The 54,450-nt window shown below is 67.2% G+C and carries 64 protein-coding genes and 1 pseudogene (2 of these 65 running past the window's edge); 31 read left to right on the forward strand and 34 right to left on the reverse strand.

Going from position 1 to position 54,450, the window contains the following annotated elements; genetic code table 11:
* The 14 genes from F5X71_RS09470 to F5X71_RS09525 all read right to left on the reverse strand — a co-directional run.
* Positions 1–554: the start of a hypothetical protein gene (locus tag F5X71_RS09470; RefSeq protein WP_167461602.1), read on the reverse strand. Its footprint begins 658 nt before the window's first position; 554 of the gene's 1,212 nt are visible here — the first part of the coding sequence; it begins with the start codon at positions 552–554; its stop codon lies off the left edge, out of view.
* Positions 551–1,030: a hypothetical protein gene (locus tag F5X71_RS09475; RefSeq protein WP_238815802.1), complete on the reverse strand. Its 480-nt coding sequence runs from the start codon at positions 1,028–1,030 to the stop codon at positions 551–553. Before F5X71_RS09475 ends, F5X71_RS09470 begins: the two co-directional genes overlap by 4 nt.
* A gap of 39 nt (positions 1,031–1,069) precedes the next feature.
* On the reverse strand, positions 1,070–1,612 hold the full coding sequence (locus F5X71_RS09480; protein WP_238815803.1) for a DUF3558 domain-containing protein: 543 nt from the start codon (positions 1,610–1,612) through the stop codon (positions 1,070–1,072).
* 243 nt (positions 1,613–1,855) lie between these two features.
* Positions 1,856–1,987, reverse strand: coding sequence for a hypothetical protein (locus tag F5X71_RS37430; RefSeq protein WP_275106777.1), 132 nt, complete (start codon positions 1,985–1,987; stop codon positions 1,856–1,858).
* Entirely contained in the window at positions 1,984–2,463 is a 480-nt protein-coding gene (locus tag F5X71_RS09485; RefSeq protein WP_238815804.1) for a hypothetical protein, read from the reverse strand. The genes F5X71_RS37430 and F5X71_RS09485 overlap by 4 nt, the downstream gene beginning before the upstream one ends.
* Before the next feature lie 40 nt (positions 2,464–2,503).
* On the reverse strand, positions 2,504–3,046 hold the full coding sequence (locus tag F5X71_RS09490; RefSeq protein ID WP_238815805.1) for a DUF3558 domain-containing protein: 543 nt from the start codon (positions 3,044–3,046) through the stop codon (positions 2,504–2,506).
* Between the two features lie 243 nt (positions 3,047–3,289).
* Entirely contained in the window at positions 3,290–3,421 is a 132-nt protein-coding gene (locus tag F5X71_RS37435; RefSeq protein ID WP_275106778.1) for a hypothetical protein, read from the reverse strand.
* Positions 3,418–3,891: a hypothetical protein gene (locus F5X71_RS09495; protein WP_238815806.1), complete on the reverse strand. Its 474-nt coding sequence runs from the start codon at positions 3,889–3,891 to the stop codon at positions 3,418–3,420. The genes F5X71_RS37435 and F5X71_RS09495 overlap by 4 nt, the downstream gene beginning before the upstream one ends.
* Before the next feature lie 36 nt (positions 3,892–3,927).
* On the reverse strand, positions 3,928–4,482 hold the full coding sequence (locus tag F5X71_RS09500; RefSeq protein WP_238815807.1) for a DUF3558 domain-containing protein: 555 nt from the start codon (positions 4,480–4,482) through the stop codon (positions 3,928–3,930).
* A gap of 237 nt (positions 4,483–4,719) precedes the next feature.
* On the reverse strand, positions 4,720–5,025 hold the full coding sequence (locus F5X71_RS09505) for a hypothetical protein (protein ID WP_167461606.1): 306 nt from the start codon (positions 5,023–5,025) through the stop codon (positions 4,720–4,722).
* Positions 5,026–5,093: 68 nt separating this feature from the next.
* Positions 5,094–5,666, reverse strand: a complete 573-nt coding sequence (locus F5X71_RS09510) for a DUF3558 domain-containing protein (protein ID WP_167461607.1) — start codon at positions 5,664–5,666, stop codon at positions 5,094–5,096.
* A gap of 344 nt (positions 5,667–6,010) precedes the next feature.
* Positions 6,011–6,484 carry a hypothetical protein gene (locus F5X71_RS09515; protein WP_238815808.1) on the reverse strand — a complete coding sequence of 158 codons (474 nt, stop codon included), beginning with the start codon at positions 6,482–6,484 and terminating at the stop codon, positions 6,011–6,013.
* A gap of 42 nt (positions 6,485–6,526) precedes the next feature.
* Positions 6,527–7,069, reverse strand: coding sequence for a DUF3558 domain-containing protein (locus F5X71_RS09520; RefSeq protein WP_238815809.1), 543 nt, complete (start codon positions 7,067–7,069; stop codon positions 6,527–6,529).
* A 262-nt stretch (positions 7,070–7,331) separates the two neighbouring features.
* Positions 7,332–8,213, reverse strand: coding sequence for a helix-turn-helix domain-containing protein (locus F5X71_RS09525; protein ID WP_167461609.1), 882 nt, complete (start codon positions 8,211–8,213; stop codon positions 7,332–7,334).
* 401 nt (positions 8,214–8,614) lie between these two features.
* On the opposite strand from F5X71_RS09525, the gene F5X71_RS09530 reads away from it, so the two are divergent.
* Positions 8,615–9,010 carry a DUF4254 domain-containing protein gene (locus F5X71_RS09530; protein WP_238815810.1) on the forward strand — a complete coding sequence of 132 codons (396 nt, stop codon included), beginning with the start codon at positions 8,615–8,617 and terminating at the stop codon, positions 9,008–9,010.
* A gap of 185 nt (positions 9,011–9,195) precedes the next feature.
* Positions 9,196–10,329: a DUF3558 family protein gene (locus F5X71_RS09535; protein ID WP_167461611.1), complete on the forward strand. Its 1,134-nt coding sequence runs from the start codon at positions 9,196–9,198 to the stop codon at positions 10,327–10,329.
* Positions 10,330–10,359: 30 nt separating this feature from the next.
* Here F5X71_RS09535 and F5X71_RS09540 read toward each other — a convergent pair whose 3' ends face one another.
* From F5X71_RS09540 to F5X71_RS09560, 6 genes and pseudogenes are all read right to left on the reverse strand, one after another.
* Positions 10,360–10,587 (reverse strand): hypothetical protein, encoded by a 228-nt coding sequence (locus tag F5X71_RS09540; protein WP_167461612.1) that lies wholly within the window; start codon positions 10,585–10,587, stop codon positions 10,360–10,362.
* Between the two features lie 136 nt (positions 10,588–10,723).
* Positions 10,724–11,041 (reverse strand): annotated as a pseudogene (locus tag F5X71_RS37710) (DUF6301 family protein); the annotation flags it as partial.
* 141 nt (positions 11,042–11,182) lie between these two features.
* The gene (locus tag F5X71_RS09545; RefSeq protein WP_167461613.1) at positions 11,183–11,563 is read right to left on the reverse strand and encodes a hypothetical protein; all 381 of its coding nucleotides are present in this window, start codon (positions 11,561–11,563) and stop codon (positions 11,183–11,185) included.
* 382 nt (positions 11,564–11,945) lie between these two features.
* Complete coding sequence (locus F5X71_RS09550) at positions 11,946–12,842, reverse strand: hypothetical protein (protein ID WP_167461614.1); 897 nt, start codon at positions 12,840–12,842, stop codon at positions 11,946–11,948.
* Positions 12,842–13,183, reverse strand: coding sequence for a type VII secretion target (locus tag F5X71_RS09555; protein WP_167461615.1), 342 nt, complete (start codon positions 13,181–13,183; stop codon positions 12,842–12,844). Before F5X71_RS09555 ends, F5X71_RS09550 begins: the two co-directional genes overlap by 1 nt.
* Positions 13,184–13,185: 2 nt before the next feature.
* Positions 13,186–13,650: a YbaB/EbfC family nucleoid-associated protein gene (locus F5X71_RS09560; RefSeq protein ID WP_167461616.1), complete on the reverse strand. Its 465-nt coding sequence runs from the start codon at positions 13,648–13,650 to the stop codon at positions 13,186–13,188.
* Between the two features lie 350 nt (positions 13,651–14,000).
* Here F5X71_RS09560 and hrcA point away from each other — a divergent pair, with 350 nt between their 5' ends.
* The 3 genes from hrcA (at position 14,001) to F5X71_RS09575 (ending at position 17,065) form a co-directional block, all read left to right on the forward strand.
* Complete coding sequence (gene hrcA / locus F5X71_RS09565) at positions 14,001–15,032, forward strand: heat-inducible transcriptional repressor HrcA (protein WP_014982744.1); 1,032 nt, start codon at positions 14,001–14,003, stop codon at positions 15,030–15,032.
* A 137-nt stretch (positions 15,033–15,169) separates the two neighbouring features.
* A complete protein-coding gene (gene dnaJ, locus F5X71_RS09570; protein ID WP_167461617.1) occupies positions 15,170–16,324 on the forward strand; it encodes a molecular chaperone DnaJ in 1,155 nt (384 codons plus the stop codon).
* Positions 16,325–17,065 (forward strand): 16S rRNA (uracil(1498)-N(3))-methyltransferase, encoded by a 741-nt coding sequence (locus tag F5X71_RS09575; RefSeq protein ID WP_167461618.1) that lies wholly within the window; start codon positions 16,325–16,327, stop codon positions 17,063–17,065.
* A gap of 6 nt (positions 17,066–17,071) precedes the next feature.
* Here the strand turns inward: F5X71_RS09575 and F5X71_RS09580 are convergent, their stop codons facing one another.
* Both F5X71_RS09580 and F5X71_RS09585 read right to left on the reverse strand, forming a co-directional pair.
* Entirely contained in the window at positions 17,072–17,923 is an 852-nt protein-coding gene (locus F5X71_RS09580; RefSeq protein WP_167461619.1) for an alpha/beta fold hydrolase, read from the reverse strand.
* Between the two features lie 69 nt (positions 17,924–17,992).
* The gene (locus tag F5X71_RS09585; RefSeq protein ID WP_167461620.1) at positions 17,993–19,225 is read right to left on the reverse strand and encodes an MFS transporter; all 1,233 of its coding nucleotides are present in this window, start codon (positions 19,223–19,225) and stop codon (positions 17,993–17,995) included.
* 147 nt (positions 19,226–19,372) lie between these two features.
* On the opposite strand from F5X71_RS09585, the gene F5X71_RS09590 reads away from it, so the two are divergent.
* The 6 genes from F5X71_RS09590 to era all read left to right on the forward strand — a co-directional run bounded on the left by F5X71_RS09590 (position 19,373) and on the right by era (position 24,799).
* Positions 19,373–20,308 carry a LysR family transcriptional regulator gene (locus tag F5X71_RS09590; RefSeq protein WP_167461621.1) on the forward strand — a complete coding sequence of 312 codons (936 nt, stop codon included), beginning with the start codon at positions 19,373–19,375 and terminating at the stop codon, positions 20,306–20,308.
* 158 nt (positions 20,309–20,466) lie between these two features.
* Positions 20,467–21,528 (forward strand): PhoH family protein, encoded by a 1,062-nt coding sequence (locus F5X71_RS09595; RefSeq protein WP_167466344.1) that lies wholly within the window; start codon positions 20,467–20,469, stop codon positions 21,526–21,528.
* A gap of 74 nt (positions 21,529–21,602) precedes the next feature.
* The gene (gene ybeY / locus F5X71_RS09600) at positions 21,603–22,157 is read left to right on the forward strand and encodes an rRNA maturation RNase YbeY (RefSeq protein ID WP_014982750.1); all 555 of its coding nucleotides are present in this window, start codon (positions 21,603–21,605) and stop codon (positions 22,155–22,157) included.
* Positions 22,154–23,512: a hemolysin family protein gene (locus F5X71_RS09605; RefSeq protein WP_167461622.1), complete on the forward strand. Its 1,359-nt coding sequence runs from the start codon at positions 22,154–22,156 to the stop codon at positions 23,510–23,512. The genes ybeY and F5X71_RS09605 overlap by 4 nt, the downstream gene beginning before the upstream one ends.
* Positions 23,509–23,889: a cytidine deaminase gene (locus tag F5X71_RS09610; protein ID WP_167461623.1), complete on the forward strand. Its 381-nt coding sequence runs from the start codon at positions 23,509–23,511 to the stop codon at positions 23,887–23,889. The genes F5X71_RS09605 and F5X71_RS09610 overlap by 4 nt, the downstream gene beginning before the upstream one ends.
* Positions 23,882–24,799, forward strand: a complete 918-nt coding sequence (gene era / locus F5X71_RS09615; protein ID WP_167461624.1) for a GTPase Era — start codon at positions 23,882–23,884, stop codon at positions 24,797–24,799. Before F5X71_RS09610 ends, era begins: the two co-directional genes overlap by 8 nt.
* Before the next feature lie 9 nt (positions 24,800–24,808).
* On the opposite strand, the gene F5X71_RS09620 is transcribed toward era, so the two are convergent.
* Entirely contained in the window at positions 24,809–25,600 is a 792-nt protein-coding gene (locus F5X71_RS09620) for a lysozyme (protein WP_238815812.1), read from the reverse strand.
* Positions 25,601–25,866: 266 nt separating this feature from the next.
* Here F5X71_RS09620 and F5X71_RS09625 point away from each other — a divergent pair, with 266 nt between their 5' ends.
* A complete protein-coding gene (locus tag F5X71_RS09625; RefSeq protein WP_167461625.1) occupies positions 25,867–26,352 on the forward strand; it encodes a phospholipase A2 in 486 nt (161 codons plus the stop codon).
* Between the two features lie 24 nt (positions 26,353–26,376).
* Here F5X71_RS09625 and F5X71_RS09630 read toward each other — a convergent pair whose 3' ends face one another.
* A complete protein-coding gene (locus F5X71_RS09630; RefSeq protein WP_167461626.1) occupies positions 26,377–27,822 on the reverse strand; it encodes an amidase in 1,446 nt (481 codons plus the stop codon).
* 219 nt (positions 27,823–28,041) lie between these two features.
* Between F5X71_RS09630 and F5X71_RS09635 the strand changes: the two genes are divergently transcribed.
* Genes F5X71_RS09635 through F5X71_RS09645 form a run of 3 tightly spaced genes read left to right on the forward strand, consistent with a single transcriptional unit; the run spans position 28,042 to position 30,011 of the window.
* Entirely contained in the window at positions 28,042–28,908 is an 867-nt protein-coding gene (locus F5X71_RS09635; protein ID WP_167461627.1) for an alpha/beta fold hydrolase, read from the forward strand.
* Complete coding sequence (locus tag F5X71_RS09640; RefSeq protein WP_167461628.1) at positions 28,895–29,494, forward strand: TetR/AcrR family transcriptional regulator; 600 nt, start codon at positions 28,895–28,897, stop codon at positions 29,492–29,494. Before F5X71_RS09635 ends, F5X71_RS09640 begins: the two co-directional genes overlap by 14 nt.
* 58 nt (positions 29,495–29,552) lie before the next feature.
* Entirely contained in the window at positions 29,553–30,011 is a 459-nt protein-coding gene (locus F5X71_RS09645; protein ID WP_167461629.1) for a hypothetical protein, read from the forward strand.
* A gap of 1 nt (position 30,012) precedes the next feature.
* Here the strand turns inward: F5X71_RS09645 and F5X71_RS09650 are convergent, their stop codons facing one another.
* Positions 30,013–30,393 carry a DUF1870 family protein gene (locus F5X71_RS09650; RefSeq protein WP_167461630.1) on the reverse strand — a complete coding sequence of 127 codons (381 nt, stop codon included), beginning with the start codon at positions 30,391–30,393 and terminating at the stop codon, positions 30,013–30,015.
* Between the two features lie 168 nt (positions 30,394–30,561).
* On the opposite strand from F5X71_RS09650, the gene recO reads away from it, so the two are divergent.
* The 7 genes from recO (at position 30,562) to F5X71_RS09685 (ending at position 36,502) form a co-directional block, all read left to right on the forward strand.
* Positions 30,562–31,314 (forward strand): DNA repair protein RecO, encoded by a 753-nt coding sequence (gene recO, locus F5X71_RS09655; RefSeq protein ID WP_167461631.1) that lies wholly within the window; start codon positions 30,562–30,564, stop codon positions 31,312–31,314.
* 174 nt (positions 31,315–31,488) lie between these two features.
* Positions 31,489–32,199 carry an isoprenyl transferase gene (locus F5X71_RS09660; protein ID WP_238815983.1) on the forward strand — a complete coding sequence of 237 codons (711 nt, stop codon included), beginning with the start codon at positions 31,489–31,491 and terminating at the stop codon, positions 32,197–32,199.
* A 14-nt stretch (positions 32,200–32,213) separates the two neighbouring features.
* The gene (locus F5X71_RS09665; protein WP_167461632.1) at positions 32,214–32,624 is read left to right on the forward strand and encodes a YbjN domain-containing protein; all 411 of its coding nucleotides are present in this window, start codon (positions 32,214–32,216) and stop codon (positions 32,622–32,624) included.
* 115 nt (positions 32,625–32,739) lie between these two features.
* Positions 32,740–33,663: an ABC transporter ATP-binding protein gene (locus tag F5X71_RS09670; protein WP_167461633.1), complete on the forward strand. Its 924-nt coding sequence runs from the start codon at positions 32,740–32,742 to the stop codon at positions 33,661–33,663.
* A gap of 1 nt (position 33,664) precedes the next feature.
* A complete protein-coding gene (locus F5X71_RS09675; RefSeq protein ID WP_167461634.1) occupies positions 33,665–34,450 on the forward strand; it encodes an ABC transporter permease in 786 nt (261 codons plus the stop codon).
* Between the two features lie 192 nt (positions 34,451–34,642).
* On the forward strand, positions 34,643–35,824 hold the full coding sequence (locus tag F5X71_RS09680) for a sensor histidine kinase (RefSeq protein WP_167461635.1): 1,182 nt from the start codon (positions 34,643–34,645) through the stop codon (positions 35,822–35,824).
* A gap of 72 nt (positions 35,825–35,896) precedes the next feature.
* Positions 35,897–36,502 (forward strand): response regulator transcription factor, encoded by a 606-nt coding sequence (locus F5X71_RS09685; protein ID WP_167461636.1) that lies wholly within the window; start codon positions 35,897–35,899, stop codon positions 36,500–36,502.
* 32 nt (positions 36,503–36,534) lie between these two features.
* Here the strand turns inward: F5X71_RS09685 and F5X71_RS09690 are convergent, their stop codons facing one another.
* Positions 36,535–36,966, reverse strand: a complete 432-nt coding sequence (locus tag F5X71_RS09690) for a hypothetical protein (RefSeq protein ID WP_167461637.1) — start codon at positions 36,964–36,966, stop codon at positions 36,535–36,537.
* Between the two features lie 254 nt (positions 36,967–37,220).
* Between F5X71_RS09690 and F5X71_RS09695 the strand changes: the two genes are divergently transcribed.
* Complete coding sequence (locus tag F5X71_RS09695) at positions 37,221–37,496, forward strand: YggT family protein (protein WP_167461638.1); 276 nt, start codon at positions 37,221–37,223, stop codon at positions 37,494–37,496.
* Positions 37,497–37,523: 27 nt separating this feature from the next.
* On the opposite strand, the gene F5X71_RS09700 is transcribed toward F5X71_RS09695, so the two are convergent.
* Complete coding sequence (locus tag F5X71_RS09700; protein WP_167461639.1) at positions 37,524–38,120, reverse strand: TetR/AcrR family transcriptional regulator; 597 nt, start codon at positions 38,118–38,120, stop codon at positions 37,524–37,526.
* 102 nt (positions 38,121–38,222) lie between these two features.
* Between F5X71_RS09700 and F5X71_RS09705 the strand changes: the two genes are divergently transcribed.
* A complete protein-coding gene (locus tag F5X71_RS09705) occupies positions 38,223–39,185 on the forward strand; it encodes an ABC transporter permease (RefSeq protein ID WP_167461640.1) in 963 nt (320 codons plus the stop codon).
* Between the two features lie 67 nt (positions 39,186–39,252).
* On the opposite strand, the gene F5X71_RS09710 is transcribed toward F5X71_RS09705, so the two are convergent.
* The 3 genes from F5X71_RS09710 to F5X71_RS09720 form a co-directional block, all read right to left on the reverse strand.
* Positions 39,253–40,212: a hypothetical protein gene (locus tag F5X71_RS09710; protein ID WP_167461641.1), complete on the reverse strand. Its 960-nt coding sequence runs from the start codon at positions 40,210–40,212 to the stop codon at positions 39,253–39,255.
* Between the two features lie 181 nt (positions 40,213–40,393).
* Entirely contained in the window at positions 40,394–40,828 is a 435-nt protein-coding gene (locus tag F5X71_RS09715; RefSeq protein WP_167461642.1) for a Fur family transcriptional regulator, read from the reverse strand.
* Between the two features lie 3 nt (positions 40,829–40,831).
* On the reverse strand, positions 40,832–41,182 hold the full coding sequence (locus F5X71_RS09720; RefSeq protein ID WP_029892653.1) for an ArsR/SmtB family transcription factor: 351 nt from the start codon (positions 41,180–41,182) through the stop codon (positions 40,832–40,834).
* Positions 41,183–41,377: 195 nt separating this feature from the next.
* On the opposite strand from F5X71_RS09720, the gene F5X71_RS09725 reads away from it, so the two are divergent.
* Positions 41,378–42,769, forward strand: a complete 1,392-nt coding sequence (locus tag F5X71_RS09725) for a glycine--tRNA ligase (protein ID WP_167461643.1) — start codon at positions 41,378–41,380, stop codon at positions 42,767–42,769.
* A 57-nt stretch (positions 42,770–42,826) separates the two neighbouring features.
* Here F5X71_RS09725 and F5X71_RS09730 read toward each other — a convergent pair whose 3' ends face one another.
* On the reverse strand, positions 42,827–43,276 hold the full coding sequence (locus F5X71_RS09730) for a DUF1707 SHOCT-like domain-containing protein (RefSeq protein WP_167461644.1): 450 nt from the start codon (positions 43,274–43,276) through the stop codon (positions 42,827–42,829).
* 60 nt (positions 43,277–43,336) lie between these two features.
* Positions 43,337–43,945 (reverse strand): TenA family protein, encoded by a 609-nt coding sequence (locus F5X71_RS09735; RefSeq protein WP_167461645.1) that lies wholly within the window; start codon positions 43,943–43,945, stop codon positions 43,337–43,339.
* A 181-nt stretch (positions 43,946–44,126) separates the two neighbouring features.
* Between F5X71_RS09735 and F5X71_RS09740 the strand changes: the two genes are divergently transcribed.
* Together F5X71_RS09740 and F5X71_RS09745 are read left to right on the forward strand one after the other, a co-directional pair.
* Positions 44,127–45,671: a phthiocerol/phthiodiolone dimycocerosyl transferase family protein gene (locus F5X71_RS09740; protein WP_238815813.1), complete on the forward strand. Its 1,545-nt coding sequence runs from the start codon at positions 44,127–44,129 to the stop codon at positions 45,669–45,671.
* 113 nt (positions 45,672–45,784) lie between these two features.
* Positions 45,785–47,227 carry a molybdopterin-dependent oxidoreductase gene (locus tag F5X71_RS09745; protein ID WP_167461646.1) on the forward strand — a complete coding sequence of 481 codons (1,443 nt, stop codon included), beginning with the start codon at positions 45,785–45,787 and terminating at the stop codon, positions 47,225–47,227.
* Between the two features lie 74 nt (positions 47,228–47,301).
* Here F5X71_RS09745 and F5X71_RS09750 read toward each other — a convergent pair whose 3' ends face one another.
* Entirely contained in the window at positions 47,302–48,120 is an 819-nt protein-coding gene (locus F5X71_RS09750) for a MerR family transcriptional regulator (protein WP_167461647.1), read from the reverse strand.
* 46 nt (positions 48,121–48,166) lie between these two features.
* A complete protein-coding gene (locus F5X71_RS09755) occupies positions 48,167–50,128 on the reverse strand; it encodes a TPM domain-containing protein (protein WP_167461648.1) in 1,962 nt (653 codons plus the stop codon).
* Positions 50,129–50,189: 61 nt separating this feature from the next.
* Here F5X71_RS09755 and F5X71_RS09760 point away from each other — a divergent pair, with 61 nt between their 5' ends.
* The 4 genes from F5X71_RS09760 to dnaG form a co-directional block, all read left to right on the forward strand.
* On the forward strand, positions 50,190–50,873 hold the full coding sequence (locus tag F5X71_RS09760) for an MBL fold metallo-hydrolase (RefSeq protein ID WP_194250763.1): 684 nt from the start codon (positions 50,190–50,192) through the stop codon (positions 50,871–50,873).
* Positions 50,874–50,964: 91 nt separating this feature from the next.
* Entirely contained in the window at positions 50,965–51,657 is a 693-nt protein-coding gene (locus tag F5X71_RS09765; RefSeq protein ID WP_167466348.1) for a YdcF family protein, read from the forward strand.
* 4 nt (positions 51,658–51,661) lie between these two features.
* Positions 51,662–52,921 (forward strand): deoxyguanosinetriphosphate triphosphohydrolase, encoded by a 1,260-nt coding sequence (locus F5X71_RS09770; protein WP_167461650.1) that lies wholly within the window; start codon positions 51,662–51,664, stop codon positions 52,919–52,921.
* A 55-nt stretch (positions 52,922–52,976) separates the two neighbouring features.
* Positions 52,977–54,450, forward strand: partial view of a DNA primase gene (gene dnaG, locus F5X71_RS09775; RefSeq protein WP_167461651.1) — the 5' portion only. Its footprint extends 461 nt past the window's final position; 1,474 of the gene's 1,935 nt are visible here — the first part of the coding sequence; the start codon lies at positions 52,977–52,979; its stop codon lies beyond the right edge, outside the window.

Here is a 54,450-nt window from a genome sequence, read left to right on the forward strand (position 1 = left end):
GGAGGGGCGGGGATGTCGACCGCCTTCGTGGGGCTGGTGGGGGTGGGCAGCACGGGGATCTTGCCGTCGATTTGGCTGAATGGCTTCACGTAGTGCTCATTCATCGCGACACGTGCTTTTTGCGTCTGCTCCGACTGATCGGACTGCAGATCCCAACGGTTCGGCGGCCACAACCATGATGTCCACGTGACGACCACCGGATCGGGAATCGCCTTCTTGGTGTTGACGATTGCGGTCGCGGCGTCACGCACGCGGGTGTGCAGCTCGGCGAGGGACGGAGTCAGCGCCAGGGCATCGGCTGTGTAGTCGTGGATCGACTTCTTCGACGCCTCAGCGGCCGGGCCGGACCACGCCTGGGCGATCGAGTTCTGGATCGAACGAGCGAAGGTGTCGACGCCCTGCTCCCAGAGCTGGTGCATCTGCCAGTATCTTTCGGCCTGGTTGATCGCTTCGGTCGTGTCCAGCGGATCGAAAGCGTCCTTGATCTCCGGGTGATCCCAGCTGTCGGTGTGCTCGCCGCCGCCTGGGATCCGTGGGGGTTCGTATCCGCTCATCGGGCAGTTCCGTCCGGGAGGAGGTAGGGGCCGGCAGGGAGTTGGGCCGGAAGCCGTTCCGGGAGGGTCGTGTTCAGTTGAATGAATGAGGTGGCGAACTCGCTGTCAGCCTGCATCATTCGCTCTCGGACCGCGCGGTATGCCTCCTGAATGTCCTCGACGATCTTGTAATGCTGGTCCATGATCGCGTAGACATCGTTACTGTCTTTCGACTGCTTGGCCTTTTCCTTGAACCGGTCGACAACGGTTTTTCCAGAGACCATCTTCTCGGTGTTCTCGCCCAGGCCCCAGGTCGGTTGTCGTGCGATTTGCTCGGCAAGTCCTTGGATCTGTCGGATCGCGCCCTTGAAGAACTCACAATCTCGGTCGATGTAAACGAACTCTTCCGGCTTCATCGTGACCGTCGCGTGCCCATCCCGGGCTGCGTTGATCAGGTTTGCCATGGGTCGAGCTGCTGGCGTCGTGTCGTCGCCCATTGGGTCTGTCCCTCCCGGTGAGTACGGTCGTCCACGCGCCTACGCGGTCGTGGGTATGGTCGGCGCGATCTTCTCAGCAAGAGACCTGGTCAGGTCACATGTATTCAGATGGCCGGTGGCGCGGTTCGACGCTGGGTTGGTGAGATTGATTTCAAGGCTGCCGCCCTTCATCTCCACATTGACCGTGCATGCGGCTTCGGGGTGATCGTCGACTTGCCTCGTCGAGATTGCGCGCCGACTCCCGATCGTGAATTCCTGTGTATCAGGGAATTTCTTCTCCGCCACCATCCCAAGGGTGATGTTTGTCGTCTGAATGCTCGCCGCGTACCCATCGGGTTTTACCCACATACAGCCCCGCCACTTGATTCCGCCATTGGCGTTCGAATCGTTTGGAATCTTCTGCTTCAGCTGGTCCGAGTCCAGTACCGCTTGCGGGATATCAGTACACGGGTTGAACCCTGCCGGAACATCGGCCGCGAGGCTTGGTTTCGACGTGGACGGATCACTCGTCTTCCCCGGCCCATCCTCCGACGGTCCGCATCCTCCCGCGACAAGTACCGCGCCCAGTGCGAGGATCCCCACCGTCCAAGACTTCGACCTGCGTGTCATCGGGTCCTTCGCCTGCCGGTGCCGATTCGGGTCATGCGGGGTCGGACCGGCTTCTCCGCCCCCTGTCAGCTCACCCTGACGCTACCGACTGCGTCTACCTGGGTGCAAGCGTTGCAGTCCAGGTCGGCAGCCTTTTGGCACCCGCCGGTAGGGTGGGCGGCGGGAGCCCGGTGGTTGGTACCGTGACGTTCCCGTCCGGTTGGATGTCGCTGTCGATCAGTACTTCTCGGCCTGATTGATCGCATCGGTGGTGTTGAGCGGGTCGAAAGCGTCCTTGATCTCCGGGTGATCCCAACTGTCAGTATGCTCGCCGCCTCCGGGAATCTGCGTCGGCTCATAGCCGTTCATCGGCCGGTCCCGTCGGGGAGAAGGTACGGTCCTGGTGGAAGCTGGGCAGGGGGTCGCTGCGGCAATGTTTCGCTCAAATGAGTGAACTCCTGTGCGAATTCGTTGTCCGCCTGCATCATTCGCTCTCGGGCTGTTTTGTGAACTTCTTGGATATCCTCAACGATCTTGTAGTGCTGCTCCATGATCGTGTAGACGTCGTTCCCGTCGGATGCTTGCTTGGCTTTCTGTTTGAAGCGCTCAACGACAGTTTGTCCGGACACCATGTTTTTCGTCGTTTCACCAAGGCCCCAGCTGTCTTGCCGTGAGACCTGCTCCGCGATGCTTTGGATCCGGCGGATCGTACGCTTGAAGTACTCGCAGTCACGATCTACGTAGACAAAGTCCTCCGGCGTCATCTCGACGGTCGCCTGGCCCTCCCGTACTGCGTTGAGCAAGTTCGTCATTGGACGCGCGGTCGGTGTCGTGTCCTCGCTCATATGGTTCTATCCCTCCCGATGAACGCAGTCGTCCGTGTGGTCACGCAGCGTTGGGTATCGCCGGTGCGATCTTCTCCGCAAGTCCACGCGCCAGGTCGCACGTGTTGAGGTGTCCTGTGGCTTTACCGGACGGCGGGTTGGTGAGGTTGAGTTCGAGACTCCCGCCCTTCATTGCCACATTGACTGTACACGCGGCATCCGGGTGGTCATCGATCTGACGGGTCGATATTGCGTGTCGGCTCCCGATATCGAATTCGCGAGTGTCTGGGAACTTCTTGTCGCGGACCATATCCACCGTGATATTCGTTGTTTGGATACTTGCCGCGTACCCGTCTGTCTTTGCCCAAAGGCATCCGCGCCACTTTATACCGCCGTTGGCATTCGAATCATTGGGTGTCTTGTCCAGAAGTTTTTCGGAATCGAGCACTGATTGAGGGACGTCATTGCAGGCATCGAACCCTGCCGGAACATCGGCCGCGAGGCTTGGTTTCGACGTGGACGGATCACTCGTCTTCCCCGGCCCATCCTCCGACGGTCCGCATCCTCCCGCGACAAGTACCGCGCCCAGTGCGAGGATCCCCACCGTCCAAGACTTCGACCTGCGTGTCATCGGGTCCTTCGCCTGCCGGTGCCGATTCGGATCATGCGGGGTCGGACCGGCTTCTCCGCCCCCTGTCAGCTCACCCTGACGCTACCGACTGCGTCTACCTGGGTGCAAGCGTTGCAGTCCAGGTCGGCAGCCTTTTGGCACCCGCCGGTAGGGTGGGCGGCGGGAGCCCGGTGGTTGGTACCGTGACGTTCCCGTCCGGTTGGATGTCGCTGTCGATCAGTACTTCTCGGCCTGATTGATCGCATCGGTGGTGTTGAGCGGGTCGAAAGCGTCTTTGATGTCGGGGTGTTCCCAACTGTCGGTGTGCTCACCGCCGTCGGGAATGCGGGGTGCCTCATACCCGCTCATCGTGCGGTTCCATCCGGGAGAAGATATGGGCCGGCAGGCAGCTGAGCTGGAGGTCGCTGAGGGAGCGACTCGTTGAGTCGGTTGATATCGCTGGCGAATGTGCTGTCAGCCTGCATCATTCGTTCTCTGACCAATCGGTGGACTTCCTGGATGTCTTCAGCGATCTTGTAGTGCATCTCCATGATGGCGTAGACGCTGTTGCCGTCCTTGGCGCCGTTGGCTTTCTCCTTGAATCGCCCGACCAGCGTGCTGGCCGACACCATGAGATCGTTGGCCTCGCCGAGGCCCCAATGGTCTTGTTGCGCTACCAAGTCCATGGTTCGCTGGATCTTCTGGATGGCATCCTTGAAGTACTCACAGTCGCGGTCGATGTAGACAAAATCCTCGGCCTTCAATTCGATCGCCAGGCGCCCCTCCCGCGCCTCGGTGAGGATGTTGGCCATCGGCCGTGGTATCTCGTTGTCGCTCATTTCTCAACCCTCCCGACGAATCTGATCAGTGTGCGGTCATACACTGGCAGGCATGGTCGGCACCACCTTCTCAGTCAGCGTGCGGGCGAGTTGACAGGTGTCGAGCGCCCCCGTCTTCTTTCGAGATGGCGGGTTGCTGAGGAAGACCTCTAGGCTGCCGGCTTTCATCTCCACATTAACGGTGCACACCGCTTCGGGGTGATCAGTATTTTGCCGAGTAGATATCGCCCGACGACCGTTAATCGTGAACTCAAGTGCGCCCTGAAATTTCTTGTCACGCACCATGTCAACGGTCAAGTTCGTAGTTCGGATGCTCGGTGAGTAGCCATCTGTCTGTATCCAGGCGCAGCCACGCCATTTAATGCCGCCGGCGGCATTCGAATCCTCTTTCTCTTTGCTGCGCAGCTGCTCTGAATCAAGCACACTCTGGGGGATGTCGTTGCATGGGTCATAGTCACTCGGTGCATCGGCGGCGAGGCTGGGTTTGGAGCTGGAAGTGTCCCCATTCTGGGTCGTGCTCGGGGATCCATCGCCCTTCGAAGGCCCGCATCCTCCCGCGACAAGTACCGCGCCCAGTGCGAGGATCCCCACCGTCCAAGACTTCGACCTGCGCGTCATCGGGTCCTTCGCCTGCCGGTGCCGATTCGGATCATGCGGGGTCGGACCGGCTTCTCCGCCCCCTGTCAGCTCACCCTGACGCTACTGACTGCGTCTACCTGGGTGCAAGCGTTGCAGTCCAGGTCGGCAGCCGTGGCGTCGCCACCCGCTACGACAAACTCGCCATGACCTACCGTGCGGGCTTCGTCATCGCGCTGGTGGTCGAGTGGCTCAGACTATTGGGAGACATGACCAAGTGTGTCGAAGGGTCCTATTTACGCGCTCACCGCCTCCGGGGAGGTCAGTCATGTCCATTTTTCTCTCGACGTGACCGATCCGATCACTCGATACGCCTGCCGGGATTGCTGATATTGACGTCGAGCCGCTGTTGCCGTCGTCGGCGCCTTCCGCCTTCTTCTGGATGTTTCGGATCACATCCTTGAAGTAGTCGCAGTCGCGATCGATGTAGACAAAGTCCTCCGCCTTCAGCTTGATGGCGAGCCGCCCCTCACGTGCCTCGGTGAGGATGTTCGCCATAGGTCGAGGTTGTTCGCTGTCGTCCGTCATATCCGTTTCCCTCCCAACGCGACTGAGTCGATCACTGTCTATGCGCCTGCCGGGATTGCTGACGCCACCTTCTCGGCCAGTGTCCGGGCGAGCTGGCACGCATCGGTACTCCCCGTTTCGCGATTTGACGGTGGATTACTGACATCGAAGTCGAGACTGCCGTGCTTCATCTCGACGTTGACGGTGCACGCTTCTTTGATATATGGGCCGTCGAACTGTCGTGTCGATATCGCTTCGCGTCCGCTGGCGGTGAATTCGGTCGTCTCCGGAAAGTTCTTTTCCCGGGTCATTTCCACAGTTATATTAGTCGTCCTGATACTTACGAAATATCCGTCCGTTCGGCCGTAGCGGCATCCGCGCCATTTGATCCCGCCGTTGGCGCTGGAGTTTGCTTCCCCGCGGTTCCGCAGCTTCTCGGAATCCAACACGCTCTGCGGGATGTCCTTGCATGGATCGAATCCGGCCGGAACGTCGGGCGAGAGAGACGTCTGAGCCGTAGATGGATCGCTCGTCTTCCCTGGCCCATCCTCCGACGGTCCGCATCCTCCCGCGACAAGTACCGCGCCCAGTGCGAGGATCCCCACCGTCCAAGACTTCGACCTGCGTGTCATCGGGTCCTTCGCCTGCCGGTGCCGATTCGGATCATGCGGGGTCGGACCGGCTTCTCCGCCCCCTGTCAGCTCACCCTGACGCTACCGACTGCGTCTACCTGGGTGCAAGCGTTGCAGTCCAGGTCGGCAGCCTTTTGGCACCCGCCGGTAGGGTGGGCGGCGGGAGCCCGGTGGTTGGTACCGTGACGTTCCCGTCCGGTTGGATGTCGCTGCCGATCAGTACTTCTCGGCCTGATTGATCGCATCGGTGGTGTTGAGCGGATCGAAAGCGTCCTTGATCTCCGGGTGATCCCAACTGTCAGTATGCTCGCCGCCTCCGGGAATCTGCGTGGGTTCATAACCGCTTATCGGCCCGTCCCATCTGGCAGGAGGTAGGGCCCGGCCGGAAGCTGGACCGGCGGACGCTCCGGCAGTGTCTCGTTCTTATGATTGAAGTCGGCGGCCCAGGCGCTGTCAGCCTGCATCATGCGTTCCCGGATGGCTCGATGAACTGCCTGAATATCTTCCACAATTCGAAAGTGCTGTTCCATCAGTTCCCACACGGAGTTGCCATCACCGGCGCCTCTCGCCTTGCTCTTGAAACGGTCTACGAGAGTGCGTGCGGACACCATCGGAGCGTTGTTTTCCCCTAGGCCCCAGTGCTTTTGGTCCGACACCTCAGCCATGATTCGCTGTATCTGCCGTATGACGCCTTTGAAGTACTCACAATCGCGGTCGATATAGACGAAGTCCTCGGCCGTCAGGGTGACCGTCAGGTTCCCCTCACGTGCAGCACTGATCATGTTGGCCATTGGCCGCGGCGTGTTGTCGTCGCCCATGCGATTCCTCCCTGCAGGTGCGCCCGCTCGTTAGTCGCGCAGTCATGCAGTGGCGGGTATTGACGGCACAACTTTCTCGGCCAAGGATCGGGCCAAGTCGCACGTATCGAGATGGCCGGTCATCTTATTCGATGCCGGATTGGTCAGGCCGAACTCTAGGCTTCCGCCCTGCATTTCAACGTCGAGGGTGCACTCGGATTCGGCGTGATCGTCGGACTGGCGTGTTGAGATTGCTCGTCGACCGTTGATAGTGAATTCACGAGTATCAGCAAACTTCTTGTCGCGCACCATGTCCACGGTTATGTTGGTGGTCCTGATACTGCCCGCATAGCCATCTGGCTGTACCCAGAGACAGCCACGCCACTTGATGCCGCCCGACGCATTTGAGTCGTCGGTGATCTTCTGTCGCAGCTTCTCGGAATCCAACACGGCCTGCGGGATGTCCTTGCATGGATCGAATCCGGCCGGAACCTCGGGCGAGAGAGATGTCTGAGCCGTGGACGGATCGCTCGTCTTCCCTGGCTCATCCTTCGAAGGCCCGCATCCTCCCGCGACAAGTACCGCGCCCAGTGCGAGGATCCCCACCGTCCAGGACTTCGACCTGCGCGTCATCGGGTCCTTCGCCTGCCGGTGCCGATTCGGATCATGCGGGGTCGGACCGGCTTCTCCGCCCCCCTGTCAGCTCACCTGACGCTACCCACTGCGTCTACCTGGGTGCAAGCGTTGCAGCCCAGGTCGGCAGCCTTTTGGCACCCGCCGATCGGGGCGAGCGGCGGGAGCCCGGAACCCGCGGTGGTATGGATTCGGGGCTCCGGCTCGGATCACGGCGGCGGCGCGATCGGGTCTTTCAGTTCGTGTACTCCGCCACGATGGATTCGATGAGGGCGCGGCTTCGGGGTTCGTCTAGTGCGGCGCGGCGTAGGTCGTCGTAGATTTGCTGGTAATGGCGCACGTCGTCGGCTTTGTCGAGATATTGCGCGTCGAGGTGCCCGTCCAGGTAGACGATGGGCGGCTCGGTGAGGTGCGCCGTTGGATGCGTGGGGAATTCGAGGATCACGAACGCGCCCGCCGTCAGCCCGCCGTAGGCCGCGGAGTCGAGCGGAATCACGCGGATGGAGACGTTGCGCAGGTGTCCGACCTGGGCGAGATGCCGCAGCTGAGCCGACATCACCGCCCGGCCGCCGATCGGGTGTCGCAGGCTGCCCTCGTCGACGATCACCTCGATGCGCAACAACCTTTCGGGGGTCGTCAGTCGGAACTTCCGGCGGTCGAGCAGTTCGATTCGTCGTTCGATCTCCGCTGCGGACATGTTCGGCGCGCCGGCCTCGAGTAGCGCACGGTGGTATTCCGAGATTTGCAGCAGGCCGGGGACCAGCGTCGCGTGATAGGAAATCGTTCGCCGCGCCGCCTCTTCCAGGCCGAGGAACAGGGCGAAATGCTTCGGGACGATGTCACCGTAGGCCTGCCACCATCCGGTGCGCTGCGTTTCACCGGTGAGCGCGAGCAGCATCCCGGTGACGTCGTCGCGTGCTCCATACACCTGGCACAGTCGCTCGACGAACAATGGATTGAACCGCACCGGTTGCCCGGTCTCCATGCGCCACAGCGTTTGCTTTCCGACACCGATCGCAGTTCGTGCGAATTCGGCGGTGACTCCTGCTTTTTCGCGGAGTTCGCGCAATTGACGCGCCAGAATGCGCCGGGACAGGGTGGATCCGGTGGGGGTCACGACAGTTCCCTTCGTAAGGCTCGCTATCGGCCAGGTTTGCAACTGGAACCTCAGGGACGGGAATCCTGGAACCCTGTGAATTTTCGCTGTGCCTCGGTGTCGAGGCGTTCCCGCCGATCAATCCCCGGTGCTCTACTGAACGTGCGCCCCGGTCCGTGTCATCGAAGTCCTGAAACCTTATCGGCGACCACGGGTCCAGGTCCACACCGACCGGGCGCACCAAGCGACCGATCGGGGGAGTTCACGTTGACCACGCATGACCTGGCGGCTGCCCGCTGTCGTTGTGTCCGCGTCACGACGAGTGTAGTCCGGTGAGCGAGGCGGGGGCCGCCGCGTCCGAGGCACTCGCAGCGCAACTGGGGAACCAACTGGGGAAGTGCCCGCTACCGACGAGAAGTGAAGTGCTGCAAGCCTGTCGGGATGCGGTGCGTGACGGCCATCCGCTGCTGCGCGCCGCGGGGGAGCTGACGGCGCTGCATCGGCGTAGATTGATCTTGGCGCGCCGAATCACCGGGGAGATCGATGAATACCGTGCTCAGCAGGTCCACGCCATCGATCGGTGGGTCGCGCCCCGGCTACCGGTCGCGCACGGCGGCGCCTATCTGCACACCGAGACAGTCGGCGCGGTGCTCGACCGGCTGGCCCGGCTCACCGCCCGCGCCGAAGCCGCGCTGGCCGCCGAGTCCGACTGGGACATCTGGTTCGCGTGGGAGCGTCTGGCCGAACTCTCGGTCGGGTACGAGGATCTCGTCGCGGAACTCGCGACCGGTCGTCGTCGCCTACCGACCGGATCGTGATCATGAAATGTATTCCTACGGTAACGATTCGAGCAGTGATTCGAGTTGGCAGTGCCGGGTATTCGGGAACCGATAGAGCGGCGTCTTCCGGTCGGTTAACCTGCCGGAGATCGTTCGACAAGCCGAGGGAGTTGCCGGTGATCGTGGGCGGCAGACGGCAATGGTCGACCGTGGCGGCGATAGGCATGGTTGTCACCGCGTTGTGCGGCTGCGGGACCATCACCACGGGAGACACCGTACAAACAAGTGTGGAAGTCAGTGCGCCGCAAGCGGCGAAGGCTTCTAGGGGTATTCCAGGATCGGCCGAATTGGCCGCTATCGCACCGGGTACCGGCGATCTCATGGCGCGAATCCGGGGCACCGACCCGTGCGCGCTGTTGAATCGCGATATCGCCCAACGCCTCGGCGCATTCCAGAATTTCGATCGGGCCCCCGGCTTCGAGCGCGGCAGCAGCTGGACCGGGTGCGGCATGTCGATCACCGCCGCCGACGATCCGGACGCGAACTACTACTTCAACATCGAACTCGACAAGCTCTACACCGCGGACAAACAGGCGCTCGACAAGCCCGAACAGATCAACGGCCGCACCGTCTATCGCGCCGCGGTCAGCGACGACAGCAGGTCCGACGCGTACCGCTGCGACTACCGAATCCCGGCCGGCGACACCGGTTTCGCGCACACGATCTCCGTCGCCAAGGTGACCAGCCCGAAAAAGACGCCCGTGCCGTGGTCGCAACCCTGCCAGTTCACGAGGGGCTACCTCGCCGCCACCCTCGACGACCTTCTTGCGCTACCGCCACACCACCTCGACGGACCGACCGGAAAGTCGCTGGCGCAACGTGATCCGTGCGCCGCCGAACCGCAGATCAGCGCGCAGTTCCTCGGCTGGAAGATGACCTCGGTCGGGTGGAGCCGGGCTTATAAGTGCGCGATCACCATCGTCCAGCCCGGTGGTTCGCACCGCGCGACCGTCGAGGTGTCGTTCGAGCGCAACAACGAGCGGATGGTCAAAACCGGCGAGGTCCTGCGGGTGCCCTCCGGCGTCGACGGCGGCCAGGCCATCCAGTACGGCCGCCACCTCACCCTCGACGGACTGACCGGCACCGAACTGCGCACCGTGCAATCCACCGACCCCACCCGCCAGAACACCAGCTGCGCCATCACCCTCAACTACCGTCGCGCCGACCCACCCACTGCCAACAACGCCCACCTCATCCACGTGGCAGTGAACATCGCCCCCGCCAGCCCACCTTTCCCCTTCGACGCCTGCACCCAAACCACCCAGATAGTCCCCGTGGTCCTGCGCTCCCTGCCGTGAGGCGGTGCGTCCTAGTGCCCCGTCCAGGAACTAGCTGCAGACCATCATTCGGTCCGGTGTCGACCCGTTCACCCAAGCCGAAGCGATCTTGCGTGCGACGGCGCGATAGAGCATGCTCTCGGAACCGGTTTCGGGTGAGATCGTCTCGGCTGCCTTGTCCAAGATCACCGTCTGCTCGGAACCTTGCCCATCGGTGTATGCATAGCGAACAAACTTGTTGTCCTCGTTGACTTTTCGGATCTCCGCATACAGCGCCATAATTTCCCCTGAATCGATATCGACCGTAGACGGTAACCCGCCCGCTGCTCAGTCTGCCAGGCCCACAAGCCATCCGGTGGTAACCAAATCGAGGTGCATGATCGCCGCCAGGTTGGTCAACCGCTGTGTTCTCCGTATCAGCCCAACGCAGCTCAGGAAACGCCCCATCCACCCGCGCGGTCGGTTCGCCGATCGCCGTGACGAGGGTGGTGCTCATCCGGTCGAAAGCGTCGTCGATCCCTTTCCTCCCTGCCGCATCATCGGGGAGCAACGTAGCCACCGCCACCTCGATCCGCTCCGCGTCCCCGCCCCGCTCGATCACATCCCAAGTACCGGAACGCAGGCAGGCATTGAACCGAATCCAGTATCGGGACAAAGAGATTGGATCGCGCCAGCCGAACACAGCCAGTAGCACGCCGAAGTCGTCCATCCGCCACGACCACACCCAGCGCACGTAGTTTGTTCGCCAGTTCGATGAGGGCGTGCCGACCTGCAATGTCGCGAGATGTTCGACGAGCTCAGCGATGAACTCGACCCAGTCGGTTATGTCAACCCACGATCCTGCACCCCAACGGCTTCAGATCGTTTCCCGCGATCACTTCGGGGCGACGATGGCGTACAGCATGAGGAGCACGAGTACTGCGGACAACGTCCACACGAAGTAGGCCCAGAGCATGCCTCGTGGCTGTTGGGGAGCGGGGCCGATCGTGCCGACGAACCGGTTGATAATGGGGGTGCGATAGAAGACGGGAGTGCTGCAACCTTCGGCAACGGGTACGACAGCTTCGGCTTCTCCGATCGTGGGTGTGCCAGCGCTGCCCAGAAAGCCGGTGAACGGCCACCATTTCGGGAAGGGGCCGGTGTCGATCCGCACGTGGTGCTGACCGGGCCCGACTGGTATGTGCGTTGCCCCCCATTTTGTTTCAGGGACGAGCTGTCCGTTCACGCGGATCACGGGGCGTGTCAGGATCTGCACTCCGAGCCTTGGTTTGCATGAGGTGTTGACTGCTATCCCGGTCGGTCCTGGCTCGGGCACGAACGTGCCGGGATCAGGCATCGGCGGTGGTGTGTAACCGGCAGGCATACGGTCGGCGTTGGCGAACTGTTGCCACGCCGACTGCGGGGGATTGTGCGCTTGTGCAGGTAGGTACGGCTGGTATCGGTGGTCGGCCCGTGCACCCGCATGCGGCGGAGACGGCTGAGGATGATGTCCGAGGAGTGGTTGTCCGGTCGGCCCGGGCGGCGGCCCGCTGCGCTGTGGCGGAACCACGGGCCGTGGCTGTCCATGCCATTGCTGTTGTCCCCCAAAAGGATTGCTCATCACTTCCCTTGTAATCGATTGCCAACCAGACCGAGTTCTACGCTGGGGCTTCTTCTTTCGGCTCGAGTAACTTCAAAATCACACCGCCGATCTGCTGCACGTACGGCATCAGATCAGCCAGAGCCTTGCGCAGTTTGACCAGCAGAGCGGTGATCTTCACGCCGTCACGGCCGATGCGCTGCAATACCGCGGCGGCGACGTATGGCCCCGCTGCGCCGGCGCTGAGTGCGAGTTCAAGCGTGTACGCAACCAGCGCACCCGCGAGGCTGGCGCAGATATCGCCGATCAGACCGCGGATCGCACCGACGATCTCTTTCGCTTTCGCTAGGAGTTCGGACATACTCGCCGCGACACCGCCTGCGGCGTTGATGTGGTCGGTCATCTCGGTGGCCCGCCGACGGTAGGCGTCTGCCGCGGCGCCGGACCAGTCCGCAGTGTCCGCTCGCAGCGCTTTCTGCCAGTCGTCGGCAACTCCCGTCATAGCTTTGGAGATCTCACCCCAGGAGTTCGCGTAAGCCTCGACCATGTCTGGATTGCCGGCCAGGCCGTCCAGCACTTTGCGGTAGGGCTCTATGTGTTCGAACATCCAGCTGGCGATCTGGCTACCGACGTACCCGAAGGGATCGGTGACTGCCTCATGGACGTCGAGGCCGAGCCCTAGGCCGCCCAGTGCGGCATCGAGGGGCTTGGCGCCTTTGAGATCGACATACGCCTGCCAAGCATCACCGGCAGTCGTTCCTTTCAGGATCTCCAGGATCCCATTTTCGTCCTTGGACAAGCCGACATTGTGGTAGGGGAATAGCGTTTCTTGGAAGTACTCGTCGCGATAGTCGGTATTGCCGACGATGAGTGGATTGTCCTTCGGCTTCGGCGCGTCGTTCAGGCCGACCGTGAGCACATTTTCATTGATGTAGTTGCCGATTCGAGTGCTCATCAGCGCCCCTGCTGGGCGCGTTGCATGGCGTCGCGCAGTTCATCCAGCGTGCGTGCCCATGACTCGTCCCACTCGTCGAACTTGTCGGAGACGGTGCCGAGCTTGCTGGGGATCTCGGCGGTCTCGCCTGCGGCCTTGGTGATTGCTTCGACTGTGCCGCGGTTGTTGTCTTCCAACAGCGAATTGACGATCGAGCGGACCATCCACCCGTAGCCGTCGTCTGCATTCCCAAGGTACGCAGCGGCTTCGACGGCGTTGGTCAACGTACCCATGAATCCCTGGACAGTTGATGCGTGGGTACGTAGTTGGTCGGTGATGACTTGAAGTTGCTCGTTGCCCATCGCTACTCCGTCCAGCGCTTGTTGCGGTAGTACTCGTCCTCGTCGGCGGGGTCCATGGTTGCCGCTGGCGCTGACTGAGGTTCGGTTGTGGCCGTATAGGACTCCTCGTCGGGAAAGCGGTCGGCGTACCGGGACAACACGCTGGCACCGATCGCGTCGGTACCGACCATGTCGTGTACCAGGTCGGTCATGACGCGGCGCAGTCTTGCCTGCGCCCTACGCAACGTCGCCATCACCTCGGCCGATACCGCCGAAGGATCCATTCCCTTTGTGGCCGAAGACAGTTGGATATCGGTAGGGACGCCGTGACTGTCGACGGTTACGCTGACGCGGTTGCCATCGGAACTCTCGGTCACCCTCGTCGCATCCATCCGGACTTGCAGGCTCTGATAGCGCTGCGCCTTACGCTCCAGGTCTTCCGACCATTGGGTGAGGTCGCTGATGGTTTGGCCCAAAGCGTCGGTCATCCATTCCCCTTCGCGCAGAACAATTTCGTGAGCAGTAGTAGAGCACGGTATCCAAAGTGGCGTACGTCGATCGTTGTCCGGTGGCGCACGTACCGGGATTCGATCGGTTACTCACTTCGACGCGGGGCGCCCGGCTTCGGTTCCATCAACTTCCGTCCATGCCGTGTGAAACCGGCGCGGCGGTCGCGACACGCGGTCGTCGGGAGGCGGCTCTCACGGTGTGCGAGCGGGGCGAATCGGGTATGGGCAATTAGACTGGTTAACCAGACGGACCGGGATGCACAGGGTGTTGTGCGATGGGATCGGGTTGTCGGTGGCGTGCCCGAGGACGAAGCGAGGAGGTGGGGCCGATGTCGAGCACCGAGGACAGGCGCTTCGAGGTCCTGCGCGCGATCGTCGCGGACTATGTCGCGACGAAGGAGCCGATCGGCTCGAAGAGCCTGGTCGAGCGGCATAATCTGGGTGTTTCCAGTGCGACGGTGCGCAACGATATGGCGGTGCTGGAGGCGGAGGGCTACATCACGCAGCCGCACACCAGTTCGGGCCGGATCCCCACGGACAAGGGCTATCGGCAGTTCGTGGATCGGATCGCCGAGGTGAAGCCGCTCTCGGGTGCGGAGCGCCGGGCGATCATGGAGTTCTTGGAGTCCGGCGTCGATCTGGACGATGTGCTGCGCCGCGGGGTGCGGCTGCTGGCCCAGCTGACCAGGCAGGTCGCGGTGGTGCAGTATCCGTCGGTCTCGGTGTCGACGGTGCGCCACATCGAGGTGGTCGCGTTGAATCCGGCGCGGCTGTTGCTCGTGGTGATCACCGACACGGGGCGTGTCGATCAGCGCCTGGTGGAGTTGGGCGCGCTGATCGATGACGAGGATTTGGCGGCGCTGCGCGGCATGCTCGGCGGCGCGATGGACGGCAAGCGGCTCGCCGCGGCGTCGGCGGCGGTGGCGGAGCTGCCGGAACGGGCGCCGCTGCGGCTGCGGGACGTGCTGATCCGGGTGTCGACGGTGCTGGTGGAGACGCTGGTGGAGCATCCGGAGGAACGCCTGGTGCTCGGCGGGACGGCGAACCTGACCCGCAACGCGGCCGACTTCGGGTTCCCCGGTTCGCTGCGTGACGTGCTCGAGGCGCTCGAGGAGCAGGTCATCGTGCTCAAGCTGCTCGCGGCCGCGCAGCAGCCGGGCACCGTGACCGTGCGGATCGGCGAGGAGACTCAGGTCGAGCAGATGCGCGGCACCTCGGTGGTGTCGACCGGTTACGGCACGGCGAGCACGATCCTGGGCGGCATGGGTGTGCTCGGTCCGACGCGAATGGACTACCCGGGCACCATCGCCTCGGTCGCTGCGGTCGCTCGCTATATCGGCGAGGTCCTCGCCGAACGCTGACAGCTCCGATGCCGCTGCTACCCTCGAACTTCCGGCCGGATAAAGTTGAGTGCATCCGACTAATGCCGGGCATGCGGTTGGAACGGTGACGGCACCGTCGGGCACTGTCGAGAACGACCAAGGACTAGAGAACTCAAGTGGCACGGGACTACTACGGACTGCTCGGCGTCGCGAAGAACGCGACCGACCAGGAGATCAAGCGCGCCTATCGCAAGCTGGCTCGTGAGCTCCACCCCGACGTCAACCCCGACGAGGTGGCGCAGGCCAAGTTCAAGGAAGTGTCGGCCGCCTACGAGGTGCTGTCGGATCCGGAGAAGCGGCGCGTCGTCGACATGGGCGGCGATCCGCTGGAATCCGGCGGCGGTGGCGCGGGCTTCTCCGGTGCCGGCTTCGGCGGGCTCGGCGACGTGTTCGAGGCGTTCTTCGGCGGCATGAGCGGTGCCTCCGGCGGCACGCGCAAGGCGCGCGGACGGGTGCAGCCCGGCGCGGACTCGCTGCTGCGCACCCGTCTGAGCCTGGCCGAGTGCGCGGTCGGCGTGACCAAGCACCTGACCGTCGACACCGCGATCCTCTGTGACGTGTGTACCGGCGCGGGCACCAACGGCAAGTCGAAGCCGGTGCGTTGCGAAACCTGCGGCGGCGCGGGTGAAGTGCAGTCCGTGCAGCGCTCCTTCCTGGGCCAGGTGCTCACCTCGCGGCCCTGCCCGACCTGCCGTGGCGCCGGTGAGACCATCCCCGACCCCTGCCACAAGTGCGGCGGCGACGGCCGGGTGCGCGCGCGGCGTGAGATCGCGGCGCCGATCCCCGCGGGCGTGGCGAACGGCATGCGGGTACGACTGGCCGCGCAGGGCGAGGTCGGCCCCGGCGGCGGCCATGCGGGCGACCTGTACGTGGAGATCGTCGAGCAGCCGCACGACGTGTTCGTCCGCGACGGTGACGACCTGCACTGCACGATCCGCGTGCCGATGGTCGACGCCGCGCTGGGCACCACCGTGGTGATCGACACCATCCTCGACGGTCCGACCGAGCTGACGATCGCGCCCGGCACCCAGCCCGGTGAGGTTTCGGTGCTGCGCGGCCACGGCATGCCGCGGCTGCGTTCCGGTGCGCGCGGCGACCTGCTCGCGCACCTGGACATCGTCATCCCGAGCAAGCTGGACAGCAAGCAGACCGACCTGCTGCGCAAGTACAAGGGCACCCGCTCCAGCGAGCGCGCCGAGGTCATGTCTACCCAGTCCGAGCACAACAGCGGTCTGTTCGCCCGGTTGCGGGCCTCGTTCAGCGGGCGCTGATTGGCTGCGACGGTCTTCTACCTCGACGAGGTGCCCGAGCCGGGCGCCATCGCCGTGCTCGACGGCCCGGAGGGCAGGCACGCCGCGACGGTGCGCCGGATCCGGGTCGGTGAGCCGATCACGCTTTCGGACGGACGCGGTGTTCTCGCCGAATCGGAAGTGGTTGCGGCGCAACGCGACCGGCTGGAGCTTCGGGTCCGCGACCGGGCGGTGGCACAACCGGTTTCGCCCAGGGTGACTGTGGTACAGGCGCTGCCCAAGTCCGATCGTTCGGAGCTGGCGGTCGAATTGATGACCGAGGCCGGCGCCGACGCGATCGTTCCGTGGCAGGCCGCGCGCTGCATCGCGAACTGGGAAGGCAAGGCGGGCAAGGCCGTCGACAAGTGGCGGGCCGCCGCCCGCTCGGCCGCACGGCAGTCTCGCCGCGCCTACATCCCCGAGGTCGCCGATCTGCACCGCACCCGTGACGTGCTCGACCTGGTCCGAAAAGCCAAGGCGGACGGCGCGATCGTCGCGGCGCTGCACGAATCGGGTACCGGCCGCTTCACCGAGCTGGCGTTCGGCGCGGCGCCCGGCGTGATCCTGATCGTCGGCCCGGAGGGCGGCCTGGACGATGCCGAACTGGGTGCGCTGGCCGAGGCGGGCGCCGATATCACCCTGCTCGGCCCCACCGTGCTGCGTACGTCGACGGCTGCCGCGGTGGCGCTTGGTGCGCTGGGAGCGCTCACCACACGCTGGTAACTCGCGTCAGCCCGCGGCGGAAGGGCTGCTCGCGGACCAGAATTCGACCAGATCCGCGCAGACCTGCTGCGGGCGTTCCTCGTTCGGCAGATGGCCGACGCCCGGATAGACGACCGTGCGGGCGCCGAGTTCCGCGGCGAACCGCTCGTGCACCTGCGGGGTCCACAGGTCGCCGGTGTCGCCATAGGCGACCAGCATCGGCACGCCGCTGGCCCGTAGTGCGGCGGCATCGTCGGCCGGTGTCTGCATGGTGCGCAGGATGCCGACGATGTTCGCCTTCTTGGTCGCCATGATCCGGCGATGGAGGAAGTCGTACTTGGCCGGGGAGATGGCTGCGACCCCGGCCATGGCCCCGCTCATCTGATCCCAGATCGCCTGCTGGCCACCGGCTTCGACCATCTCCTCCACCAAACGCGGTGGCGGGAAGTCGATATCGCGGACCGACGACGGGCCGGACGCGAGCAGGGTGAGACTGTGGAACCGGCCGGGATCGCGCAGCACCGCACGCCGGGCGACATAGCCGCCGAACGAATGCCCGACCAGGTGGACCGGCGCGTCACCGGAAACCTGTGCGACGACCTCGAGCAGATCGCCCGCGAAGTCGTCGATGCTGTACTCGTCCGGGTCGTCGGGGCCTGCCGACTGCCACTGACCACGCTGGTCGTAGGTGACGCAGCGGAATCCCGCCGCGGCCAGCGGCGCGGGCATGGCCGCGAAATCCTCTTTGGAGCCGGTGAATCCGGGAACCAGCACGGCCGTGCCGCGCGGGGCGCCGGTCGGTGGGGTGCATTCCCATGCGGCCAGCGGTCCGGCCGCTCCGTGCAGGGTGCGGGAAATGATGTCGGCGGTGTCGGGCATAGGCCCAGTGTGTCCCCGATTCCATGCTTGCCGAGTGATCGCTCGGTAAAGTTATCAATTCGAGATAAATTACGGGGTCGGCGGGGCGCAGGCGGGTGCGGCCGAACGCTGGCGAATCGCCAAGGCGCACACCAGCAGTGCGGCGATCACGAGCAGGCAGGCCACCGCGACGACGAGTCCCGGCCAGCCGTGGTGGGTGTAGGCGATGCCGGCCGCGCCGCCGACGACTCCGCTGCCGACGTAGAACGAGAACAGATACAGCGACGAGGCGGCGCCGCGATTGCCCGAAGCGAGCACGCCGACCCACGCGCTCGCCACCGTGTGCGCACCGAAAAAGCCCGCGGTGCACAGGGACATGCCGAGAATGAGCGCGATCAGGTTGTCCGGAATGGTCAGCGCCAGTCCGACGCCCATGAGCACCACCGTCGCGGCGAGCACGCGGTGGCGCCCGATGCGATCGGCGAGTCGGCCCGCGACGGTCGCCACCGCGGTGCCCGCGAGGTAGAGCAGGAATACCAAACCCGCTACCGCGTCGGGCAATTCGAAGGGTGGCTGGGTCAGTCGATAGCCGAGGAAGTTGTACAGCGAGACGAAGGTGCCGACCAGGACCAGGGCCAGTCCGAACAGCGCGAGCAAGCCGCGGTGGCGGAGCTGGCTCGCGAGATCGCCCAGTACCGTGCGGATTCCGGCGGGCCGCGCGACGAAACCGCGGGAGGGCGGCAGGCTGCGGACGAACCAGATCGTGCACACCGCGGCCGCCACCGAGATGGTGGCCTCGGCCCAGCGCCACGAACCCAGGCCGAGCGTGAACGCCGGAATCACGCGTCCGGCCAGTCCGCCCATGCTGGTACCCGCGATATAGACACCCATCGCCGCGCCGAGCCCCGCGCTGCCGATCTCCTCCGCGAGATAGGCCATCGCCACGGCGGGCACGCCGGCCAGGGTCAGTCCTTGCAGTGCCCGGCCCGCCAGGAGCACCTCCAGCGACGGGCTGAACGGCAGCAGCAGTCCGATCGCCGCCGAGGTCACCGCGGACATCGTCATCACCCTGGTGCGGCCGATCCGGGAGGACAGCGCGCTCACCGGGATGATGGCCAGCGCGAGCATCCCGGTGGTGAGCGAAACCGCAAGCGCCGCATGGGCGGGCGTGGCGTCGAACGCCTCGGACAGGCTGGGTAGCAAGGCCTGCGCGCTGTACATGGTGGCGAAGGTGGCCAGCCCCGCCGCGAACAGCGCGGCCGCGATCCGGCGTTCGTGCGTGCTGCGACCCCCGGCGGCGGGCCGGGTCTTCGTCAGGGTCATGGGTTTCAGGATCGCGCTCGGCCCTTCCGAAGGGAAATGAATAATAATGGTGAAATCCATGCGCCATGTGCATATAGCGAGCACAGTTTGCGCAGGTAGTGGTCTTGCGACGGGTTGTGACACTCGTCACCTCTGGAGGTGGGTCTGGTGCTGAGCGAGGATCTGGAGTGGTTCGTCACGCTCGCCGAGCTGGAGCGGGTCGGCGCGGCGGCCGAACGCCTGCACGTCGCGCAGCCGACCCTGTCCCGCATGCTCGGCAGGCTGGAACGCAGACTCGGGGTGGAACTGTTCGATCGCCGCGGAAAACGCATCGTGCTCAACGAGTTCGGCCGCATCTATTACGAGCAGGCCCGCCGCGCGCAATCCGAACTCGATACCGCGGCCAAGTCCATCGCGGACCTGAACAATCCCGCCAACGGGGTTGTGCGCCTGTCGTTTCTGCATTCGTTCGGCGGCTGGCTGGTGCCGCAACTAGTCGGTGAATTCCGGCGGCGTTCGGCCAGAATAGGTTTCGCGCTGCGGCAGGGACCGGCGGAAATGGTGGCCACCGATGTACTCGGCGGAACCTCGGACCTCGGCATCGTCTCGCCGCGCCCGACCATGTCCGGCATCGGCTGGCGCGGCCTGCTGCGCCAGCGGCTCGCGCTGGCGGTGCCCGCCGACCATCGGCTCGCGGGTCGTAAACAGGTGCGCCTCGACGAGGTGGCCGACGAGGACTTCATCGCGATGCACCCCGGTTTCGGCATGCGCCGCATCGTCGATCAGCTGTGTGCCGCCGCCGACCTGCGCCCGCGGATCGCCTTCGAGGCCAGCGACCTGGTCACTGTCGCGGGCCTGGTCGCGGCGGGTCTCGGGGTCGGGGTGCTGCCCGAGGAGGATCCGGGGCCCGCGAGTTCGCCACGGGTGGCGGGCGTGCAGCCGCAGGTGCGGTTGACCGGGCCGATGCTGATACCGCTTGCCGACGCGGGCGCGACCAGGGAGGTCGGGCTGGTGTGGTCGGCCGCGACACCGACGTCGGGAGCAGCGCGACGCTTTCGTGATTTCACCGAGGATTGGGCGCAGCGGCGGCGGGGAATCCAGTGATCACTGGTCCCTCCGTTAGCGGCTTATTCACTGGGCGGTGTCGGTGGGGCGCGTTAAACTTTCCTCAACACAGCAGCACGTCGAGACCGGAAAGCAGGCTGTAGCCACTTTTGAGAACACAAGGCGAGATCGGCGACCCGACTACCTCCGCAACCGGAATCGGTGCCGAAGACAGCGGCTCGGGGCCCGCAGCACGTACCGTGCGTTCAAGTATCGAACTCGCCCCCGAATCCGTGTTCCCGTTCCTCGGTTCGGCAGATCAGAATCTGCGTGAACTCGAAGAGTTGCTCGACGCGGACATCCATGTCCGTGGCAATTCCGTCACCCTGACCGGCAAGGCGGCCGACGTCGCGCTCGCCGAGCGGGTGATCGAACAGCTCGTCGCGCTCACCGGCCGCAACCGAGTGGTGACCCCGGAGGCGGTGCGGCACACCGTATCGATGCTCACGGAAGGTTCCTCGGACTCCCCGGCCGAGGTGCTCAGCCTGGACATCCTGTCCCGGCGCGGCAAGACCGTCCGGCCCAAGACACTCAACCAGAAGCGCTATGTCGACGCGATCGACGCCAACACCATCGTGTTCGGCATCGGTCCGGCCGGTACCGGTAAGACGTACCTGGCGATGGCCAAGGCCGTGCAGGCGTTGCAGACCAAGCAGGTCACCCGGATCATCCTGACCCGTCCCGCGGTGGAGGCGGGGGAGCGGCTCGGCTTCCTGCCCGGCACGCTCAACGAGAAGATCGATCCGTACCTGCGCCCGCTCTACGACGCGCTGCACGACATGATGGACCCCGAGGCCATCCCGAAGCTGATGGCGGCCGGAGTCATCGAGGTCGCGCCGCTGGCCTACATGCGCGGTCGCACGCTGAACGACTCGTTCATCGTGCTCGACGAGGCGCAGAACACCACGGCCGAGCAGATGAAGATGTTCCTCACCCGGCTCGGCTTCGGCTCGAAGATCGTGGTGACCGGCGACGTCAGCCAGGTCGACTTGCCGACCGGCGCCCGCTCCGGGCTGCGGGCGGCCAGCGAGATCCTCACCGATATCGAGGACATCCACTTCGCCCAGCTCACCAGCAGCGACGTGGTCCGGCACCGGCTGGTCGCCGATATCGTCGACGCCTACGACCGGGCCGAGGCGGAGGCCAGGCCGCAGGTCGGCCCGCACTACCCGGGCAACCGGGCCCAGCGCAGGGCGGCGAGTCGGAGCGATCGGCGCTGAATTGCGTCACATGTCGGTCGTTCGGTCGACACCCAACGGCATCGGGTGTCGACCTGCGGCATTAGGCTGACCGGGTGAGCATCGAGATCGCCAACGAGTCGGGTATCGACGTACCCGAAGAAGATCTGGTCAGTGTCGCGCGCTTCGTGATCACCCGGATGGACGTGCACCCGGCCGCGGAACTGTCGATGGTCCTGGTCGATCTCGACACCATGGCCGACCTGCACATGCGCTGGATGGACCTGCCCGGCCCCACCGACGTGATGTCGTTCCCGATGGACGAGCTCGAGCCGGGCGGACGTCCGGACAGCCCCGAGCCCGGTCCGTCGATGCTCGGCGACATCGTGCTGTGCCCCGAATTCGCCGCGGGCCAGGCGCGCAAGGCAGGCCACTCGCTCGACCACGAGCTCGCGTTGCTCACCGTGCACGGCGTGCTCCACCTGCTCGGCTACGACCACGCCGAGCCGGAGGAGGAGAAGGAGATGTTCGCGCTGCAGGCCCGGCTGCTCGAGGAGTGGTACGAGAGCCTGCGCGAAGCGCAGCGCCGCGCCGAACTCGCCGCCCGCGACGCCAGGCTGCTGGGGAAGGCGGGCTTCACCACACCGGGTGACGCACTGGGCCCCGCGTGAGTTCGCTGACCCTGATACTGCTCGCGGTCCTGCTCGTTCCGGTGGGCGGCGTGTTCGCGGGCGTCGATTCGGCGCTGAACACCATCTCGCCCGCCCGGGTCGACGACATGGTGCGCGCCGATCGCCCCGGCGCGGTCCGGTTGAGCCGCATCGTCGCCGACCGCGCCCGCTACGTGAATCTCATGGTGCTGCTGCGCATCCTGTGCGAGATCGGCGCCACCGTGCTGCTTGCCGCCGCGTTGATCGCGGTCTGGGTCGACGACTGGGGATTGCTGGTCACCGCGATCGTCATGGTGCTGGTGTCGTACGTGGTGATCGGCGTCGGTCCGCGCACCCTCGGTAGGCAGCACGCCTATTCGATCGCGTTGGCGGCCGCGCTGCCGCTGCAGTTCATCGGCGCGTTGCTCGGCCCGCTCAGCCGCCTGCTCATCCTGCTCGGTAACGCGATCACCCCGGGTAAGGGTTTTCGCAACGGTCCGTTCGCGTCGGAGATCGAGCTGCGCGAGGTGGTCGAGATGGCCGGTGAGCGCGGCGTGGTGGCCGACGACGAACGTCGCATGATCCAGTCCGTCTTCGAACTCGGCGACACCGCCGCCCGCGCGGTGATGGTGCCGCGCACCGAGATGGTGTGGATCGAGGCGGACAAGACCGCGGCACAGGCGATGTCGCTCGCGGTGCGCTCGGGGCACTCCCGGATCCCGGTGATCGGCGAGAACGTGGACGACATCCTCGGCGTCGTGTATCTGAAAGACCTTGTGCCGTATGCCGAACGCGGCCGCCAGGTGCTGGTGCGCGAGGTGATGCGGCCCGCGGTGTTCATGCCGGACTCCAAGCCGCTGGACAGCCTGCTCGACGAGATGCAGCGCAGGCGCAACCACATGGCGCTGCTGGTGGACGAATACGGCGGTATCGCGGGCCTGGTGACCATCGAGGACGTGCTCGAGGAGATCGTCGGCGAGATCGCCGACGAATACGACATCGATGAGACCCCGCCCATCGAGGACCTGGGGGACGGCCGCTACCGCGTGTCCGCGCGGCTGCCGGTCGAGGACCTCGGCGAGCTGTACGGGCTCGACATCGAGGAAGAGGACGTCGACACCGTCGGCGGGCTGATGGCGCACGAGCTGGGCCGCGTCCCGCTGCCCGGCGCCGAGATCGTGGTGCACGGCCTGGTACTGCGCGGTGAGGGTGGCGCCGATACCCGCGGCCGGGTCCGGGTGCACACCGTGGTGGTACGCGAGGCGACCGACGAGCCGCAGGACGCGGACGGCGAGAAGTCGAACGGCAAACGCAATGGCAACGGATCGGATCGGGACACCCCGGTCGGCCGACATGAGGACGGAGACTCCGAATGACCGAATTGGATCCCGAGGACAACAAGCTGCTCGTCCTGGCGCGCGGTGCGATGGGACGCACCGGCGGCGCCAGCGGCGCGGCGATCCGCGACACCGACGGCCGCACCTACGCCGCGGGCGAGGTGGGGCTGAGCGCCCTGCGGCTGACCGCGCTGCAGGCGGCGGTGGCGGCCGCGATCTCCAGTGGCGCCGAGGGATTCGAGGCGGCCGTGGTGGTCAGCGGTCGGTTGTCCGACTACGGGGTCACGGCGGTGCGTGAGGTGTCGCCGGCGGCCAAGATCATCTTCACCGACCGGGACGGCGCGGTCTTCGAGATCGTCGACGACGCCCAGCTCGCGGTCGACGCCCAGCCCGCAGGCGAGGTGCGCGGTGGCTGAGGGCCGGGGCGACGCCGAATTCCGTTCCGGGTTTGTCTGTTTCGTCGGCAGGCCGAACACCGGCAAGTCGACCTTGACCAATGCGCTGGTCGGGCAGAAGATCGCGATCACCTCCTCGCGTCCGCAGACCACCAGGCACACCATTCGCGGCATCGTGCATCGCGACCATGCGCAACTGATCCTGGTCGACACACCCGGTCTGCACCGGCCCCGCACCCTGCTCGGCCAGCGACTGAACGACCTTGTGCGCGATACGTATTCGGAAGTCGACGTGATCGCGCTCTGCGTGCCCGCGGACGAGAAGATCGGGCCGGGCGATCGCTGGATCGTGCAGCAGATCAAGCAGATGGCGCCGAAGACGACCGTGCTCGGCGTGGTCACCAAGATCGACAAGGTGGGCCGGGACCAGATTGCCGAGCAACTGCTTGCCCTGTCCCAGCTGCTCGGTCCGGAAGCCGACGTGGTTCCGGTGTCGGCGGTCAAGAACGAGCAGGTCGAAGTGCTCGTCGACGTCATCGCGGGGAAGATGCCCGAGGGGCCGGCGTTCTACCCCGACGGTGAGCTCACCGACGAGCCGGAGGAAACCCTCATGGCCGAGCTCATCCGCGAGGCGGCCCTCGAGGGTGTGCGCGACGAGCTTCCGCACTCGCTCGCCGTGGTGATCGAGGAAGTCCTGCCGTACGAGGAGCGCGAAGACATGCTCGACGTGCACGCGATCCTGTATGTCGAACGACCGAGCCAGAAGTCGATCATCATCGGCAAGGGTGGGGCTCGGCTCAAGGAGGTCGGCACCAACGCGCGCAAGCAGATCGAGCACATCCTTGGCACTCGCATCTATCTCAACCTGCATGTGAAGGTCGCCAAGGATTGGCAGCGCGACCCGAAACAGCTGGGCAGGCTGGGTTTCTAGGCGCGCCGATCAGCCGTTGGCGATCGCCTGCAACTGCGACAGGTCACCGTTGAAGCGGTTCTTGTCCAGCGGTGTCGAGGTGTACTGCCAGAAGCTGTACACCCGCCAGTTGTACGGCAGCGCGCCGACAGTCGAGTTGTAGCGGGCCACCCACAGCGGGCTGTCGGCACTGAAATCGCCCGCGGTGCCGACGCAGAGGCTCCACCAGCTGGTGGAGGTGTAGATCACCGGCCAGCGACCGGTCGTGCCGTGGTATCGATTGCTGAAATCGTGGATCCACGAGGCCATTTGGCTCTGCGACTTGCCGTAGCACTGGTTGTTCTTGTCGTACGGGTTGTATTCGAGGTCGAGCGCGCCCGGCAGCGTCTTGCCGTCGCGGGACCAGCCGCCGCCGTGCGCGATGAAGTAATCGGCCTGGCTCGCTCCGCTCGAACTGCTCGGTATGGCGAAATGGTATGCGCCGCGGATCAAACCCTGTTTGTACGATCCGTTGTACTGGGAGGCGAAGTATGGGTTGGTCACGTTGGTGCTCTCGGTCGCCTTGATAAAGGCGAAGCGAACTCCGTTGTCCCAATAGCTTTTCCAATTGACATCGCCCTGATACCGGGACACGTCGATGCCCTCCACCGAGCCCGCGGCCAACGACCGTTCCTGGCTGGGGTCGCCTGCGCCCGCGCCCTCGTGCACCACGATCTGCGAGCCAAGCGTATGGTCGTCGCCCTGCTCGGTGGGTGCCGGATCCGCGACGCCCGGGGCGGTCACGAGCAGGGTGGCCAGGCTCGCGAACAATGTGGCGGACAATATGCGTCTTTTGTTGAGAATCACCGATATCCCCTCTGGAGTTCACCGATTCGACATGGAGGTGGCGCGGCCTCGGATGAAAATGGTTGCGGTGCTGCTCAATCGCGGAGGCGGACGTGACGCTAATTCGGGTCGATAGAGGGTCACTGGAACGAATCTGGAGCTCGCGCGACCTTCGACGTACAGTCGACGATTTAAGGCAGGGTTAACACGCTATTAGTCGAATCGGTCGGCTTCGGCAATACGCGCCGTGTCAGGTAACCGGCATGAGGATCCGTGATGTGGCTCTCGTCTGTCTCACCGTTCCCGCCGCGTTGCTCCTGACCGTCGGCTACGCGGCCGCGACCCCGACGCCGGAATATCCGCTCGATCCCGCAGCCGAGGCGGCGTCCAAGGTGTACCCGGGCGACCCGGTCCCGCGGTCACGTTCGATGGCGACGGCGTTCGTCGGCGTGCCGAGCGACTACGTGTACAACACGAAGCTCAAACCCGTTGCCCGGCATGACTACTGCACCTCGGCCCCCGACAGCTATTTCGCCGCCGACTTCCGCGGCCCCTGCGCCCGCCACGACATGTGCTACGACCGCGCCGACGCCGCGGGCACCGACTACACCGCCTGCAACAGTGCCCTACGCGCCGACATGATCACCAACTGCGTCTACGCCTACGGCACCTCCGGCACCGCCCTACAGACCTGCAAGGCCACCGCTGAGATCTACTGGGCCGCCGTGACTGTCACACACCTGGACTGACCCGCCGGCGCGCACCGGGCGGCGTCAGGCCGCCGTCCACCATGGCGCCGGTCGGTCCCGTTCCCAGTGCAGCTCCGACTCCAGTTGGGCGGCAACGGAAATCAGGAGCGGTTCGGCGGCCTCGGTGCCCATCAGCTGGGCGCCGACGGGGAGGCCCGCGTCGGTGAAGCCCGCGGGGACGTTCACGCTCGGCCAGCCGAGAACGTTCCACGGCCAGGTGTAGGGGCAGGCGGCGGTGATCAGGTTGTTGGTGGCGTGCACGCCGATGCCGTCGATGTCTTCGGCGTGCGGTGGCGGTGTCGCGGTGGTCGGCGCGAGCACCAGGTCGTAGTCTCGGAAGAAGCCGCCGATCCGCTTGTGCAGCAGCGGTTCCGCCTGCCGCGCGGCGAACAGTGCCGGACCGTCGAGCAGCCTGCCGAGGCGGGTATTGGCGATGGTGCGCGGATCCACCTCGGCGCCGGGCATGTTCCGGTGCACCGCGCGGATGCCCGCCATCGAGCGCGGCAGGAAGGACGCGCCGATCAGCAGTCCGTAGTGCAGATCGGCGACCGTGACGGTGTGGCCGAGCGCGCGCAACGTGTCGCCGACCCGGCGGACCGCGGCCGCGACCTGCGGGTCGAGCGTGGTGCGGGTGGCGGTGAACGGAATGCGCAGGGAGAGGGCGATGCGCAGTCGTCCCGGGTCGCGCCCGACGGCGTCGGTGGCCGCGATCGGTGCAGGCGTGTGCCGGTCGCCGGGATGGGCGCCCGCGGCGAGGTCGAGCAGCAGCGCGGCGTCGGCGACGGTCCTGGCCAGCGGGCCGTTCACGGTGAGACCGTAGAAGGCCTCGGCGTGCGGCCAGGTGGAGATGCGGCCGCGTTGCGGTTTGATGCCGACGAGGTTGGTCCACGCGGCGGGGATGCGGATGGAGCCCGCACCGTCGGAACCCAGTGCGGCGGGCACCAATCCGGCCGCGACGGCGGCCGCCGAGCCGCCGGAGGAACCGCCGGGCGTGCGGTCGGCGGCCCACGGGTTGCGGGTGTGTCCGAAGGCGGCCGCGCTGGTGAACGGCAACTGTCCGAGTTCGCAGGTGTTGGTCTTGCCGACGATCACCGCGCCTGCCGCGCGCAGCCGCCGAACCGATTCGGCGTCTTCGGTTTTCGGCGGGAAGGTACCGCCGCACCCGAACGCGGTCGGCTCGCCCGCGATGTCGGTGTCGTCCTTCACCGCGACCGGCACGCCGAGCAGGGGGAGTCGTTCGCCCGCCGCGAGCCGGGCGTCGGCGTCGGCGGCCTCGGCCAGCGCGCGCTCGCGCCGCACGATCCGGAACGCGTTGAGCGTCGGTTGGGCGGCCTCGATGCGATCGAGCGCGGCGCCCACCGCGGCGACGGAGCTGAGCGTGCCGCGGGCGATCGCGGCCGCGAGGTCGGTCAGTCCGAGCTCGCCAGTCTGCGGTGCGGTCGGCGGCCGGGTGGGATCGGTGGCGGTCATGTGAGCTCCGTCTCGTCGGCTGTGGCAGAAACCGTAGCGCGAACCTGGACAAGCGACTAGTCCGCCTCTGTTCCGGGTCCGCGCCACTCCCGCATGTGAATGAGTTCCCTTGGTGCCCTTGATGACTGCGTGCGAACCGCGCGACCCGGTGGCGCCGCCCTCTAGACATACATACGGTATGTATGTAATTGTTGGGTATCGCGACACGAGGAGGACACGATGGGAACCAGCACCGCACTCGGGCCGACACGCGAGGTCGAGCTGCCCGGCGGCCGCGTCCGGTACCACGAGACAGGGGAGGGGCCGCCCGTCGTCTTCGTGCACGGTCTGCTCGTCAACGCGGACCTGTGGCGCAATGTGGTGCCCGGCGTCGCCGCCGCGGGCTACCGCTGCCTGGCTCCCGATTGGCCGCTCGGCGCGCACTCGATTCCGGTGCCCGACGCGGACCTGACCCCGACCGGGGTGGCCGACCTCATCGCGGCCTTCCTGGAGCGGCTCGAGCTGACCGACGTCACGATTGTCGCCAACGACACCGGCGGCGCGATCACCCAGATACTGATGACCCGGCATCCGACCCGGATCGGGCGGGTGGTGCTGGCCGCGGTGGACAGCTACGAGAGCTTCCTGCCCGCGCCGTTCACCGCGTTGGGCTGGCTGGGGTGGGTGCCGGGTTCGCTGCGTCCACTGCTGGAGGCGATGCGGATTCGGGCGCTGCACCGCACACCGCTGGTGTTCGGCCTGGTGGTCAAGCGACTGCCGCCGCGCGCGATCGTCGACTCGTACGTGCTGCCGAGCCGCAGGTCCGCCGGGGTGCGCAAAGACCTGCGGTTGTTCCTGAAGACCGCGCGCCGCGAATACACCCTCGACGCCGCGAAACAGTTCGCCACGGTGCGCTTCCCGGTGTTGCTGGTCTGGGCCCGCGAGGATCGGGTCTTCCCGATGTCGTTCGCCGAACGGCTGGCCCGCGACCTGCCGCAGGCGACCCTGAAGGTCGTCGACGACGCGTACACGCTGCTCCCGGAGGATCAGCCCGAGTTGCTCACCGCGGCGATCTTGGAGTTCACTCAGCTGCATGCCACGCCGTAGCCAGGAGGATCGCTCCCGCACCACCAAGGCCGCGCTCGAACAGGCCGGACGTCGCCTGTTCACCGAGCGCGGCTTCGCGGCGACCTCGGCGGAAGAGCTCGTGACCGAGGCCGGGGTCACCCGCGGCGCGCTGCACCACCATTACGGCGACAAACGCGGTCTGTTCCTCGCGGTGCTGGAACAGATCGAGATCGAGACCACCGCGGAGATCGAATCCGCCATCGGCGCAGTCGATTCCGACGACGTGCTGGCCGCGATGACGGCCGGCCTCGGGCTCTTCCTCGAGATCTGCCAGCGCCCGCCGATGCTGCGGATCGCGCTCACCGACGCGCCCGCGGTGCTGGGCTGGCAGGCCTGGCGCGAATTCGAGAGCAGGCACGGCCTCGGCCTGATCACCGCACAGCTCGAGCGCGCCCGTGCCGCCGGGCTGATCGCGGACGCCCCGGTCCAGGTGCTCGGTCAACTCGTGCTCAGCGCGTTGAGCGAGGCGGCGCTGATCATCGCGCACGCGGCGGACCCCGAGGCCGCCCGTGCGCAGGCGCAGCAGTCGGTGCTGCTGTTGATCTCCGGCCTGCTGCGGAACTGACCGATCAGCTCGAGCGCAATAGTCGTGCCGCGGCGCTCGCGCGAACAGAATCGGCCGCATGAAGCTCGTAGCGATAGGTGTCGGCCTCGCGGTCGGCTTCGGTCTGGTCGGTGCGGCGCAGGCTCAGCCCCTGACGCCCGACTATGCGCAGGCCCCGAACGGCACCGGTGAACTCGGCGATCCGGTGCTCACGCCGGGGTTTTCGCCGATCCAGGTGCCCGCGCCGGAGGTCGAGCGCGGGCCGGACACGACGACCGTCCGAGCGCACCCCTACCTCGCGCCCTGGGCGCACGACCTGATTCCGGTCGCGCCGAACACCGCGTTCGAGATCCAGGGCGCGGCTCGCGTCACGGTGCCCGGCACAGACGGTCGCACGCTGGTGCTCAACCCGAACGGACACTGCCTGTTCGAAGGGGCGGGCGCGCGACCCGCCGAACTCGACGCGACCGCGTTGCGGCCGATACAGGTGCGGACGCCGGTGTTCGAACTGGTCGTCGAACCCACGCTGTATCGCTGAGCTACTCCACGAACTGCAGCTCGACCTGCGGTAACTCCACCATGACCCGGGCGCAGACGGCGCGGTGCCAGGTGGCCGGGTAGCGGGTGCCCGGCTCGTGCCTGCAGTAGTCGTCGTTGGTCCGGTAGGTATGTAAGCGCGGGGAGATCTCGCCCGCGCCGATCGCGTCGACCATCGCGTCGATGACCTGCTCGGTTTCGTCGGCGATTTCGGCGAGCTCACGCGCCGCCGTGTCGGGGATCTGGAACGCGCCCTTCTCCCAACGCTCCACGGTGCGCTCGGCCACGGCGAACAGCCGCGCGCACCATGGCACCGGCAGGCCGAGTAACTCTCTGGTGGCCCGGAAACCGGCGGCGGTTCCGGTGCCAAGTAGGTCGTCCAACTGTGAAAACCCCTCCCCAACAGTGCGGTAGAGGAAAAGAATAGGACAGGGCATCGGGCGGTAATGGTGGATTCGCCGGGACTGGTCGATCAACCCCTACTGGCGCCGGACCGGCATAGGGGGTGCGCGCCTGCCGAGGGCTGTCGGGTGTTCATGGGAGGATGAGGCGTGCGTTTGTATCGGGATGTGGCGGTGGTGGTACGCCAGCACAAGCTGGGCGAGGCGGACCGCATCGTCACGTTGCTGACCCGGCAGCACGGTCTGGTGCGTGCCGTGGCCAAGGGGGTGCGCCGGACCAAGTCGAAGTTCGGGGCCAGGCTGGAGCCGTTCGCCTACATCGACGTGCAGTTGCATCCCGGTCGCACGTTGGACGTGGTCACCCAGGTACACACCGTGGAGGCCTTCGCCGCCGACATCATCGACGACTACGGCCGCTACACCACCGCCTGTGCGGTGCTGGAAACCGCCGAGCGGCTGGCCGGTGAGGAGCGCGCGCCCGCGCCGCGGCTGCACGCGCTCACCGCGAGCGCGCTGCGGGCCATCGCGGCCAAGCAGCGCCCGCACGAGCTGATCCTGGACGCGTTCCTGTTGCGCGCCATGGGATTCGCGGGCTGGGCGCCCGCGCTGGACGAGTGCGCCAAGTGCGCGACCCCCGGCCCGCATCGGGCGTTCCATGTCGCGGCGGGCGGCGCGGTGTGTGTGCACTGCCGTCCGCCCGGTGCGGCCACGCCGGCACCGGGCGTGCTTGATCTGCTGGTCGCCTTGCTGCGCGGTGAATGGGAGTACGTCGAGGCGGTGCCGGAGGGGGTGCGCAGGCAGGCCAGCGGCTTGGTCGCCGCGCATCTGCAATGGCATCTGGAGCGGCAGTTGCGCACGTTGCCGCTGATCGAGCGGTCCAGGGCGGTCGGCTCGCCTGCCTGATCAGGGGGCTGGACGGAGACCGACACAGGGTCTCCACAACCATCAGGCAGGATAGGGGCCGTGATCCTGCGCCGAGACTCCTCCACCGCGACCAGGCCGAACCCCGCACGGTCGGTCGCGACCAGCACCGTTCGCCCGCCCTCGCCGCATCCTTCGGGGGCTCGTCCGCCCGCTATCCCGGCCGAGCTGGTACCGAACCATGTCGCGCTGGTGATGGACGGCAACGGCCGGTGGGCGCAGGAGCGCGGTCTGCCGCGCACGGCCGGACACGAGCGCGGCGAAGCGGTGCTGATGGACACCGTCGAGGGCTGCATCGAGATGGGCGTGAAGTGGCTCTCGGCCTACGCCTTCTCCACCGAGAACTGGCGGCGCAGTCCCGACGAGGTGCGCTTTCTCATGGGCTTCAACCGGGACGTGATCCGGCGCCGCCGCGACGAGATGCACGAGATGGGAGTGCGGGTGCGCTGGGCGGGCCGCAGGCCCCGGCTGTGGCGCAGCGTGATCAACGAGCTCGAGATCGCCGAGGAGATGACCAAGCACAATACGGTGATGACCCTCACCATGTGCGTCAACTACGGTGGCCGCGCCGAAATAGCCGATGCGGCAAGGGAAATCGCGCGCCGGGTGGCCGCGGGGGAACTCGATCCGGAGAAGGTCACCGAGGCGACGGTCGCGCGATTCCTCGACGAGCCGGACATGCCCGATGTCGACCTGTTCCTGCGCCCGTCCGGTGAGTTCCGTAGCTCGAACTTCCTCATCTGGCAGTCCGCCTACGCCGAATTCGTCTACCAGGACACCCTTTTCCCCGATTTCGACCGGCGCAACCTGTGGGACGCCTGCCTCGAGTACGCTTCGCGTGACCGACGCTTCGGCGGTACCAAGTGAACGGCGGCACAGACATGGAATCATCGGTGACTCCGGAACAGGAACTGCAGGCGCGCGCGGGCGCCTCCCTCTCGTACTACGACATCGACGTGCGCGTCGACCCCGAGGGTTCGATCGGCTTCGAGTACGAGGGCGCGCTGTGCTCGCTGCGGGCGGTCAACCTCGCGCCCGGCCTCGACGTGCTGACGCTCACCTGCGTGCTGGCCTGGGATCGGCCGATGAACGCGCAACTGCACAAGCGCGTCGCCGAACGGAACAACGCGCTGCAGTTCGGCTCGCTCACCGTGATCGGTCACGACAAGCTCGCCGACATCATCCTGCGCTACACCTTCCCGGCCGCGGGCCTGGACGATCAGGCCCTCGCCACCATGCTGGTGCTCGTGCTCTCCGGTGCGGGGAAGGCCCGCCAGGGTCTGGTGCCCTGAGTTCGCGCCCGGTCCGTCCGGAATGCGAGCAATCGGCGCACCCATGACAACTGTCATGCGCGACACGTGACAGTCATGTGGGGTGCGGCGCGCCCCGGTGCGCGAGTGTTGAGTCATGACATCAGCACTGACATCGCGCTCGGCCGCGCCCGCGATCGAACTGCGCGACCTGCGTAAGAGCTTCGCGCTGCCCGGCGGCGGCGCGGTGCGGGCCGTGGACGGGCTGGATCTGGTGATCGAGCCCGGCGAGATCGTCGCCTTTCTCGGGCCGAACGGGGCGGGCAAGACCACCACGCTCGACATGGTGCTCGGCCTGACGACACCGGACGCGGGCAGTGTCGCGCTCTTCGGCGGCACCCCGGCGCAAGCGCTTGCGGTGGGCCGCATTTCGGCGGTGCTGCAATCCGGTGGGCTGCTACCCGACCTCACCGTCGCCGAGACCGTGCGGCTGGTCGCCACCCTGTACGCGAGCCCGCGGCCGGTCGCGGAGGTGCTCGCGCGCGCGGGTATCGGCGAGATCGCAGGCCGACTCGTCGGCAAGTGCTCGGGCGGGCAACGTCAGCGGTTGCGGTTCGCGCTCGCGCTGCTGCCGAACCCGGATCTGATCGTGCTCGACGAACCCACCACCGGCATGGATGTCGAAGGGCGCCGGGACTTCTGGAACGCGATGCGCGAGGATTCCGCGCGCGGGCGCACCGTCGTGTTCGCTACCCACTACCTGGACGAGGCCGACGCCTACGCGGACCGGATCGTGCTGGTCCGTGCCGGCAGAGTGGTGGCCGACGGCAGCGCCGCCGAGATCAAGAATCTGGCTTCGGGCCGGGCGGTGCGCGCCACCTTGCCCGCCGTGCCGCCGGGTCTGCGCGCGCTTCCCGGCGTCGACGAGGTGGAGTTGCGCGGCGACCGAATCCTCGTGCACACCAGCGACTCCGACGCGGTGGCCCGCTACCTGCTCACCGAGACCGCGGCCGTCGATCTCGAAATCACCTCGCACAACCTCGAATCCGCGTTCCTCGCGCTGACGACCGGAGAGAACTGACATGACTACCCTTGCCGCAGAGCCCGCTTCCGACCGCCGACCGACGCCACTCGGCGGTTTCAGCTTCGGTTTCCTGCGCGTCGAGCTGCGTCGCATGCTGCGCAACCGGCGCACGATGATCTTCACCCTGCTCATTCCGCCGCTGTTCTTCGTCATCTTCGGCCTGCAATCCGACTTCCGGACCCAGCCGTACGGCTCGGGCAATGTGACCGGCTACGTGATGGTGTCGATGGCCGTGTACGGCGCGATGCTCGCGACCACCAGCGGCGGCGCCATGGTGGCGATCGAACGGGCACAGGGGTGGAGTCGCCAATTGCGGCTCACGCCACTGCATCCCGTCGCCTACATCGCCACCAAGGTGGCGGTGGCGATGGTGCTCGGGCTGGTGTCGGTGACCGCGGTCTTCGTGGTCGGCGGGGTACTCGGCGCGCGGCTCACCCCGGCCGCCTGGGTGAGCTGCTTCCTGCTCGCCTGGCTCACCTCGCTGGTCTTCGCCGCGTTCGGGTTGTTCGTCGGCTACCTGCTGCCCTCGGAGAATGTGATGCAGCTGCTCGGTCCGGTGCTCGCTGTGCTGTCGTTCGCGGGTGGGTTGTTCGTCCCGCTGCACGGCTGGTTCGACACCGTCTCCCGGGTGTTCCCGACCAACGGTGTCGCGACGCTGGCGCGAATTCCCTTCGGCGACACCGACGCCGGATCGATCGCCGTGGGCGCGCTGAATGTGGTGGTGTGGGCGGCGCTGTTCATCGGCGGGTCGGCGTTGCTGTTCCGCCGGGATACGGCGCGCTGAGGTCGGTGCTTGCCGTGCGGAGTGCGCCGGGTCGTCGTGAAAGGAGAGAACGCGAATGAAGGGGACGAGTGGATCGGTGCTCGAGCGTCGGCGCAGGCAGTGGACGGAGCCGGATTCGGTACCGTCAGTCCTCGTGATCGCTCACCATGCCCGCAGCGCGCTCGTCGACCCGGCCCATACCGGAGGCGCGGCATGAGACTGACGAACCGGCTCCGCGCGGTCCGGACGGCGGGGGTGTCCGGGCTCATCGATCGCGCCCTCGACGACCCGTCGTACGCGGCGGGTGCCCGGCGGCGCGGCTGGTTCGGGCTGTTCATCGCCATGATCTGGCTGACCTGGCTGATTCCGCCGATCGTGCGGCGCTGGACGCGCGGCGAGGAAGGCGACGCCGTGCTCGCGGGGCTGATCCTGATCGGCTTCGCCGCGCTCGTCGCGGGCTCGTTCCTGGTGTTCCGCCGTGGCGGGCCCCGCGATCTCGTGCTGGACCAGCCGATCGACCGGCGGATCTGGGTGGTGTTGGCCCTGCTGGTCGGCCTGCACATCGCCCTGGTGACGACGCTCGGCGCGACCGCGCTGCCGACCGCGATCTACGTCGCGGTGGTCGCGATCTTCCATCTGCCGCTGCGCGAATCCGGCTACGTCGTGCTCGTGGTGCTGGTCGCGCTGCTGCTGGTGCCGATCCTCGCCCCGCGCACGGAGCTGGCCGACGTGCCGTTCTATCTCGCCTTCGTCCCGGTGGGGATCTGGCTGGCTCGTCAGCTCGGCGTGCGCGGGGAACGGCTTGCCGAGTTGAATCGCAGGCAGCGCGCCGAGCTCGAACTGGTCGAGGAGCGTAATCGGGTGGCCCGCGACGTGCACGACATCCTCGGTCATTCGCTCACCGTGATCACGGTGAAAACCGAACTGGCGCAACGGCTAGCCGAGGTGGATCTAGCGCGGGCGAAGGCCGAGATGGCCGATGTCGAGCGGCTCGCGCGGGAGGCTCTGGCCGGGGTGCGCGAGACCGTCGGCGGCTTGCGCGAGGTGACGTTGCGCGGCGAACTCGCCAATGCGAGAACGGCATTGGCGGCCGCCGATATTGCCGCTGATCTGCCGGCGGAGGTGCCCGATCCGGCACATGGCGAGCTGTTCGGCTGGGTGCTGCGCGAGGCGGTGACCAACGTGATCCGGCACAGCGCCGCGCGGCACTGCACCGTGCGGGTGAGCGCCACCAGCATCGAGGTGGTCGACGACGGCCGCGGTATCGACGCGGTCGCGGGTTCGGGCTCGGGGCTGACCGGCCTGCGGGAGCGGGTGCGTGCGGCGGGCGGCACGTTGACCCTCGCCACACCGGAGGGAGGGGGTCTGCGTGTCTGCGCGAGTGTGCCCGGCTGAGGACGCGGCCCGCCGGGCCAGTAATCGCGGTGTGATGTCCACCGCAGCTACCCGAAACAGGAAGTGGGACCGATGATCCGGCTGCTACTGGCCGACGACCAGGCGCTCGTGCGCGGCGCGCTGGCCGCGCTGCTCGGACTGGAGTTCGACCTCGAGGTGGTGGGCGAGGTGGGCCGCGGTGACGAGGTGCTCGAGGCCGTCGGCCGCACGAATCCCGACGTGGTGCTGCTGGACGTGGAAATGCCCGGCCTGGACGGGATCGCCGTCGCCGCACAGGTTCACGCCGCGCATCCCGGTGTACGCATCCTTATGGTGACCACCTTCGGCCGGCCGGGCTACCTGCGCCGCGCGATCGATGCGGGTGCGGACGGATTCGTCGTAAAGGACACTCCGGCAAGGGAACTCGCCGATGCCGTGCGGCGGGTGCAGCTGGGTTTGCGGGTGGTCGATCCGGCGCTCGCGGCCGAGACGCTCACCGCCGGTACGTCACCGCTCACCGAACGGGAGCGCGAAGTGCTCGCCGCCGCGGCCGACGGCGCCACTGCGGGGGCCATCGCGAAACGGCTGCATCTGTCCGAAGGCACTGTCCGCAACCATCTTTCGGCGGCCATCGGAAAAACCGGAACCAGCACCCGCGCCGAAGCCGTCCGTGCCGCCGAACGTCTCGGCTGGCTCTGAATGTCGGACGGCTTCGCCGCGGGTAGCAGGGCCTAGCCCAGCACGACGCAGGCGGGGCCCGCCCCGATGCCCGAGCCTGCGACGGTCACCGTGGTGAGGGTGTAGGTCTCGCCCTGCACGTACTCGGCGGCCCAGATCTTGTGTTCGCCCTTTTTGGCGGGCGTCCACACGGTGCTCGCCTTGCCCGACGCGTCCGCGACCGGGCCGACCGGCTTGAACGTGGTGTCGGTGCGCGCACCGTCGACCTCGTCGAGGAACACGACCGTCGCGCCCGGCTTCGCGGTGGCGGTGACCGTGTAGGAGCAACCCGCGCCTAGCGACGCGCCCGAGCTACCGAAGCTCAGCCCGGGCGAGACCTCGATCCGGGACACCGAGGCGCTCGCACTGGGCGCGGTCAGCGCGAGCGCGGCCGTCACCGCGCCGAACGCCGTGACCGCGGCGGCGGTTTTGGTCGAGAAGATCACGACAAATTCTTCCTTCCGACAACGAATTCCCCTGGCTGGGGCACGCCCGACACTTGCACAGGCGCTGGCCGAGATCAATGGGCGGTGCGGCGGGGACCGGCCCATGCGGCGTAGTCGTCGCCCGTGACCAGCGCACTTCGCGCACCATGCGGGCCTGATAGCCCACTGAGAATCTGGCAAAGCGGACACTTTTGCCGGGTGCCCGGCGTTGATCCGGGTAGACGGCCAACCCGGCCACCACGAAGGAGTTCGGTATGAGTCTCATCGGGACGCTGCTCGGCTACGCCTTGACGGTGTTCATCCTGCTGATGCTGGCCAGGCTCGTGCTCGACTGGATCGGCGTGCTCGGCGGCGGTCCGGCATGGGCGGGCAAGGCGCGGCAGGTCACGCACGCGGCGACCGAGCCGGTGCTCGCGCCGGTGCGCAAGGTGCTGCCGCCGATCCGCGCGGGCGGACTCGCGATCGACCTGGCGTTCACCGTGGTGTTCGTCGCCGCGTTGATCCTGCGCTCGGTCGCGTTCGGTCTCTGATCGGCGCCGCACCGGTCATCGGGGTCGCTACCCGCCGTAGGGGAGTAGCGCGCGCACGCCGCGCGCCAGCGTTTCCGGATCGACGTCGCCGATGATCAAGTGCTGCAAGATGAATCCGGGCAGGATGCCCATGATGGCCACGGACACCGCCCGCAGGTCGGCATCGTCGGCGAGCCAGCCCGCGTCGTGCATCAACTCGGTGTACTCGTACATGCGGTCGCGGATGCCGAGGACCGCCTCCCTGACGTACACCGCGGCCTCGGGATGCACGAGTGCCAGCGCCCACGCCTGCGGCGCCAAGCGCAGGGGACCGTCGGGCCCGCTCTGCGCGACCATGTGCTCGGCGATCGCGCCGACCAATCGATCCGGGGTCGGCAGCGGCTCGGCGTGGATCAACTGGCCCATCACCGCGCGCAGGCCGACCGAGGTCTGCCCGGCGAGCGCGGCGATGAGCTCGTCCTTGCTCTTGAAGTAGCGGTAGACCGCGCCGGCCGACAGTCCTGATTCGGTGAAGACGTCCTGCATGGACGTCTCGTGGAAGCCCTTGCGCGCGAAACACAGCTGTGCCGCGTCGAGGATCTGCTGCCTGCGGCGTTCCAGGTGTTCTTCGCTGACCTTCGGCATGCCTCCAAAGTAAAACGAACATCCGTTCTTGACAAGTTTCGGGGTGCGTGCGACGCTCGATCCATCGAAAAAGAACGGTCATTCGATTTACGGGAGAACGTCATGAACACTACGCAGCGAGCGTTGGCCGTCGGCGTCGGCGCCGCTCTGCTCCAAGCGCTGATGCTGGTCGCTTTCGCCTGGCCCGCAGCCAATATCGCGCCGCGCGACCTGCCGATCGCGGTCACCGGCCCGCAGGCCGAGATGGTGGTCGGCAAGCTCACGGCGCACAGTCCGGACGCGTTCGAGATCTCCCGTCCCGGTGACGAGGCCGCGGCCCGTGCGGCGATCGAGAACCGCGAGGTGTACGGCGCGATCATCACCGGCGAAGGACCGCCGCGTGTGCTGGTCGCCTCGGCCGCGAGTCCCGCTGTGGCCCAGCAGCTCACTCAGATCGGCCAGCAGATGTCCGCGGGCGCGGGCGCGCCCGTCGAGGACGTGGTCGCCGCCGACTCCGATGATCCGCGCGGTGCCGCCTTCGGTGCGATGGTGTTGCCGCTGGTGATGGCGGGCATCGCCGCGGGCGTGCTGCTCAGCCTGCTCATCCCGACGGTCTCCGCGAAAGCCCTGGGGCTGTGCGCATTCGGTGTGGTCGGCGGGCTGCTCAGCATGGAGATCATCCACGGCTGGATGTCGGTGATCCCCGGCTCCTACCTGACGCTGTCCGCGGTGGCCGGACTCGTCTCGTTCACGGTCGCAGGCGCGGTCGTCGGTCTGTCCTCGGTCATCGGTCGCGCGGGCATCGGTATCTCCGCGCTGACCCTGCTGCTCATCGGTAACCCGTTCTCCGCCGCCACCTCGGCGCCCGAACTCCTGCCGCAGCCGTGGGGCGCCATCGGCCAGCTCCTCCCGCCCGGTGCCGCGGCCTCCCTGCTCCGCTCGGTCGCGTTCTTCGACGGGGCGCGTGCCGCCGGACCCCTTGTCGTGCTGTTGATCTGGGCCGTCGCCGGACTGGCACTGCTCGCCGTGGCCGCCTTCCGGCCCGGGGTGGCCGAGCCTGCCCACGCGGCTCCGGTACCCGCCTGACCCGCCGGAACGGGGCATGAGGGCGCATCACTGCGCCCTCATGCCCCGTTGGTCGTCGGTGGCCGGATCAGTGGACGGTGAACGCCAAAGTCGGTGCGGTGGTGGCGGCTTCGGCCTTCTGGTTGCTGTAGGAGAGGACGTACTCGCCGGTCGCGGGGGCGGGGACGACGAAGACGACGTAGTTCTTCGGGTTGTCGATGGTCTTGCCCGCGTCGAGCAGTTCGTTGATCTGGCCACGGTCGTCGGCCACCACGGTCTGGCCGTCGGGGGTCCGCACCGAGAAGTACTCGGTGAAGATGTTGGTGCCGCCCGCCGCGATCCCCGGGCCGCCGCTGATTCTAATCCGCAGCGCGAGTTCGTATTTGCCGTGCTCGTTCCTGGCGTAGCTGGGGGCGAGCTTGCCGCCGGTCACCTCGATGGTGGTCTGATCCTGTACCAGGGTGCCGGTGACCGGCAGCGTCTTCGGCGCCACGCTCTCGACCTGCCCCGCGGCGGCGAGCGGAATCTTGGTCTGGTTGTCCGCGGCCTGGCCGTAGACCACGGTCATCGTGTCGAGCAGACGCTCGGCCTCCTTGGCGGACTTGACCGGCGTCGTCACCGTGCCCTTGGCCGAGCCGTTGCCGGGCACCGTCGGGTTGTCCCAGCTCGCGCCGCCGTCGACCTCGCTGCCGACCAGCAGGGAGGTGTTGTTGCTCATCGTCTTGTTGTCGAGCGTGGTGTTCTTGTACGTGATGTCGATCAGCACCTTCGCGCCGCCGTATGCGTCCGGCGCCACGGTGGCCTTGTCGACGGTGATCTCGAATCCCTCGAACCAGCCGGTCTTGCCGACCGTGCGCACCGTCGCCTGCGCCGCGCTGCCCGGTGCGCCGGTGGCGGTCACGCTGGTGGCCGGTGCGCCGGAAACCGGTGTCGCCGTGCCGTCTTCGTCGTTGCACGCCGCCGTGGCCAGGACGGTCGCGCCGAGCAGTGCTGTCACCGCGGCGGCGCGGCGCGCCCGCGTGGTGGATGGAATCAGGGTCGAGCGCACGATGCCTCCAGAAGATGTGCGAAACCCTAAGGCGGGACGCCGGATCGGCCGGACGTCGCTGGGTTCGCGTTGAAATCTGCTGGGGCGAGCGCGGTGTTAACCAGAGGTCGATTCGCAGCGCGAACCGGCGGGCGGAATCCGTGCCGCGTCCAGGAACTTCGGCGCGATTCTCGACGGGGCGCTAGTGCGCGCCGTTGTTCGCCGACTTGCACGAGCGGCAGGTGCCGAACACCTCCATGGTGTGGCTGACCTCGGTGAAGCCGTGCTCGCTCGCGATCGCGTCGGCCCACGACTCCACGGTCGGGCCCTTCACCTCGACGGTGCGGCCGCAGTGCCGGCAGACCAGGTGATGGTGGTGTCCGGTGGAGCACTGCCGATAGACGGATTCCCCGGTGTCGGTGCGCAGTACGTCGACCATGCCCGCGTCGGCCAGCGACTGCAGGGTGCGATACACCGTGGTCAGGCCGATGCCCTCGCCGCGCTTGCGCAACTCGTCGTGCAGTTCCTGGGCCGAACGGAACTCTTCGATATCACCCAGCAGCGCGGCGATCGCGCTGCGCTGGCGGGTACTGCGGATGCCGACCGGCTTCTGCGGTACGACCGTGTTGTCTGGCACGAATCACCCTTCCTCGGCGTGCGCGACGGCGTCGACGACGATATGCGCGAGATGGTCGTCGACGAGTTCGTAGAGCACCTCGCGACCGGACCGCTCACCGTGCACGACGCCCGCGGACTTGAGGATGCGTAGGTGCTGGCTCACCAGCGGCTGAGTGACGCCGAGCGCGTCGACCAGTTCGTGCACGCAGCGCGGCGACTCCCGCAGCTGCAGCACAATGGCGATGCGGACCGGTGCGGCGAGGGCGCGGAGCAATTCGCCCGCGTCCTCGAGGACGTTGCGCGCCGGTACCGGCGCCGGTGCGGGCGAGCGGTACGGGTTGTGCGGATGCGCGGCTGCCGTCTCGGTGGTCATGTCACCAACTCCTTATTGGAAAGCGATTCCATTTTGATATGCATGGTTGCGCATGTCAAACGGACGCGCCGAACAGTGCTGGTGTGGCTGCGATGCCCGTGCGGTGGAAACTCGGTTGGGCAGGGCCGATAGGCTGTGTGCGAGGTCTGATCGGACCCGAATGAATCCGACTCGTAGTGGATGGAGAATTCTCGAGTGGCACCCAAGTCGAAGGTGGACACCGTTGCCAACCTCGCCAAGCGCCGGGGTCTGGTGTACCCGAGCGGTGAGATCTACGGAGGCACCAAATCGGCATGGGACTACGGTCCCCTGGGTGTCGAGCTCAAGGAGAACATCAAACGTCAGTGGTGGCGTTCGATGGTCACCAGCCGCGAGGACATCGTCGGCCTCGACTCGTCGGTGATCTTGCCGCGCCAGGTGTGGGTGGCCTCGGGCCACGTCGGCGTCTTCAACGACCCACTGGTGGAGTGCCTCAACTGCCACCACCGCTTCCGGCAGGACCACCTGCAGGAGGCCTATGCGCTGAAGAACAAGATCGACGACCCGGACACGGTGTCGATGGACGTGCTCGCGTGCCCGAACTGCGGCACCGTCGGCAAGTGGACCGAGCCGCGCGACTTCAACATGATGCTCAAGACCTACCTCGGCCCGATCGAGTCCGAGGACGGCCTGTACTACCTGCGGCCGGAGACCGCGCAGGGCATCTTCGTCAACTTCGCGAACGTGATGACCACCGCGCGCAAGAAGCCGCCGTTCGGTATCGCCCAGATCGGCAAGAGCTTCCGCAACGAGATCACCCCCGGCAACTTCATCTTCCGCACCCGCGAGTTCGAGCAGATGGAGATGGAGTTCTTCGTCAAGCCCGGCGAAGACGCCGAATGGCACAAGTACTGGATCGAGACCCGCTTCTCCTGGTACACCGACCTCGGCATCAACCCGGACAACCTGCGGCTCTACGAGCACCCCAAGGAAAAGCTGTCGCACTACTCGGCGGGCACCACCGACATCGAGTACCGCTTCGGCTTCCAGGGCAACGAGTGGGGTGAGCTGGAAGGCATCGCCAACCGCACCGACTTCGACCTGAAGACGCACTCCGAGCACTCGGGTACCGAGCTCAGCTTCTTCGACCAGACCACCAACGAGCGCTACATCCCGTACGTGATCGAGCCCGCGGCCGGTCTGACCCGCTCGCTGATGGCCTTCCTGGTCGACGCCTACGCCGAGGACGAGGCGCCGAACGCCAAGGGCGGCGTGGACACTCGCACCGTGCTCCGCCTCGACCGCAGGCTTGCCCCGGTCAAGGCGGCGGTATTGCCGTTGTCGCGCAACGCGGATCTGACGCCCAAGGCGAAAGACCTTGCCGCGCAGCTGCGGCGGAACTGGAACGTGGAGTTCGACGACGCGGGCGCGATCGGCCGCCGTTACCGTCGCCAGGACGAGATCGGCACCCCGTTCTGCATCACCGTCGACTTCGACACCCTCGAGGACCAGGCCGTGACCATCCGGGAACGGGATTCGATGACCCAGGAGCGGATCGCGCTGGACAAGGTCGAGGGCTACCTGGCCCAGCACCTGCTGGGTTCCTGACCCTTTCGCACCACGAGAACGACCCGCGCCGAGGATTCGGTGCGGGTCGTTCGTCGTTCAGTGACTCGGTGGTAGCGGTGGGGCAGGCGGCGAAGGCGGCATCGAGGGCCGCTCCGATTCGGAGCCGTTGCCGCGCACGGTGATTCCGATCGCCGTCGGAATGAGCAGCGCGCAACCCCACGGGACCGCCACCCAGAACGGCCAGAAATACCCCAAACCGGTGGCCGCCCAGATCAACAGGCAGAGCATGTTCACGAAGACCCATGGCGTCCACATGATGACCACCCACTGCGGTATTCGCTTCGACACCGCTTCGCGGGTACCGCGTTGCGCCGGCAGATCGGCCAGCAGCGGGGTCAGCTCGCCATAGGTCTTCGCGGCGTACACCTGCTGCAACCGTTCGTCGAATTCGTGCAGGCTCAACCTGCCCTCGTTCATCGCCAGCCGCAGCTGTTCGACGATCTTCTCGCGGTCCGCATCGGATGCCCGCACGTGCTCAACTCCCACGGCAGTCAGCGTATGACGTGGCGTGCCACCTGCGCACCACTTGTTTCTGGTAGCAGCTCGTCAGCGGGGGACATCCCAGAACGCGAGTTCGTGGCGCATCCCCTCCAGGAACAGCGCCTCGGCGCGGCCCGGGTCGGCGCCCGCCTCGTCGATCATCTGGGCGCAGCGGCGGGTGAGATCGGCGAAGCCGGGGTCGGCGTAGGTGTGCACCCAGCGGCGGTAGCGCGGTTCCGCGGGCGGGTTCTCGGCCAGCCGCGCACCCAGCGTGGAATAGCCCCACATACAGGGGTACAGCGCGGCCAGCCCCTCGGCGTAGTCGGCCGCCGAGTCGAGCAGGAAGGCCGTATACGCCGCGCAGGCAACGCCTTTGGTCGCGCCGTCGAGGTCAGCGCCGAACTCGGTGGCCAGCGAACGGTGCAGCGCCAACTCGTCGTGGTAGGTGGCGTGCGCCAGATCCACCAGGTCGGCGAGGTGGGCCGCGGGCGCCTGCCAGGCCAGTCGGCTGAACACCCGCACGTAGTCGAGCAGGAACAGATAGTCCTGCTCGAGCCAGGAGCGGAAAATCGGCTCGGGCAGGTCACCCTTGGCGATCCCGGCCACCGTGGGATGGCTGAGCTGATGCTCGACCAGCGGACGGCCGAGTTCTTCCAGATGCGCGGAAAGACTCATGCGACCAGTCTCGCGTACCCGGCGGTTTGCACCCGCGCCGGTGTTGCCGCACGCTTGCGAGGTGTTGCGGGATGAGGACGCGGTGGTGCGGGTGCTGGCACCATCGGAACAGCGGTTCGTACGGCACGGCACGTACACGGGCCGCTCGGTCACGGCGACGGGACCGCTGGACATCGAGGCGGTGCGGGAGGCGTTCGCCGCGCTACAGGCGACGTACCCGGTGGTGACCTGCCGGATCGGCGAAGACGCCGAAGGGACCGGATTCCTCCTGCGCCCGGGGGATTCACGGGTCGGCGCGACAGTGACCGAAGGTGATATCGAGCCGATCGGCCTGCCCGCGACGCCGGTACACCCGGGAACTCAGCTCGCCTACCTGGATGTCGTCGCGTCCGGCGAAAAATGTTGGCGCCTAACCCTCTTCGCACACCACAGCATCGCCGACGCCGGCCACTGCGTAGCACTGCTGTCCCACTTCTGGGACCACTACACCGGTCTCGTGGAAGGGACACCGGTGGACGTGACGCCCCACGAGTATCCGCGGTCGCTGGAATGGCATGTGGGACAACGGGGAATCGTGGCGGGCCAGACGTCCGGCTTCGAAGCCGTGATGCGTCCGCTGCCGTCGGAGCCTGACTTGCCGCCGTCAGCATCGGCGCAGTCGGTCTCGTCACAGTCCGGCTTGGCGCGGTCTGTCTCGTCGCGGCCTGCTCCGTCGCAGTCGCCCCTGTCGCACCCGGACTCGCCGCAGTCCGGCTTGTCGGTTCCTGCGCTGTCGGAGTCTGGTTTGCCGCAGTCCGTTTCGTCGCAGCCGCGCTTGTCGGATCCTGCCCCGTCGGGGTTTGGTTTGCCGCAGTCCGTCTCGTTGCAGTCCGCTGTGTCGCGGCCCGTTTCGTCGGAGCCGAGCCTGTCGGAGCCTGCCCCGTTGCAGTCGGCCTTGCCGCAGTCGTCCTTGTCGGGGCCCGTTCCGTTGCAGTCGGCTTTGTCGGAGTCTGGCTCGCCGCAATCTGTCCCGCCGCGGTCCGTCACGCCGGCGGTGAGTGTGCTGGCCAGGCCGCGGCGGGTGCGGCTGGATCGGGCGGCGACCGAACGGATCGTCGCGCTCGGTCGTCAGGGCGGAGTGAGCATGAACGGGTTGGTGACCGCGGCGCTGCTGCGGGCGTTCGCGTCCGAAACTGCCGGTGCCGCAAGCGGTTCGGTGCGGCTCGGCTGCCTGTACCCGGTCGACATGCGGTCTCGGCTGGTGCCTGAGGTCGCCCCAGGCGACGGTACCAACATGGCGGGTCTGGCATCGTTCGCCGCCGACATCGATCGGTCGGTGAGTGTCCTCGATCTCGGCGGGCGCATCGTGCGGCAGTTGAGCGCCGATCTGGCGGACGGAACCGTGCAGCAGTCGGTGCTGCATTTCCCGGATTTCTTCGGAGACAAGCGGACCCACTCGATCGCAGGTCATATCGCGGTGACGAACACCGGCGCGGTACCGCGATTCCGAACACCGGCCGACTTGACCCTGACCGACTACGAGATCGTCTACCTCTCCGCCCACCCCCGCCCCTCCACCGGCGCCTCCGCCGCGGTCACCTTCCTGGCCTACACCTTCGACACCCACCTGACCATCGGCCAACTGGGCGGCACCCCCCAACTACTCGAAACAGTGCACAGGGAACTACTAACCCTCTCCACCAAGACCATCACCGACAATCAACCACCCACCAACACCAACCCTTGACCCAGACCCACCCCGATCACCCGCGGTGCAGGGGAGAAATGGGGTGGGGGTGTGGGTGGTCGGGCAGAATGCTGGGGGACAGCGGAGGATCGGGTTGGAAGCGGGTGCCGGCGGTGCTGACGAACGGAGACGGTGCGGGACTGGGGGCGGCCGCAGTCGGGGTGGCGGCGCTCGGGGTCGGCGAGGCGATCGCCGCGACCAGGGGCGGCTCGCTGATCGACACCCTCGGACGGGCGGTGATCGATGTGACGCCGACACCGGTGGTGGAGACCACGGTCGCACTGTCGGGTAGGCACGACAAGGCGGTGACCCGGCTGGGTGTCGGTGCGGGCGCGGTGGCGGCGACGGTCGGACTCGGCGCGCTGCCCGAGCGGTGGCGCACCCCCGCAGCGGTGGCGTTCGGGGCCGGTGCCGCGGCGCTGTCGACCAGGCTGCCTACCCGTTCCACCACCACCCTCGGCGGCGCTGTCGCCGCGGCGGGCGTGCTGGCCACCGGCCTGCGCAGGCGACCGCGCGGGCTGCTGCGCACGCTGGCATGGGCGGCGGCAGGCGGCGGGTTGTTCGCCGCCGCGCACACCCTGCAACACGACCTGGACCGTAAGCAGGACAACGATATTCGCCGGATCGGCCCGATGGGCGCGCTCGGCGTCGTGCCCGAGGACGGCTTGGAGGGCGAGCCGGGCCTGTCACCCTTGGTCACCGCGGCCCGGCGGATGTACGTCGCCGACGTCAATCTGCGCCCGCCCCGGATCGATCCGAGGCACTGGCGGCTGTCGGTCACCGGCAAGGTGGCCCATCCACTGCGCCTGTCGCTGGCCGAATTGGCCGACGACGCGGTCGAATTCGACGCGGTCATGGTGTGCGTGCACAACCGTCCCGGCGAGGGCAGGGCGGCCAACGGTCGCTGGTACGGAGTTCCGCTGGCCGGCCTGCTGAAGCACGCGATCCCCGAGACCGGCGCCACCCGCCTGATCACCAGGGCCGTCGACGGTTTCACGATCTCGCTGCCGCTCGAGCCGCTGCGTTCCGGCGAATGGCCGGGCTACGTGGTGATCGGCATGAACGGCGAACCGCTCACGCCCGCACACGGTTTCCCCGCCCGCATCTTCGTGCCCGGCCTGTACGGCCAATACACCGGTGTGAAGTGGCTCGGTGAGCTGGAACTCGCCGACGACACCCCGGTCGACTACTGGTGGCGCCGGGGCTGGCCAGCCGGGCCGCTGTGGATCACCCCGCAGGCCCGCATCGACGTCACCGCCCCTGGCCGCACGGCGGCGGGCACCACCACCCTCGCCGGTGTCGCGTGGGCCCCGCCGCACGGCGTGGCAGGCGTAGAAGTGCGAGTCGGCCAAGGCGATTGGCTCCCAGCCGAACTCGGCACCGAACTCGCCCCGGCCGCATGGCGCCGCTGGCGCACCACGGTGGAGCTGCCGCCGGGCGAGCACACCGTGCAGGCCCGCGCGCTCGGCCGCGCCGGGGACGTGCAGGAAGGCAAGCATCGCGCGCCGTTCCCCACGGGCCCCTCGGGCTTCCATACGGTCACCGTCCAGGTCTAACCAAGATCAGGGGGAACTGGTGGCGGCATCGCCCGAGAGCCGTCCGCCACCAGTTCCCCTTGATCTTGGTCGCGCTACTTCGCGACGATCGGCTCCTGGAGTTCGGTCACCCAGCCGCTTTCGTCCTCGGTGTAGACGAGCGTGACCTCGCGGCTGGGGCCTACGGTGCGATAACCGTTTTCGTCGATCCAGCGGCCGAGCGCCTGCCACGGTTCGAGCACCTGTTGCATGCTGCCGCGGTGCACCACGGTGGCCGCCTTGTCGATCGCCGGTAGGTCGACGATCGCGAAGTCGTAGGCGTCGTCCGGTTCGACATCGACCGGCATGGCGGCATGCGCGAGAACCGAACCGTCTTCGCGCTGCTCGTAGTACGCGATGCCGCACCCGACGATCGGCACGCCCGCCAGCTCCAATCGGCGGCAGACGTCCTCGAACAGCGGCCCGATCACCGGGCCGATCGAGCCGGGCTCGAAATCGACTGCGACACCGGATACTACGGCCGCGCGCACGGCGGGCAGGGACTTGACGATCACATCATGGACGGGCATCGTGCCCTCCTTCTCGATGATGCGGAGCCTCGATTCGACCTGGGCGAGCCGGGCACTGTCGCTCGCGATGCGCTGCTCCAGTTCGCCGCGCCGCAGCATCAGCATGCCGCGCAGTTCCGCGGCGGTGACCTTGTCGTCCAGGATCCGGCCGACCTGATCGAGCGTGAAGCCGAGATCCTTGAGCGCGACAACACGGTTCAACCGAGCGAGCTGGCCACCCGAGTAGTAGCGGTAGCCGCTGGACGGATCGACCCGATCCGGGCGCAATAGTCCGATGGCGTCGTAGTGGCGCAGCATGCGTACCGACACCCGTCCGTGTCTGGCGAAGTCTCCGATGGTGAACATGACGACTCCCGGTCTATGGCCTCACACGGTGTCAGGGTCAAGCCGCTCAGAAGCGACCGCCGCGGCTGATCCGTCGCGACCCGGACGAGCCGCCGTAAGAACCCGCGCCCCAGCCGCCGGAGCCGGACCGGCGCCCACCGCTCGCCGCGCCGCGCAGCAGCCCGTCGATCAGGATGCCGCCGAGTACCGCGCCCGCCTGTGCGGTGCCCGACGGTGGTTGGCTCGCCTCCCAGGCGCGCACGCTCGCCTGCGCGGTCTGCAATGCGCGTCCGCCTAGGTCGGCGGCGGCTTGGGCATGCGTCATGGCCTGCGGTGGATCGGTGGGGCTCAGCTGTCGAGCCGCGTCGAGATTGCGTTGCGCCTCCGACAACCGGGTGCGGGCCTCGGCGTCGATCCCGCCGCGGCGGGTGGCGATGTAGTCGGACGCCGCGCGGACCCGAGCGCCCGCGTCGGTGATCGCCCGGTCGAGCCTGCGCCGCAGATCCTCGGCGGCGAGCTTGCGATCGGTGGCCGCGGCGATGGCGCGGTCGAGGTCGGTGTCGGCGGCCACCGCGTCGTGGAAGGCGTCGAGCGGGTCGGTCGTCGCGGCGGCCTCGGACTTGGCCAGGGCCGATCGCGCCGCGGTGGTCGCCGCGGCCAGCTCCGCACCGCCGTACTCGGAAAGTTCGGTGGCGGAGGCGATATCGCGACGCAACTCGTCCAGCACCGCGGGCAGGCCGTCGCGCGCCTGCTGGATGTCGGTCGCGGCGTTCTCGACGGCCGTGAGCAGCGTGCCCGCCTGTCCGAGGGCCGCTTCGGCCGAACGGATCGCGGCGACCGCGCCACCCTGCTTGCCGACCGGCTGCGACAGCGCGCTGCGGCCGGTATCGATGTTCTGCTCCGCGAACGTGATTCGCTGCGTCGCCATCGTCACGTTGTCGCTGATCGGGGCGAGCACGCTCGCCGGATGCGCGGTGGTGAGCCGCGCCAGCTCCGCCGCCGCGGTGGGCACACGACTCTTCAGTTCGACGAGATCCCTGGTGAGCCCGGCCAATCGGTCTTCGGCATTGATCAGCAGGTTGCGCATCGAGTCGAATTCGGCGACCTGGGCGTCGAGCTCGCGGTCGGCGCGCCCCACCGTGCCGATCAGATCGACCAGTAGCGTGCGCCGCTCGTCCGGGGTCTCGGGAATATCGTCGTCCAGTCGTTGCCGGATCGAGAAGGCTTTGGCCGCCGCGCTTTTCGCGTGTTCGAGCGCGGTGGTGAAGGGCAGGGTCGCGGTCGCGCCGAACTCGCCGGTGGCCAGCTCCAGTTCCTCGCCGCTGGTGCGGATCGCGTTGTCGATCTCGACGAGGGCCTCGCGGGAGCGGGCATCCAGGGCCTCGACCGGCAGGGCCGCCAGCGCGGCGGTGTCGTTCGGGTCGAGCTGCCGGGCCGCCGCCAGTTCGGCGCGGGCGCGGGTGTGACTTCGCCTGCGGGAGTAGAGGATCAGCCCACCGATGACGAGCACGAGCACCCCGCCGAGGAGCAGCAGCACGCGAATGTCGGTGCCGCCGCGCATCGCCGAGCTCAAGCCGTCCGCGGTGGCCACGCCGGCGTCGGCCCAACGGCCGTCGCGCAGTGCGGGTTCGACCTCCCGGGTGAGCAGGCTGTCCAGTTCGGCGTCGCTGACTCCGCTCGGCGCGTTGCCGTCGAGCGCGTAGGCGCGGTCCCCGGTCGCGACCGCGAGCAACAGGTCGCGCTCGCCGAAACCCGATTTCCCCGCGGTCTGCTCCGCCCACCGCTGTGGTCCGAGGCCGTCGAAATCGTGCACGTAGACCACCCACAGCCGCACCTGGTGGTCCGCGTACAGCTGGTCCACGGCCGAGCGGACCCGATCGAGCTGTCCCTTGTCGAGCGTTTTCGCCGTATCGACGACGTAGGTGTCGAGTCGGGTCGGCGGTTGCGCGGCGGCCACCGGTGCCAGCGTGACGACGAGACAGGCCGCCACCGCGGCGGTCCAGCGCACAGCGCGACTAGGTAGCGACATGCCAAGAATCTAGCGCGGTGGGTCGGGCCGGTGGTCGCTGTCGGCGCCTGTCACTAGCATCGTGGGCGTGATCACCATCGATCGCCCGTACACCGGGCATGTTGCGGCGGATTCGAATCCGCAACAGCGTGATGTCGCGGGCGCGCGAATAGTCAAGATGTCCGTCGGCGGTATGGACAACAACTGCTATCTGGTGCAATGCACGGCCACCGGTGCCACGCTGCTCATCGACGCCGCCAACGAGCCGGACCGCATCGCGGCGCTCGTCGACCAGGTCGCGCCGGGCCAGATCGCGTTGATCGTCACCACGCACCAGCACCCGGACCACTGGTTCGCGTTGAAGGAGACGGCCGCGGCGACGGGTGCGCCGACGGCGGCACACCAGCTCGATGCCGACCCGTTGCCGGTGCGCCCCGATCGGCTGCTGGCCGATGGCGAGCGCTTCGCCATCGGCGAGCTCTCGTTCGAGGTCATCCACCTGAGCGGCCACACACCCGGCTCGGTGGCACTCGCGGTCACCGACGGCGACGGCCTGGTGCACCTGTTCACCGGCGACTCGCTGTTCCCCGGCGGTGTCGGCCGCACCACCAACCCGGCCGAGTTCGATTCGCTCTACCAGGACGTGACCACCAAGATCTTCGCGCGCTACCCCGACGACACCGTCGTCTATCCCGGCCACGGCGACGACACCACCCTCGGCGCCGAGCGTCCCCAACTCGGTGAATGGCGCGAACGCGGCTGGTAGACCGGGACGGTAGCCTCACCCCGTCGAGCCGCGCCGAACCACCCGCGCGTGGCACACCACCTGGCAGACTTGGGGAGTGGATTTGCCATCGATGCGCGCTCGAGCCGGTTCGGCGCCCGACCCTGCCCGGCAGGCGGGGTCATCGCGCGGCTTCGCCGCCGGGTTGCTGCGCTGGTCGCGGCGGCTCGTCGTCGGATCGGTGCTGATGGGAATGGCGCTGGTCGCCGGGACAGCCTTCCGGGTCTGGCAGGTCGCGCGGATCGACGACTACGCGCCCGCCGACGCCATCGTCGTGCTGGGCGCCGCGCAGTACTCCGGCACACCGTCCTCGGTGTTCGAGGCGCGACTCGACCAGGCCTACAAGCTGTTCCAGCTCGGCGTGGCACCGCGGGTGATCACCGTCGGCGGCAAGCAGGAGGGCGATCTCTACACCGAGGCGGCCTCGGGCAAGAACTATCTGCAATCGCGGGGGATCCCCAGCGACCGGATCCTCGCGGTGGAAACCGGCTCGGACACGCTGCGCAGCGTCGAGGCCGTCGCCAACGCCATGCAGGCGCGCGACATGTCCGCCGCCGTGCTGGTCAGCGATCCGTGGCATTCGCTGCGCACCCGCACCATGGCCCGCGACGAAGGGCTGGACGCGTGGACCGCGCCGACCAGGACCGGGCCCGCCGTCTACACCCGCGAGTCGCAGGCGCACGGAATCGCCAGGGAGACAGGCGCGCTGCTCTGGTATCAGCTCACCCATTTCGCGGCGGACTTCCGATACACGGCGGGACAGTGAGCGCGTGGCCGATTACAGCGAATTGGATTACGAGCGCCTGGTCGTCGAGCGACCCAAGACCGCGGGCCTCGGCGCGCCGGGCAGCGAATTCGAGATAGGCCACCGCACCGAGTTCGCCCGCGACCGGGCCAGGGTGCTGCACTCCGCGGCGCTGCGCCGCCTCGCCGACAAGACGCAGGTGATGGGCCCCCGCGACGGGGACACCCCACGCACCAGGCTCACCCATTCACTCGAGGTGGCCCAGATCGGCCGCAGCATCGGGGAGGGCCTCGGCTGCGATCCGGACCTGGTCGACCTGGCCGGGCTGGCGCACGACATCGGCCATCCGCCCTACGGGCACAACGGGGAGAAGGCGCTCGACCACTTCGCCGACGCACACGGCGGTTTCGAGGGCAACGCGCAGAACCTGCGCATCCTCACCCGCCTCGAACCGAAAGTGCTCGACCCCGCCGGGGTGAGCGCGGGCCTGAATCTCACGCGCGCCTCGCTCGACGCCGCGCTCAAGTATCCCTGGGGCAGAACCGGTCCCGGCACCAAGTTCGGCGCCTACGACATCGACGCCGAACGGCTCGCCTGGATTCGTAAGGGCGCGCCCGAACGCCGCCGCAGCCTCGAATGCCAGATCATGGACTGGTCCGACGACGTCGCCTATTCGGTGCACGACGTGGAGGACGGCGTCATCGCGGGCCGCATCGACCTGCGCGCACTCGCCGACCCGTGGGAGCAGGAGGCGCTGGCCAGTCTCGGCAGGCACAAGCACTACTCGCTGTCCGCGGAAGAACTGGTCGCCGCGGCGCAACGGCTCTCGGAGCTGCCCGTGGTGGCCGCGGTGTCCGCCTATGACGGCACCCTCGCCAGTTCGGTCGCGCTCAAACGGCTCACCAGCGAACTCGTCGGCCGCTTCGCCACCGCCGCGATCACCGCGACGCGCGAGACAGCGGGCACCGCACCGCTGTCGCGCTACCGCGCGGACCTCGAGGTACCGATCATCGCCGCCGCCGAGGTCGCGGTGCTCAAGACCGTCGCGCTGCATTACGTCATGTCCGACCGGGATCACAAACTGCGCCAGGCGGGTCAGCGCGATCTGATCCAAGCGGTCGCGACCCGGCTGCTCGCGACCGCGCCGAACGGGCTCGATCCGCTGCTGCTGCCGTGGTGGCACGCCGCCGCCGACGACACGGCGCGGGTGCGCGTCATCGTCGATCAGATCGCCTCCTACACCGAGAGCAGGCTCGAACGGGTGGCCGCGCTGCTCGGCGTCTGAGCGTGTGAACAGCCACCGGTGAACAACGTCGGTCGCGCCGGGTACGCTCACTGCCGTGGCCGGACGACTCCCTGATCGCGATATCGCGGCGATACGTGACCATGTCCGGATCGAAGACATCGTGGGCGAGTACGTCGCGTTGAAGCGCGCGGGCGCCGACTCCATGAAGGGGTTGTGCCCGTTCCACGACGAGAAGTCGCCGTCGTTCCACGTCCGACCGAATCACGGCCTGTTCCACTGCTTCGGCTGCGGCGAGGGCGGTGACGTCTTCGCCTTCCTGCAGAAGATCGAGCACGTCGGCTTCGTCGAAGCGGTCGAGCAGCTGGCCGACCGGGTCAATTACCAGATCAATTACGAGGGCGGCGGCACCTCGGTGCAGCGCGATCGCGGCACCCGCTCCCGGCTGGTCGCGGCCAACGCCGCCGCGCACGAGTACTACATGGCCCAGCTGCGCGAGCCGGAGGCCGAGACCGCGCGCAAGTTCCTCACCGACCGCAATTTCGATGCCGCCGCCGCGCAGCATTTCGGCTGCGGTTACGCCCCCGCGGGCTGGGACACGCTCACAAAGCATCTGCTGCGCAAGGGTTTCGAGTTCAAGGAGCTGGAGGCCGCCGGACTGTCCAGGCAGGGCCAGCGCGGGCCGATCGACCGATTCCACCGGCGGCTGCTCTGGCCGATCCGCAATCTCGGTGGCGACGTCATCGGGTTCGGCGCGCGCAAGCTCTTCGACGACGACACCATGCCGGGTAAATACATAAACACCCCGGAAACCATCCTGTACAAGAAGTCTCAGGTGCTGTTCGGCCTCGATCTGGCCAAGCGTGAGATCGCCAAGGGGCATCAGGCCGTGGTCGTCGAGGGCTACACCGACGTGATGGCCATGCACCTGGCCGGCGTGAAGACCGCCGTCGCCTCCTGCGGTACCGCCTTCGGCGACGAGCATCTCGCACTGCTGCGCAGGCTGCTGCTCGACGACAACTTCTGGCGCGGCGAGATCATCTACACCTTCGACGGCGACGCGGCGGGCCAGGCGGCCGCGCTGAAAGCCTTTGCGGGCGACCAGAAGCTGGCGGGCCAGACCTACATCGCGGTCGCGCCCGACGGCCAGGACCCGTGCGAGCTGCGTCAGCATTCCGGCGACGGCGCCGTGCGCGACCTGGTGGCACGGCGAACCCCGTTGTATGAGTTCGTGGTTCGCGGCCTACTCGCCGACCACAATCTGGACACCGCCGAAGGGCAGGTCGAGGCGCTGCGCCGAGCCATCCCGGTGGTCGCGCAGATCAAGGACAACGCGCTGCGCAAGGCGTACGCCACGAAGCTGGCCGGCTGGGTCGGCTGGGACGACATCCAGACCGTGGTCCGCCGGGTCGGCGACGAAGCCAAGCGCCATCGCACCGGCGGCGCGCGTCCCGCCGCCGGTGGCCGCGCGGCCCCCGCACCCGCGCCGCAGGCCGAGGTGGTCGCCGAGCATCCGGCGGCCCGGCCGAAGCCGAACGACCCGACCCTGCTGCCGCAGCGTCAGGCGCTCG

Origin of the sequence: Nocardia brasiliensis, from assembly GCF_011801125.1 — a bacterium.
Taxonomy (GTDB): domain Bacteria; phylum Actinomycetota; class Actinomycetes; order Mycobacteriales; family Mycobacteriaceae; genus Nocardia; species Nocardia brasiliensis_C.

Bases quoted from the DNA above. Each gene is read 5' to 3' on its own strand.
- F5X71_RS09475 (WP_238815802.1), bottom strand. From the start codon at position 1,030: ATGGGCGACGACACGACGCCAGCAGCTCGACCCATGGCAAACCTGATC.
- F5X71_RS37430 (WP_275106777.1), bottom strand. From the start codon at position 1,987: ATGAACGGCTATGAGCCGACGCAGATTCCCGGAGGCGGCGAGCATACT.
- F5X71_RS09485 (WP_238815804.1), bottom strand. From the start codon at position 2,463: ATGAGCGAGGACACGACACCGACCGCGCGTCCAATGACGAACTTGCTC.
- F5X71_RS37435 (WP_275106778.1), bottom strand. From the start codon at position 3,421: ATGAGCGGGTATGAGGCACCCCGCATTCCCGACGGCGGTGAGCACACC.
- F5X71_RS09495 (WP_238815806.1), bottom strand. From the start codon at position 3,891: ATGAGCGACAACGAGATACCACGGCCGATGGCCAACATCCTCACCGAG.
- F5X71_RS09505 (WP_167461606.1), bottom strand. From the start codon at position 5,025: ATGGCGAACATCCTCACCGAGGCACGTGAGGGGCGGCTCGCCATCAAG.
- F5X71_RS09510 (WP_167461607.1), bottom strand. From the start codon at position 5,666: ATGACACGCAGGTCGAAGTCTTGGACGGTGGGGATCCTCGCACTGGGC.
- F5X71_RS09515 (WP_238815808.1), bottom strand. From the start codon at position 6,484: ATGGGCGACGACAACACGCCGCGGCCAATGGCCAACATGATCAGTGCT.
- F5X71_RS09535 (WP_167461611.1), top strand. From the start codon at position 9,196: ATGGTTGTCACCGCGTTGTGCGGCTGCGGGACCATCACCACGGGAGAC.
- F5X71_RS09540 (WP_167461612.1), bottom strand. From the start codon at position 10,587: ATGGCGCTGTATGCGGAGATCCGAAAAGTCAACGAGGACAACAAGTTT.
- F5X71_RS09550 (WP_167461614.1), bottom strand. From the start codon at position 12,842: ATGAGCACTCGAATCGGCAACTACATCAATGAAAATGTGCTCACGGTC.
- F5X71_RS09555 (WP_167461615.1), bottom strand. From the start codon at position 13,183: ATGGGCAACGAGCAACTTCAAGTCATCACCGACCAACTACGTACCCAC.
- F5X71_RS09560 (WP_167461616.1), bottom strand. From the start codon at position 13,650: ATGACCGACGCTTTGGGCCAAACCATCAGCGACCTCACCCAATGGTCG.
- hrcA (WP_014982744.1), top strand. From the start codon at position 14,001: ATGTCGAGCACCGAGGACAGGCGCTTCGAGGTCCTGCGCGCGATCGTC.
- F5X71_RS09580 (WP_167461619.1), bottom strand. From the start codon at position 17,923: ATGCCCGACACCGCCGACATCATTTCCCGCACCCTGCACGGAGCGGCC.
- F5X71_RS09585 (WP_167461620.1), bottom strand. From the start codon at position 19,225: ATGACCCTGACGAAGACCCGGCCCGCCGCCGGGGGTCGCAGCACGCAC.
- F5X71_RS09610 (WP_167461623.1), top strand. From the start codon at position 23,509: ATGACCGAATTGGATCCCGAGGACAACAAGCTGCTCGTCCTGGCGCGC.
- F5X71_RS09625 (WP_167461625.1), top strand. From the start codon at position 25,867: ATGAGGATCCGTGATGTGGCTCTCGTCTGTCTCACCGTTCCCGCCGCG.
- F5X71_RS09630 (WP_167461626.1), bottom strand. From the start codon at position 27,822: ATGACCGCCACCGATCCCACCCGGCCGCCGACCGCACCGCAGACTGGC.
- F5X71_RS09635 (WP_167461627.1), top strand. From the start codon at position 28,042: ATGGGAACCAGCACCGCACTCGGGCCGACACGCGAGGTCGAGCTGCCC.
- F5X71_RS09640 (WP_167461628.1), top strand. From the start codon at position 28,895: ATGCCACGCCGTAGCCAGGAGGATCGCTCCCGCACCACCAAGGCCGCG.
- F5X71_RS09645 (WP_167461629.1), top strand. From the start codon at position 29,553: ATGAAGCTCGTAGCGATAGGTGTCGGCCTCGCGGTCGGCTTCGGTCTG.
- F5X71_RS09665 (WP_167461632.1), top strand. From the start codon at position 32,214: ATGGAATCATCGGTGACTCCGGAACAGGAACTGCAGGCGCGCGCGGGC.
- F5X71_RS09670 (WP_167461633.1), top strand. From the start codon at position 32,740: ATGACATCAGCACTGACATCGCGCTCGGCCGCGCCCGCGATCGAACTG.
- F5X71_RS09675 (WP_167461634.1), top strand. From the start codon at position 33,665: ATGACTACCCTTGCCGCAGAGCCCGCTTCCGACCGCCGACCGACGCCA.
- F5X71_RS09680 (WP_167461635.1), top strand. From the start codon at position 34,643: ATGAGACTGACGAACCGGCTCCGCGCGGTCCGGACGGCGGGGGTGTCC.
- F5X71_RS09685 (WP_167461636.1), top strand. From the start codon at position 35,897: ATGATCCGGCTGCTACTGGCCGACGACCAGGCGCTCGTGCGCGGCGCG.
- F5X71_RS09695 (WP_167461638.1), top strand. From the start codon at position 37,221: ATGAGTCTCATCGGGACGCTGCTCGGCTACGCCTTGACGGTGTTCATC.
- F5X71_RS09700 (WP_167461639.1), bottom strand. From the start codon at position 38,120: ATGCCGAAGGTCAGCGAAGAACACCTGGAACGCCGCAGGCAGCAGATC.
- F5X71_RS09705 (WP_167461640.1), top strand. From the start codon at position 38,223: ATGAACACTACGCAGCGAGCGTTGGCCGTCGGCGTCGGCGCCGCTCTG.
- F5X71_RS09720 (WP_029892653.1), bottom strand. From the start codon at position 41,182: ATGACCACCGAGACGGCAGCCGCGCATCCGCACAACCCGTACCGCTCG.
- F5X71_RS09735 (WP_167461645.1), bottom strand. From the start codon at position 43,945: ATGAGTCTTTCCGCGCATCTGGAAGAACTCGGCCGTCCGCTGGTCGAG.
- F5X71_RS09750 (WP_167461647.1), bottom strand. From the start codon at position 48,120: ATGTTCACCATCGGAGACTTCGCCAGACACGGACGGGTGTCGGTACGC.
- F5X71_RS09755 (WP_167461648.1), bottom strand. From the start codon at position 50,128: ATGTCGCTACCTAGTCGCGCTGTGCGCTGGACCGCCGCGGTGGCGGCC.
- F5X71_RS09765 (WP_167466348.1), top strand. From the start codon at position 50,965: ATGCGCGCTCGAGCCGGTTCGGCGCCCGACCCTGCCCGGCAGGCGGGG.